The 57,671-nt window shown below is 71.3% G+C and carries 44 protein-coding genes, 1 pseudogene and 1 riboswitch (2 of these 46 only partly in view); of the genes and pseudogenes, 23 read left to right on the top strand and 22 right to left on the bottom strand.

From position 1 onward, the window contains the following. The 3 genes in view from DFJ67_RS27340 to DFJ67_RS27330 are tightly spaced (at most 21 nt apart) and all read right to left on the bottom strand, a layout consistent with a single transcriptional unit that may run on beyond the window. Positions 1 to 2,542 carry the 5' portion of a winged helix-turn-helix domain-containing protein gene (locus DFJ67_RS27340; RefSeq protein ID WP_116070653.1) on the bottom strand. The gene continues 95 nt to the left of window position 1, outside the view, so only the first 2,542 of its 2,637 coding nucleotides appear in the window; its start codon is at positions 2,540 to 2,542; its stop codon lies beyond the left edge, outside the window. A gap of 21 nt (positions 2,543 to 2,563) precedes the next feature. Next, positions 2,564 to 3,373, bottom strand: coding sequence for an SDR family NAD(P)-dependent oxidoreductase (locus DFJ67_RS27335; RefSeq protein ID WP_116070652.1), 810 nt, complete (start codon positions 3,371 to 3,373; stop codon positions 2,564 to 2,566). Then, a complete protein-coding gene (locus tag DFJ67_RS27330) occupies positions 3,370 to 4,680 on the bottom strand; it encodes a flavin-containing monooxygenase (RefSeq protein ID WP_116070651.1) in 1,311 nt (436 codons plus the stop codon). Before DFJ67_RS27330 ends, DFJ67_RS27335 begins: the two co-directional genes overlap by 4 nt. A gap of 93 nt (positions 4,681 to 4,773) precedes the next feature. Here DFJ67_RS27330 and DFJ67_RS27325 point away from each other — a divergent pair, with 93 nt between their 5' ends. Further along, positions 4,774 to 6,114 carry an MFS transporter gene (locus DFJ67_RS27325; RefSeq protein ID WP_116070650.1) on the top strand — a complete coding sequence of 447 codons (1,341 nt, stop codon included), beginning with the start codon at positions 4,774 to 4,776 and terminating at the stop codon, positions 6,112 to 6,114. Here DFJ67_RS27325 and DFJ67_RS27320 read toward each other — a convergent pair. Next, positions 6,104 to 6,484: a PPOX class F420-dependent oxidoreductase gene (locus DFJ67_RS27320; protein ID WP_116070649.1), complete on the bottom strand. Its 381-nt coding sequence runs from the start codon at positions 6,482 to 6,484 to the stop codon at positions 6,104 to 6,106. The genes DFJ67_RS27325 and DFJ67_RS27320 overlap by 11 nt on opposite strands. Before the next feature lie 127 nt (positions 6,485 to 6,611). Between DFJ67_RS27320 and DFJ67_RS27315 the strand changes: the two genes are divergently transcribed. Then, positions 6,612 to 8,846 (top strand): ATP-binding protein, encoded by a 2,235-nt coding sequence (locus tag DFJ67_RS27315; RefSeq protein WP_170216001.1) that lies wholly within the window; start codon positions 6,612 to 6,614, stop codon positions 8,844 to 8,846. Here the strand turns inward: DFJ67_RS27315 and DFJ67_RS27310 are convergent. Beyond that, on the bottom strand, positions 8,843 to 9,250 hold the full coding sequence (locus DFJ67_RS27310) for a hypothetical protein (protein ID WP_147315617.1): 408 nt from the start codon (positions 9,248 to 9,250) through the stop codon (positions 8,843 to 8,845). The two genes, DFJ67_RS27315 and DFJ67_RS27310, sit on opposite strands and share 4 nt — an antisense overlap. Positions 9,251 to 9,355: 105 nt before the next feature. Here DFJ67_RS27310 and DFJ67_RS27305 point away from each other — a divergent pair, with 105 nt between their 5' ends. After that, on the top strand, positions 9,356 to 11,179 hold the full coding sequence (locus tag DFJ67_RS27305; protein ID WP_116070646.1) for a helix-turn-helix domain-containing protein: 1,824 nt from the start codon (positions 9,356 to 9,358) through the stop codon (positions 11,177 to 11,179). Positions 11,180 to 11,190: 11 nt separating this feature from the next. Next, positions 11,191 to 12,996, top strand: coding sequence for an alpha-amylase family glycosyl hydrolase (locus DFJ67_RS27300; RefSeq protein WP_116070645.1), 1,806 nt, complete (start codon positions 11,191 to 11,193; stop codon positions 12,994 to 12,996). Here DFJ67_RS27300 and DFJ67_RS27295 read toward each other — a convergent pair. Beyond that, complete coding sequence (locus DFJ67_RS27295) at positions 12,983 to 13,360, bottom strand: VOC family protein (protein ID WP_116070644.1); 378 nt, start codon at positions 13,358 to 13,360, stop codon at positions 12,983 to 12,985. The genes DFJ67_RS27300 and DFJ67_RS27295 overlap by 14 nt on opposite strands. A gap of 56 nt (positions 13,361 to 13,416) precedes the next feature. Here DFJ67_RS27295 and DFJ67_RS27290 point away from each other — a divergent pair, with 56 nt between their 5' ends. Continuing rightward, positions 13,417 to 14,301, top strand: a complete 885-nt coding sequence (locus DFJ67_RS27290; RefSeq protein WP_116070643.1) for an SDR family NAD(P)-dependent oxidoreductase — start codon at positions 13,417 to 13,419, stop codon at positions 14,299 to 14,301. 17 nt (positions 14,302 to 14,318) lie between these two features. Next, complete coding sequence (locus DFJ67_RS27285; protein WP_116070642.1) at positions 14,319 to 14,969, top strand: hypothetical protein; 651 nt, start codon at positions 14,319 to 14,321, stop codon at positions 14,967 to 14,969. On the opposite strand, the gene DFJ67_RS27280 is transcribed toward DFJ67_RS27285, so the two are convergent. From DFJ67_RS27280 to DFJ67_RS27265, 4 genes are all read right to left on the bottom strand, one after another. Further along, complete coding sequence (locus tag DFJ67_RS27280; protein ID WP_116070641.1) at positions 14,962 to 19,884, bottom strand: carbohydrate-binding protein; 4,923 nt, start codon at positions 19,882 to 19,884, stop codon at positions 14,962 to 14,964. The two genes, DFJ67_RS27285 and DFJ67_RS27280, sit on opposite strands and share 8 nt — an antisense overlap. Continuing rightward, complete coding sequence (locus DFJ67_RS42895; protein ID WP_170216000.1) at positions 19,881 to 20,567, bottom strand: hypothetical protein; 687 nt, start codon at positions 20,565 to 20,567, stop codon at positions 19,881 to 19,883. The genes DFJ67_RS27280 and DFJ67_RS42895 overlap by 4 nt, the downstream gene beginning before the upstream one ends. Positions 20,568 to 20,713: 146 nt before the next feature. Continuing rightward, entirely contained in the window at positions 20,714 to 22,381 is a 1,668-nt protein-coding gene (locus DFJ67_RS27270) for a hypothetical protein (RefSeq protein WP_116070640.1), read from the bottom strand. 53 nt (positions 22,382 to 22,434) lie between these two features. Continuing rightward, positions 22,435 to 23,637 carry an NAD(P)/FAD-dependent oxidoreductase gene (locus DFJ67_RS27265; RefSeq protein ID WP_116070639.1) on the bottom strand — a complete coding sequence of 401 codons (1,203 nt, stop codon included), beginning with the start codon at positions 23,635 to 23,637 and terminating at the stop codon, positions 22,435 to 22,437. Between the two features lie 53 nt (positions 23,638 to 23,690). Between DFJ67_RS27265 and DFJ67_RS27260 the strand changes: the two genes are divergently transcribed. Continuing rightward, positions 23,691 to 24,050, top strand: a complete 360-nt coding sequence (locus DFJ67_RS27260; RefSeq protein WP_116070638.1) for a hypothetical protein — start codon at positions 23,691 to 23,693, stop codon at positions 24,048 to 24,050. On the opposite strand, the gene DFJ67_RS27255 is transcribed toward DFJ67_RS27260, so the two are convergent. After that, positions 24,047 to 24,856 (bottom strand): phytanoyl-CoA dioxygenase family protein, encoded by an 810-nt coding sequence (locus DFJ67_RS27255; protein ID WP_116070637.1) that lies wholly within the window; start codon positions 24,854 to 24,856, stop codon positions 24,047 to 24,049. The two genes, DFJ67_RS27260 and DFJ67_RS27255, sit on opposite strands and share 4 nt — an antisense overlap. A 132-nt stretch (positions 24,857 to 24,988) precedes the next feature. Between DFJ67_RS27255 and DFJ67_RS27250 the strand changes: the two genes are divergently transcribed. Both DFJ67_RS27250 and DFJ67_RS27245 read left to right on the top strand, forming a co-directional pair. Then, positions 24,989 to 25,843, top strand: coding sequence for an AraC family transcriptional regulator (locus DFJ67_RS27250; RefSeq protein ID WP_116070636.1), 855 nt, complete (start codon positions 24,989 to 24,991; stop codon positions 25,841 to 25,843). A gap of 79 nt (positions 25,844 to 25,922) precedes the next feature. Next, the gene (locus DFJ67_RS27245; protein ID WP_116070635.1) at positions 25,923 to 27,164 is read left to right on the top strand and encodes an EAL domain-containing protein; all 1,242 of its coding nucleotides are present in this window, start codon (positions 25,923 to 25,925) and stop codon (positions 27,162 to 27,164) included. Here the strand turns inward: DFJ67_RS27245 and DFJ67_RS27240 are convergent. Further along, entirely contained in the window at positions 27,161 to 28,138 is a 978-nt protein-coding gene (locus DFJ67_RS27240; protein ID WP_116070634.1) for a ribonucleotide-diphosphate reductase subunit beta, read from the bottom strand. The two genes, DFJ67_RS27245 and DFJ67_RS27240, sit on opposite strands and share 4 nt — an antisense overlap. A 17-nt stretch (positions 28,139 to 28,155) precedes the next feature. After that, a complete protein-coding gene (locus tag DFJ67_RS27235; RefSeq protein ID WP_116070633.1) occupies positions 28,156 to 30,525 on the bottom strand; it encodes a ribonucleoside-diphosphate reductase subunit alpha in 2,370 nt (789 codons plus the stop codon). Between the two features lie 116 nt (positions 30,526 to 30,641). Then, positions 30,642 to 30,853, bottom strand: a riboswitch (cobalamin riboswitch). A 155-nt stretch (positions 30,854 to 31,008) separates the two neighbouring features. Here DFJ67_RS27235 and DFJ67_RS27230 point away from each other — a divergent pair. Next, positions 31,009 to 32,394: a short-chain fatty acyl-CoA regulator family protein gene (locus DFJ67_RS27230; protein WP_239097274.1), complete on the top strand. Its 1,386-nt coding sequence runs from the start codon at positions 31,009 to 31,011 to the stop codon at positions 32,392 to 32,394. Between the two features lie 12 nt (positions 32,395 to 32,406). Here the strand turns inward: DFJ67_RS27230 and meaB are convergent, their stop codons facing one another. The 3 genes from meaB to DFJ67_RS27215 all read right to left on the bottom strand — a co-directional run bounded on the left by meaB (position 32,407) and on the right by DFJ67_RS27215 (position 37,688). Further along, a complete protein-coding gene (meaB, locus tag DFJ67_RS27225; protein WP_116070631.1) occupies positions 32,407 to 33,411 on the bottom strand; it encodes a methylmalonyl Co-A mutase-associated GTPase MeaB in 1,005 nt (334 codons plus the stop codon). 141 nt (positions 33,412 to 33,552) lie between these two features. Continuing rightward, entirely contained in the window at positions 33,553 to 35,817 is a 2,265-nt protein-coding gene (scpA, locus tag DFJ67_RS27220) for a methylmalonyl-CoA mutase (RefSeq protein ID WP_116070630.1), read from the bottom strand. Then, the gene (locus tag DFJ67_RS27215; RefSeq protein WP_116076692.1) at positions 35,760 to 37,688 is read right to left on the bottom strand and encodes a methylmalonyl-CoA mutase family protein; all 1,929 of its coding nucleotides are present in this window, start codon (positions 37,686 to 37,688) and stop codon (positions 35,760 to 35,762) included. Before DFJ67_RS27215 ends, scpA begins: the two co-directional genes overlap by 58 nt. Before the next feature lie 204 nt (positions 37,689 to 37,892). Here DFJ67_RS27215 and DFJ67_RS27210 point away from each other — a divergent pair, with 204 nt between their 5' ends. From DFJ67_RS27210 to DFJ67_RS27200, 3 genes are all read left to right on the top strand, one after another. Then, the gene (locus tag DFJ67_RS27210) at positions 37,893 to 38,564 is read left to right on the top strand and encodes a FadR/GntR family transcriptional regulator (protein ID WP_239097272.1); all 672 of its coding nucleotides are present in this window, start codon (positions 37,893 to 37,895) and stop codon (positions 38,562 to 38,564) included. Positions 38,565 to 38,569: 5 nt separating this feature from the next. Beyond that, a complete protein-coding gene (locus DFJ67_RS27205; protein ID WP_239097271.1) occupies positions 38,570 to 39,379 on the top strand; it encodes an ABC transporter ATP-binding protein in 810 nt (269 codons plus the stop codon). A gap of 166 nt (positions 39,380 to 39,545) precedes the next feature. Then, complete coding sequence (locus DFJ67_RS27200) at positions 39,546 to 40,055, top strand: hypothetical protein (protein WP_116070628.1); 510 nt, start codon at positions 39,546 to 39,548, stop codon at positions 40,053 to 40,055. Between the two features lie 28 nt (positions 40,056 to 40,083). Here the strand turns inward: DFJ67_RS27200 and DFJ67_RS27195 are convergent, their stop codons facing one another. Next, positions 40,084 to 40,350 carry a helix-turn-helix domain-containing protein gene (locus tag DFJ67_RS27195; RefSeq protein ID WP_116070627.1) on the bottom strand — a complete coding sequence of 89 codons (267 nt, stop codon included), beginning with the start codon at positions 40,348 to 40,350 and terminating at the stop codon, positions 40,084 to 40,086. 75 nt (positions 40,351 to 40,425) lie between these two features. Between DFJ67_RS27195 and map the strand changes: the two are divergent. Then, positions 40,426 to 41,305 (top strand): annotated as a pseudogene (map, locus tag DFJ67_RS27190) (type I methionyl aminopeptidase). Here map and DFJ67_RS27185 read toward each other — a convergent pair. Continuing rightward, on the bottom strand, positions 41,250 to 42,980 hold the full coding sequence (locus tag DFJ67_RS27185) for a tetratricopeptide repeat protein (RefSeq protein WP_116070625.1): 1,731 nt from the start codon (positions 42,978 to 42,980) through the stop codon (positions 41,250 to 41,252). The pseudogene map and the gene DFJ67_RS27185 sit on opposite strands and share 56 nt — an antisense overlap. After that, positions 42,950 to 44,329 (bottom strand): AfsR/SARP family transcriptional regulator, encoded by a 1,380-nt coding sequence (locus tag DFJ67_RS27180; protein ID WP_170215999.1) that lies wholly within the window; start codon positions 44,327 to 44,329, stop codon positions 42,950 to 42,952. The genes DFJ67_RS27185 and DFJ67_RS27180 overlap by 31 nt, the downstream gene beginning before the upstream one ends. A gap of 125 nt (positions 44,330 to 44,454) precedes the next feature. Here DFJ67_RS27180 and DFJ67_RS27175 point away from each other — a divergent pair, with 125 nt between their 5' ends. The 3 genes from DFJ67_RS27175 (at position 44,455) to DFJ67_RS27165 (ending at position 49,477) form a co-directional block, all read left to right on the top strand. Beyond that, a complete protein-coding gene (locus DFJ67_RS27175) occupies positions 44,455 to 44,922 on the top strand; it encodes a DUF2690 domain-containing protein (RefSeq protein WP_170215998.1) in 468 nt (155 codons plus the stop codon). A 30-nt stretch (positions 44,923 to 44,952) separates the two neighbouring features. Then, a complete protein-coding gene (locus DFJ67_RS27170; protein ID WP_116070622.1) occupies positions 44,953 to 45,411 on the top strand; it encodes a DUF2690 domain-containing protein in 459 nt (152 codons plus the stop codon). Between the two features lie 88 nt (positions 45,412 to 45,499). After that, entirely contained in the window at positions 45,500 to 49,477 is a 3,978-nt protein-coding gene (locus tag DFJ67_RS27165) for an SGNH/GDSL hydrolase family protein (RefSeq protein WP_116070621.1), read from the top strand. Positions 49,478 to 49,519: 42 nt separating this feature from the next. Here DFJ67_RS27165 and DFJ67_RS27160 read toward each other — a convergent pair whose 3' ends face one another. Then, entirely contained in the window at positions 49,520 to 50,266 is a 747-nt protein-coding gene (locus DFJ67_RS27160; protein ID WP_116076689.1) for an MBL fold metallo-hydrolase, read from the bottom strand. A gap of 64 nt (positions 50,267 to 50,330) precedes the next feature. Here DFJ67_RS27160 and DFJ67_RS27155 point away from each other — a divergent pair, with 64 nt between their 5' ends. Beyond that, positions 50,331 to 50,627, top strand: coding sequence for a hypothetical protein (locus tag DFJ67_RS27155; RefSeq protein ID WP_116070620.1), 297 nt, complete (start codon positions 50,331 to 50,333; stop codon positions 50,625 to 50,627). A gap of 3 nt (positions 50,628 to 50,630) precedes the next feature. Here DFJ67_RS27155 and DFJ67_RS27150 read toward each other — a convergent pair whose 3' ends face one another. Next, positions 50,631 to 51,584: an AraC-like ligand-binding domain-containing protein gene (locus DFJ67_RS27150; protein ID WP_170215997.1), complete on the bottom strand. Its 954-nt coding sequence runs from the start codon at positions 51,582 to 51,584 to the stop codon at positions 50,631 to 50,633. Positions 51,585 to 51,694: 110 nt separating this feature from the next. Between DFJ67_RS27150 and DFJ67_RS27145 the strand changes: the two genes are divergently transcribed. The 5 genes from DFJ67_RS27145 (at position 51,695) to DFJ67_RS27125 (ending at position 57,097) form a co-directional block, all read left to right on the top strand. Further along, positions 51,695 to 54,322 (top strand): ATP-binding protein, encoded by a 2,628-nt coding sequence (locus tag DFJ67_RS27145; RefSeq protein ID WP_170215996.1) that lies wholly within the window; start codon positions 51,695 to 51,697, stop codon positions 54,320 to 54,322. An 88-nt stretch (positions 54,323 to 54,410) separates the two neighbouring features. Next, positions 54,411 to 55,208: a class I SAM-dependent methyltransferase gene (locus DFJ67_RS27140; RefSeq protein ID WP_203783695.1), complete on the top strand. Its 798-nt coding sequence runs from the start codon at positions 54,411 to 54,413 to the stop codon at positions 55,206 to 55,208. A gap of 40 nt (positions 55,209 to 55,248) precedes the next feature. Continuing rightward, positions 55,249 to 55,758, top strand: a complete 510-nt coding sequence (locus DFJ67_RS27135; protein WP_147315616.1) for a GNAT family N-acetyltransferase — start codon at positions 55,249 to 55,251, stop codon at positions 55,756 to 55,758. Between the two features lie 4 nt (positions 55,759 to 55,762). Further along, on the top strand, positions 55,763 to 56,293 hold the full coding sequence (locus DFJ67_RS43375; RefSeq protein WP_203783693.1) for a hypothetical protein: 531 nt from the start codon (positions 55,763 to 55,765) through the stop codon (positions 56,291 to 56,293). Positions 56,294 to 56,317: 24 nt separating this feature from the next. Next, positions 56,318 to 57,097 (top strand): SDR family NAD(P)-dependent oxidoreductase, encoded by a 780-nt coding sequence (locus DFJ67_RS27125; protein WP_116070615.1) that lies wholly within the window; start codon positions 56,318 to 56,320, stop codon positions 57,095 to 57,097. A 7-nt stretch (positions 57,098 to 57,104) separates the two neighbouring features. Here the strand turns inward: DFJ67_RS27125 and pstB are convergent, their stop codons facing one another. Further along, on the bottom strand, positions 57,105 to 57,671 hold the 3' portion of the coding sequence (pstB, locus tag DFJ67_RS27120; RefSeq protein WP_116070614.1) for a phosphate ABC transporter ATP-binding protein PstB. Its footprint extends 210 nt past the window's final position; only the last 567 of its 777 coding nucleotides appear in the window; its start codon lies beyond the right edge, outside the window; its stop codon occupies positions 57,105 to 57,107.

Raw genomic sequence — 57,671 nt, 5'->3', positions numbered from 1 at the left:
TGTTGACCGTGACGAACAGCTCCCGGGCGATCTCCGGTCCGGTGCGGTCGCTCTCGAGCAGCCGGAGCACCTGGAGTTCGCGGTCGCTCAGCCGGCCACCCGGTGGTTGCCGCGGATCGCCGACGCGCTCCAGAAGGCGCCTGGCCGGCGCGCGGTCGGCGGCGGCGTGCAGCAGGGCCAGCATCGGGGCGCCCTCGTCGAGGTAGAGCCGGACGTGGCTGTCCGGCTCCGGCGTGTCGGCGAAGCTCTGGTCAAACGCGGCGAGCGCGGCCGGTAAGTCGCCGCGGGCCTGGTGGGCCAGGGCCCGCAGCACCCGGATCTCGCGCACGCTGCCGTCCCGCCGGGCCGTCACCGCCGCCGCGAGCAACCGGTCGAGCAGTGCCAGGGCCTCGTCGGCCCGGTGCTGGGCGAGCAGGAGCCGCACGTGCGCCAGGTGCTCGTACTCGTGGAGGTAGTCGAGTTCCTGGGCCCAGCCGCCGGCAGGTTCGGTCAGGTCGCCGCGCCTGATCTGGACTCGGGCCTTCAGCGCGGCGATCGGACGCAGGTCGGGGTAGAAGCCGTGCCGGTAGCGCGCCTCGGCCTGGTCGAGCAGCAGGAGGGCGCCGGGGTGGTCGCCGCGGGCCGCGCGGACCTGGGCCATGACGACGTACCAACGATGCTGGTTCTCGGTGATGGAGGCGCGTTCGCCGAGGATCCGGGCCGACTCGAGGTGGGCCTCGGCGGCGGGCAGGTCGTCGAGTTCGCGGTCGAGTTCGGCCAGGCCGACGTGGAGGTCGGCCGTCGCGCGGGGGTAGGGCGGTCCACCGGCCGTCGCGGTTTCCAACGCCTGCTCGAACAGCCGCCGGGCCCGGCCCGGGCGGCCCGCGGCAACCCACATGTCGGCGAGCGACACCGTGCCGTCGAGCTCGTCGACGAGGTTGCCCGCGGCGTGCAGGCTGCGCATGGCGTCGCCGAAAGTGGACAGTCCCTCATGGACATTCCCGGAGGTCCAGGCGGCCAGGCCGAGGAAGCCGCCGCCGGCACCGCGGATGAGATGGTCGTCGGGGCCGGCCAGGCCCAGGGCGTGCCGGGCATGGCGGACGGTGCCGGCGACGTCGCCGCGGGCCTGCGCCACCGACGCCCGGTAGATCGCGATGGTCGCCGGTGCCGTCCGCAGGTCCTCGGTGTCGGCCCAGGTCGCCGCCAGGTCGGCGTCCTGTGCCCCGGCGGCGAGCGCCGCCTCCGCGTCGTCGAGCCGCGCTTCGACCGCGTCGAGGTCGCCGGTCATCAGCCGCACCCAACCGGAAACGACGCTCAGGACCGGGCTGCGGCGGACCACCGGCTCAGGCAACGACCGTATCCAGGCCAGCAGCAGGCCGTCCTGGCGGCTGCGGCGCACCTCCGGCAGCGCCTCCTCCATCAGAAAAGCGGCCCGGCCGAAGTCGTCGGCGGCGAGCGCGTGCCGGACCGCGTCCGCGACCTGGCCGTGCGCCTCGAACCAGACGCTGGCGCGCGCGTGCAGGCGCGGTACGTCTAGCGGATGCTCCGCGAGCAGCCGCGCCTGGAGCACGTCGGCGAACAGGTGGTGATAGCGATACCAGGAGCGGTCGGTGTCGAGCGGCACGACGAAGAGGTTCCCGCGCTCCAGGTCGGCCAGCATTCCCGCACCACCGCTGCCCGCGGTGACCGCGTCGCAGAGCGGGCCGCTGAGCCGGTCCAGAACGGCGGTGCGGAGCAGGAAGTCGCGGACCGGCGCGGGTTGCCGGGCCAGCACCTCGTCGGCGAGATAGTCGATGACGAACCGGTTGCTGCCGGCGAAGGCCGCGATGAAGCCGGCGACCTCGGCGCGGTCGGCGATCCCGTGCAGGGACAGGGCGGCGAGTTGCAGCCCGGCGATCCAGCCCTCGGTGCGATCCTCCAGCGCGGCCACGTCGGCCGCGGTCAACTCCAGCCCCATGACGCCGTTGAGGAAGTCGCGCGCCTCGGAGGCGGTGAAGCGCAGGTCAGCGGCGCGGACCTCGGTGAGTTGCCCGCGGGTGCGCAACCGGGCGAGCGGCAGCGGTGGATCGGCGCGGGTCGCGATGATCAGGTGCAGCCGGTCCGGAAGGTGGTCGAGCAGGAAGGTGACCGCCTCGTGGACCTCGGCCGCACCGATCGCGTGGTAGTCGTCGAGCACGAGCACCCAGTGCTTGTCGGAGTCGCGGGCACCGGCGTGGACGATGTCATTGACGAGGGGTGTCAGGTCGGCGGTCGGCGGCTCGACATCGAGGCCGGCGCGTTGCATCGCCGCGACCAGGTGGGCCAGGAAGCGGGGCAGGTCGTTGTCGCCGTCGTCGAGGGAAAGCCAGCCGGCCCGCGTGTGCGGGTGCCGTTGCGCCAGGTCGGCGAGCCAGTCGCCGAGCAGGGTGGTCTTGCCGAAACCGGCCGGTGCGGACACGAGGGTCAGCCGGTGGCCCGGGTCGAGCGTGCTGCCCAGCCCCTCGGTCACCCGCGGGCGGGCGACCAGCCGCGCGCGCCGGGCCGGCGCGAACAACTTGGTCGCGAGGACCGGGGTCGACGCCATGACCGGATGATAGAAGGGCCGTCAGCGGCCCGCCCGGCGCCGGAGGCCGGCGGCCAGGGTCACCCCGTCGAACGAGCCGGCGGCGAGGCGGCCCGCGACGGTGCGGTTGACCATGCGGCGGGCCAGGGCTGGGAAGTGGCGGGCGATCGTCAGTTCCAGCCGGCCGCGGCGGGTGGTGGCGAGGTTGGCCGGGGGTCGGCGGGCAGTCGCGGCCCGGACCACCGCGCCGACCACCCCCTCGATCGGCTCGTAGCGGGAGACCCCGTCCAGGGAGAGGCCGGCCGCGGCGGTCGAGTCGTGAATCGGTGAGGCGATCATGCTGGGGTAGACGACGCTGACGCCGATGTGGGTGCCGACCTCCAGGCGGAGGGCGTCGGCGTAGGCGACCAGGGCGCGTTTGCTCACGCCGTAGGCGGCGGCCAGCGGCAGGGCGAGCACCGCCATCCGGCTGGCGATGAAGACAACCCGGCCGCGGGAGGCTTCCAGCGCCGGGAGTGCCGCCGCCGTCGTCGACCAGGCCGCGAGGAGATTGACCTCCAGTTGCCGTCGCACGGTCGCGTCAGGTGGCAGTTCGGCCGGCGCCGGTCCGCCGATGCCGGCGTTGTTGACCAGCAGGTCCAGGCCGCCGAGGCGGTCGATGGCGGCGGCGACGGCGGCCTCGACCTGAGCCTGCTCGGTGAGGTCGCACGCCAGGATCGGCACGGACGGGTCCGCCCGCAGGTCCAGGCCGACCACCTGGGCACCGGCAGCGCGGAAGGTGCTCGACAACGCCCGCCCGATGGTGCCGGCGGCGCCGGTGATGACGATCCGCCGCCCGATCAGACCACTCATTCCGCAACCTTCCCGCGGGCCATCCGGCGCCGGCCCTGGCGCAGTTCGTCGGCGGCGAGCGCGATATAGCCGTCGAAGTCGATCCGCATCGTGGGCCGGCGATCGCTCCACCGCCGCTGCGCCTGCCGAAGCCGCGTCGCCCGGTCGGCGCGCTGCTCGGCCGGCGTCGGAAGGGCGTAGTCACCGGCCAGGTAGGCCGCGACGAGCCGCGCCTGTGCCTCCACAATGGGCAGTGCGGCGCCGGTCGACTGCATCAGGCCCACGAAGAACAGCCCGGGCTCGTCGAGGTGGAAGACGTGGCGGTAGAGCGGCACCTCGTCGCCGAGCGCCGGCGGGTCGAGGAAGGGAATCTCGGCCCGGTAGCCCGTGCACCAGACCACCAGGTCGACCTCGTCGCGGGTGCCGTCGGCGAACTCGACGGTGGCACCGTCGGCGCCGGAGATGGCGCCGCGCACGGCGATCTCGCCGTGGCCGATCCGGGACAACAGCACATCGGACAGTGTCGGGTGGTCCTGGAGGAAGCCGTGCCGCGGCGTGGGAAGGCCGTGGGCGGTGGGATCGCCGGTCGCCAGGCGCAGCATCGTCTGGCTCACCACCTGCCGCAGCCGCCAAGGCAACCGCTTGGCCAGCGCGCCGTTGAGCGTGTCCGACGGGCGGCCGAACAGATATTTGGGCACGATCCAGACGCCGCGGCGCAGCGACAGGATCGTTCGCTCGGCGACCTGTGAGGCGTCCGCGGCGATGTCCATGGCCGAGTTGCCGCCGCCGACAACGAGCACGCGCCGCCCGGCGAGCTGCGCCGGGTCGCGATAGTCGTGGCTGTGCGACTGGGCAGCGGTCAGCGACGGCAGCGGGTCGGGCCAGCGCGGCACGCTGTTGTGCCCGGACGCCACGACGACCGCACGCGCTGGCACCGACACCGGGCCGTCCGGTCCGTCGGCCTCGACCGACCATCCTCCCCCGGGCGCCCGGTGCACCCGCGCGACAACGTGGCGCTGCCTGATCGCGGATCGCAGTCCGAAGTGGTCCGCATAATCGGTCAGATAGCCCAGGATCCGGTCGTGGCTCGGATAGTCGGGCCAGTCGGCGGGCATCGGGAAGTCGGCGAACTGGGTCCGGGTGCGGCTCGTGTTGAGGTGCAGCGTCCGGTAGGCACCAGAGCCCGGACCCTCGAAGACCCACAGCCCGCCCGGCCGGTCGCCGGCGTCGAAGCACACCGCGTCGATCCCCTGGTCGGCGAGCGCCTTCAGGGTGGCCAGGCCGGCCGGCCCGGCACCGATCACCACGACCCCCGGCCGTGCAGCCATTGCTTACCCGATCCGTAGACAATTAACGTCGTCAGTGGATCGTGCTGGCATCAGGCGGGTCCGGTCAATCCTGCGACCCTGCGGAGAGTGCGCATGACCCAGACGCCGGTCGACACCGTGCGGCTGCCGCGCGGCGGGCTGCTCGCCTTCGCCGGCGGCTCGATCGGCATGGGCGTGTGGATCACCGTCCCCGGCCTGCTCCTGCTCTACTTCCTCACCGACGTGCTGGCCGTGGCACCGCTGGTCGCGGGGTTCGCGCTGCTCATACCCAAAGTCGCCGACGTCGTGCTGCACCCCTTCGTCGGGCACTTCTCCGACGCGCAGCGGGCCCGGCGCGGGCACCGGCTCAGCCTGATGCTGGCGGCCTGCTTCCTCCCGGTCGCGTTCGCCGCGCTGTTCGCCGTGCCCGGCGGGCTGCACGGCAGCAGCGCCGCGGTCTGGGTCGCCGCCGTGTTCGTGCTCGGCAACCTGCTCTTCGCGGCCTACCAGGTGCCCTATCTCGCGACGCCGGCCGACCTCGCGATCGGCTATCACGAGCGCACCCGGCTGATGTCGTTCCGGATGGTCGTGCTCACGGTCGGCATCCTGCTCAGCGGCGTGCTCGCGCCGGCCCTGGCGGGCGGCGACGATCCGACCCGCACGGGGTACGTCGTGATGGGCGCAGTGCTCGCGGCGGCCATGCTGGCGGCGATGCTGGTCGGCATCAACGGCGTACGCCGGCTCGGTGCCGTCGCTGGCCTGCCGGCGAACCCGGCGCCACCCCCGTTGCGCGGCGTAAGGGTCCTGCTGGGCTCGCTGCGCGACCCCCAATACCGGCCGCTGGTCACCGCCTACCTGCTCACCGGGACGGCGACACACCTGGTGCTGGCGGCGGCGCCCTACTACGCCACCTACGAGTTGGGCCGCTCCGGGCTGACCACCGTGCTGATCGCCGCGTTCCTGGCGCCCGCGCTGCTGGCCACGCCGGTCTGGCTCGCGGTCGCCCGCCGCATCGGCAAGCAGCGCGGCCTGCTGCTCGCCCAGGCCGTCTTCGCGGCCGGCTGCCTCGTCGTGGCCCTCGGCCACCGGGTGCCGCTCGGCCTGCTGATCGCCGTCGTGGCGGTGCTGGGCGTCGCCTTCGCCGCATTGCAACTCCTGTATTTCGCGATGCTGCCCGACGTGGTGGCCGCCTCGGCCGGCCGCGACATCGCCGACGCCGGCAGCTACACCGGTGTCTGGACGGCCGCCGACTCGGCCGGCGGCGCGATCGGGCCCTACCTCTACGCGGCCTGCCTGGCCATCGGCGGTTTCGTCGGCAGCAGCGGCGACGACGTGCGGCAGTCGGCCTCGGCGCTCGACGCGGTCCGCTACGGCTTCGGCCTGGTCCCGGCGGTGCTGTTGGTGGCGGCGCTGCTCATCCAGCGCCGCTACACCTTGGACAGAACTAGAGCGTGACGGCGATCCCGATCAGTGGCGGCCGCTTGAGGCGCAGCAGGCGCGCGAACCAGTTGCCGGCCCGCGACATCACATACTTTCGCGCAAGCATTGTGCGTGCCGCGGCCGTCTCGGTCTCGTCGAGCAGCCGCGCCGGGCCTTCGGCGGTGGCCGCACCGGGCTTGATCCGCCCGCGGATGTCGCAGACCGTGACCTTCGCCCGGCCGGTGTTGCGGACCCGCTTGACCTTCCAGGCCTTCGCCTCGGAGACCACGTAGAGCTGGTTGCCGTCGACGACATGCCAGACCGGCGTGGACACACCGGTGCCGTCCCGGCGATAGGTTTCAAGGCTGACGTGCTTGCTGCGGCCGATCTCGTCGATCACGCTCATCCCGGCAGCCTAGCGACGCCGGCAAGCCCCGCATTCGTTCCTGTCGACACCTCTGAGAACGCCGTCCTATGATCGAAGTCTGGCCGCCCGGGTGTGGCCGACGGGGGCGGCAATGCTCGGTGCGAACGTGCGCGAACTTCGGCAACGGCTGGGGCTGTCGCAGGAGGATCTGGCGACGAAGGCCGGCGTCGACGCCAAGACGATCCACCGGATCGAAGCAGGTGAGAGCCTTCCCCGCCCGTCGACGTTGCGCCGGCTGGCCGACGCGATGGCGCTCGAGGGCGCCGATCGGGAGCGGTTCTACGCCGCCGGGAGATCGACATCACCGACGGCGCTGGTGCCGGCGCAGCTTCCGCACGACATCTCCGGCTTCAGCAGCCGAGCGGCCGAGTTGGCCCGCCTCGACGACATTCTCGGGAGCGTGCACGACGGCTCGGCACCGACGCCGATCGTGCTGATCTCCGGCACGGCCGGCATCGGGAAGACGGCGCTCGCCGTGCACTGGGCCCACCGTGTCCGCGGCTCCTTCCCAGACGGTCAGCTCTTCGTCAACCTCCAGGCGTTTCATCCCACGGGTGCCGCCCTGACCGCGATCGACGCGCTGCGCGGCTTCCTCGAGGCGCTCGCCGTCCCCGCCGCCCGGATCCCGGTCGATCTGGCCGGACGCGAAGCCCTCTACCGGAGTCGGCTGGCCGGGCGCCGGCTGTTGATCGTGCTCGACAACGCCGGGCACGCCGACCAGGTCCGGCCGCTGCTGCCGGGCGCACCCGGCTGCCTGGTCGTGGTGACCAGCCGCGACCGGCTGCCCGGTCTGGTCGCCGCCGAGGGCGCCCACCCGGTCGACCTCGACCTGCTGCCGCCCGAGGATGCCCGCGAACTGTTGGCCGGGCGGGTTGGCGCGGCTCGGGTGGTCGCGGAGTCCGGCGCCGCCGAGGAGATCGTCTCGGCCTGCGCGGGCCTGCCGCTGGCGCTGGTCGTGGCGGCCGCGCGTGCCGTCACCGAGCCCGACCTGCCGTTGGCCAGCCTGGCCGCGGAGCTGCGCGACGCCCGGTTGGGCCTGGACGCGTTCGCGACCGGCGATCCGGGCACCGACCTGCGCGCCGTGCTGTCCTGGTCCGACCAGACGCTGAGCCGGTCGACGGCCGAGTTGTTCTGGCTGCTCGGCCTGCACGGCGGCCCTGACATCGATCTCGCGAGCACCGCCAGCCTGGCGGCCAGCGGCATCGCCGCGGTCCGGCCCGCGATGCACGAGCTGACCCGGGCTCACCTGCTGGAGGAGCGCTCGCCCGGGCGTTTCACGTTCCATGACCTGCTGCGGGCGTACGCGGCCGACCAGGTGCGCGTCCACAAGCCCGAAGCGGAGCGGGTCGAGGCGCTCGGCCGGGTGCTGCACCACTATCTGCACGCCGCGTACGCCGCCGAACGGCTGCTCTACCCGCAGCGGGACCCCATCGCGCTGGCTCCCGCTGAAGACGGTGTGACGGTGCTACCGGTGGCCGATGCCGACGCGGCGATGGCCTGGTTCGTCGCCGAACATCGGGTGCTGCTGTGGGCCGTCTCGGCCGCACACGACGCGGGGCTCGATCTGCTGGCCTGGCAGCTCGCCTGGTGCCTGACCACCTTCTTCGACCGGCAGGGCCACTGGCATGACTGGGCGGCCACGCAACGCCTGGCACTGAGCGCCGCGGTGCGGCTGGGCGACCGCCCGGCCCAGGCGTTCGCGCACCGCAATCTAGGGCTCGCCCTGGCCTCGCTCGGACGCCACGACGAGGCCGCCGGGTCCCTGAGCACCGCCCTGGTCGGCTACCGCGAGCTCGCCGACGATGTCGGTCAGGCGCACACCCACAACGTGCTGGCCGGGATGCACGGGAGGCAGGGCCGTCATCGGGAGGCGCTGCGCGAGGCACTGCTCGCCAGCGACCTGTTCGGGGCGCGGGGACAGCGCGCCGGGCAGGCCAGAACGCTCAACAACGTCGGCTGGTACCACACCCTGCTCGGCGAATACGAGCAGGCGCTGGCTGCCTGCCGGCGCGCGTTGGCGCTGCACGACCAGATCGGCGACCGCTACGGAGCCGCCAACACCTGGGACAGTCTCGGCCTGATCCACCACCAGGTCGGCGACTACCCGCGAGCGGAAGCCAGCTACGAGACGGCGCTGGGGCTGTGGACCGAGGTCGGTGACCGCTACGGGGAGGCGGACACCCGGAGGCGGCTGGCCGACACCCACCTTGCGAGCGGCGATGTCGCCGGCGCCCGCGCCGCCCTGCGCGAGGCGCTGGCCGTCCTGGAAGACCTGGGCCACCCTGATGCCGGCGAGGTCGACGCGAAGCTCCGCGACCTCGCCGGCACGGTGGATGGTTAGTTGCACGACTCCTGCGTCACGCCGCCGTCGACACTGTAGGCGTAGGCCTCGGTGCAGAACGTCACGTCACTGGTCTGCATGGGGCGGGTGAAGGTCGCCGTCGTGTAGGAGCTGGAACCCGGAACCCACGAGCCCGAGTTGTACGCGATGACGGCGTCCTCGAAGAACCCCGTGTATTCGTTCATCCACCGCTTGTGCAGGTTGCACTGCCAGCTCACGTTGGCGTCCGACCGCCACCCGGCGAAGGAACAGTGGTAGTCCCAGTTCCCGGTGTAGCCGTTGTAGGTGGGCCGGTAGGCCGTTGCCGTTCCGGGCGAGTACGCCGCAGCTGGTCCCGCGAACGACAACGCCGCCGTCAGAGCGGCAGCTGTCGCGAAGATGGGCATTGTCCACCGTCGTCGCATGAGGGGTCCTTTCCGGATCGTGAAGGTATGAATCAGGTCTACGCGGGTACGTCTGCCCATCACCAGGACATTGATCGGTACTTTGATCAGTAGACGGGAGCGCGGGTGTTCGGCGACGTATTGCGCCGGTATCGACGCCAGCTCGGCTTGACGCAGGACGAGCTCGCCACGCTCGCGGGTGTCAATGTGCGCAGCATCGGCAAGCTGGAGGCCGGCCGGATCGCCGCACCGCGGTCGGCGACCGTGCGCCTGCTCGCCGACGCGTTCGGACTATCCGGAGTGGACCGTGAGCGGTTCCACGCCGCCGCGGCACCCACCCCGCTCGCCCGGCCCGCCGCTGCCGGTTTCGTCGGACGCGCCGACGCGCTGCGGCAGCTGACCGCGCTGCTGGAGGCCGGCGGGCCGCGGAGCATGCCGATCGTCGCGATCGCCGGCGCTGCCGGCGTCGGCAAGACCGCGCTCATGCTGCATTGGGCGCACCGCGTGCGGCGCCGCTTCGCCGACGATCAGCTCTACGTGAACCTGCACGGCTCCGGCCCGACCGAGGCGATGAGCGCGGTCGAGGCACTGAGCGGGCTGCTCGGCGCCCTCGGCGTCCCGCCGCACCGGGTTCCCTCCGAGCCGGCGGCACAGACCGCCCTCTACCGCAGCCTGCTGGCCGACCGGCGAATGCTCGTGCTCCTCGACAACGCGCGCGACGCCGAGCAGGTCCGTCCACTGCTGCCCGGCGCATCGGGCTGCATGGCGCTGGTGACCAGCCGAGACCCGCTTCCCGGTCTGGTGGCCGCGGACAGCGCCGAACCGATGACGCTCGAGGGGCTGAGCCGCGCGGAGTCGATCAAGCTGCTCGGCGCAGACCTGGTCGGCGACCCGATCGCGATGGAGCTGATCGTCGAGCGGTGTGCCGGCCTGCCATTGTCTCTGGAGATCGTGGCCGCCGGTCCCCCGGCCGCGCTCGCTGACCTGGCCGGCAGCGGCGGCGCGGTGATCGACTGGGCCTATCGCAGGTTGGGCCCCGACGCGGCCAGGCTGTTCCGGCTGATCGGGACGCACCCGGGCGGCGACCTCACGGCGCCCGTCGCGGCGAGCATGGCCGGGCTTCCGGTCACCCGAACGCGGGCCCTGCTGACGGAACTGACCGACGCACACCTGATGACCGAGTCGGTGGCCGGCCGCTTCACCTGCCACGACCTGCTCCGGGCGTACGCCGCCGGTGTGGACGGCGACGACGACCGGCGGGAGGCGACGCTCCGCCTGATCGACCACTACCTGCACACCGCGTACGCCGCCGCCCGGTTGCTGCAACCGCGCCGCGGCATGATCGCGCTCGACCCGCCCCAACCGGCAACCACGCCGGAGTCGCTCGTCGACGCCGACCAGGCGCTGGCCTGGTTCATCGCCGAACGCGCCGCGCTGCTGGCGGGCGTCAGCCACGCCGCGCGGCAAGGGCTGGACAGCCGCACGTGGCAGCTCGCCTGGACGCTGGAACCGTTCCTCAGCGGTCACGGTTTCTGGCACGACTGGGCGGGCTCGCAGAGCACCGCGCTGGCCGCCGCGCGACGGTCCGGTGACCTGGCCGCACAGGCCCACGCACATCGCTCGATCGGCCGCGCCCTCATGCGGCTGGGCCTCGACCAGGAGGCGCTGCGCCATCTGAACCAGGCGATCGAGCTGTCCCGGCGGTATGGTGACCGCAACGGTCAGGCCCGCACCCATCACACCATCGCCCAACTGCACGATCGGCACGGCGCCCACGACGAGGCGCTCCGGCACAGCGAGCGCGCGCTGCGACTCTACGAGGCCGCCGGCCAACCGCTGGGCCAGGCCCGGTCGCTCAACGCCATCGGCTGGCGCCATGCGCTGCGCGGTCACTACCGGCGGGCCATCGAACACTGCACACAGGCGCTCGGCGTCCTATTGAGCGGCTGAAGGGGGCGAGGATGGACGTCGCGGACCGGATCGGCTGTTGGCTCACCCCGGCCGGCGCGTTCTTCCGGGTGTGGGCGCCGCACGCCGCCGAGGTGTCGGTCGTGCTGCAGGCCGGAGACGGCTGGGACAGCGCCCAGCCGGTGACCACGCAGGCGCTGGCGCCCGACGACGGCTACTGGAGCGCGACGGTCGCCGGCGTCAGTCCCGGCCACCTCTACCGGTTCCGCCTCACGACGGCCGACGGCACGGTGCTGCACCGGCTGGATCCCGCGGCCCGTGACGTGCTCAGCTCGGAGCTCACCAGAGACGATCCGAGCAGTCGCAACGCGTCCGTCGTACAACCGTCTATAAAGGACTTTGAATGGGCGCCCTTCGAGACGCCGCGATTCGAGAACCTGATCATCTACCAGCTACACGTCGGCACCTTCGCCGGCCGCGGTGACGAGCACGGCACCGGGTGGGCGACCTTCGCGCAGGTCGAGAGCAAGTTCGGCTACCTGCGGGAGATGGGCTTCAACTGCGTTCAACCCCTTCCGGTCCAGGAGTACGCGATGGACCGCTCGTGGGGCTACAACCCGGCCAGCTTCTTCGCTCCCGAGTCGTCCTACGGCTCCCCCGCCGACCTGCGCCACTTCGTCGACGCCGCGCACCGGGCCGGGCTCGCGGTCGTCTTCGACGTGGTCTACAACCACTTCGGCGCGAGCGACAACGTCCTCTGGGACTTCGACGGCTACCGCGAGCAGGGCGGCATCTACGTCGAAGGCGGGCAGCAGACACCGTGGGGTCAGGGGCCGGCCTGGTGGAAGCAGGAGGTCCAGGACTACTTCCAGCAGAACGCCCGGATGTATTTCGAGGAATACCGGGCCGACGGGCTCCGGTTCGACGCGACCACCCAGATCAACGGCCAGCACCTGAGCGGCGTCGTCGGCCGCCTGCGCGACGAGTTCCCCGACAAGCACCTCATCGCCGAGCACCTGCCCGACGATCCGTGGATCATCAAGGCGGGCCGGTTCGGCGCGACCTGGTGTGCCGACGCGCATCACGAGGCCCAGCGGGCGCTGGCCGGCCAGGATCCGGTCCGGCGGATCCGCGACATCCTGGGCTGGGACGGCTACGACCACGCGTGGAACCTGGTGAAATACCTGCTCGGCTCGCACGACGACGTGGGCGACCAGCAGGAGGGCCATGCGGAGGGCGGCCCGGAAGACTGGGACCGGCGGCACCGCTACCTGATCGACCAACTCGGCGGCCGCGACGACTGGACGGCGCGGGCCAAGTGCCGGCTGGCCTGGGCGTTGAACGTCACGATGCCGGGCACGCCGATGCTCTTCATGGGCACGGAGTGCCTCCAGGCCGCGCCGCACGTGGCCGACGGCTATTGGCACGACGGCGTCGACGGCCGCGGTGACCACCGCTTCGACTGGACCATTGCCGGCGATCCGCTCGGCACGCAGATGCGCCGGCTCGTGGGCGCCGCCAACGCCGCCCGCTGGGCGAATCCCGCCCTGCGGGCCGATGATCTGGCCGTCACCCACGAAGACCACGACAACCAGGTGCTCGGCTTCGTGCGCGCGAGCGGCGACAACGCCGTCCTGGTCGTCGTCAACCTCGGCGACCGCAGCTTCGGCGACCACGGCTATGGCGTGTCGACCGGCGGCCGCGACGGTCGGTGGACCCAGGTGCTGTGCACCCAGGACGCGGCCTTCGGCGGCTGGGACGGCGCGGGCAACGCCTTCCACGAGCCGTCGACCCAGCCCGACGGCCGGGTCTACGTCAACGTTCCCAAGTGGAGCGTGACCGTTTTCAGATCGGCTTGATCCGGTCCTTGAGGAGGCAGAACACATTGCCCTCGGGATCGGCCAGCACGTGCCACGACTCCGCACCGCTCTGGCCGATGTCGGCCGGGCGCGCACCGAGCGCCAGCAGGCGTTCGAGCTCGGCGGCCTGGTCGCGGTCGGTGGCGTTGACGTCGATGTGCAGCCGGGTTTTTCCTGGCTCCGGCTCGTCGCGGCGGCTGAAGAAGAGGGTCGGCTGCGAACCGCCCCACCCTTCGCGCGGCCCGACCTCCACGTAGCCGTCTCCGCGATCGAGCACGACGAAGTCGAGGACCTCGCACCAGAACCGCGCCAGCAGCTCAGGGTCGCGGCAACCGAGCACGAGCTCACCAATACGACATGCCATGAACGAAATTTACCGTGTTGACCTAGACCTCGCTCTAGCACCTACCGTCGATCGGCATGACGCACCCCACTGCCGCGCAGGTGCTCGCCGGCATCGACCTGTCGGGCCGGACGGCCGTCGTCACCGGTGGCTACTCCGGTGTCGGTCTCGCGACGACCCGCGCGCTGCGCGACGCCGGAGCCCGGGTCGTGGTCCCGGCGCGCCGTCCGGACCTCGCGCGGCAGGCCCTGGCCGATATGCCCGGCGTTGAGGTCGACGAACTGGACCTCGCCGACCTCGCCTCGGTTCGGGCCTTCGCCGAGCGGTTCCGGGACCGCCACCCCGCCCTCGACATCCTGATCGCGAACGCCGGGATCATGGCCTGCGCGCAGACCCGGGTCGGACCGGGTTGGGAGGCCCAGTTCGCGGTCAACCATCTCGGTCACTACGCGCTGGCCAACCTGCTCTGGCCGGTGCTCACCGCCGCCGGAACGGCCCGGGTCGTCGCGGTCGCCTCCGGCCGCAACCCGGACACCGGCATCCGGTGGGACGACGTGCACTTCGCGGACGGATACGACAAATGGGCGGCGTACGCCCAGTCGAAGCTCGCGAACATCCTCTTCGCCCGGCACCTCGACCTGCTCGGCCGGCCGCACGGCGTGAACGCGTTCTCGGTCAACCCCGGCTGGATCCGGACACCCCTGCAACGGCACCTCGCGATCGAGGAGATGGTCGCGGCCGGCTGGATCGACGCGGCCGGGGTGTCGGCTCCGGGCCTGTTCCGGACGGCCGAGCAGGGCGCCGCGACCCAGGTCTGGGCCGCCACCTCCAGCGACCTCGACGGGCACGGCGGCGCCTACTGCGTGGACTGCGCGGTCACCGAGGGCATTCCCACCGACGGCCCGGATGCGGCCCGCCTCTGGGAGCTCTCGGCGAAATTGACCGGCCTCGACCGCATCTAGGCCGCCACACTGGTCGGGTGCTGTTGACGATCTCCGGATCCAGTTGCTCGGGCAAGACCACCGCGGCGCGCGCGTGTGCCGGGCTGCCCGGCCTGGTGGTGCACGACTTCGACGAGATCGGTGTGCCGAGCGATGCGGACCGCGAGTGGCGGCAGCGGAGCATGGAGCACTGGGTGCGGCGGGCGCTGGGCTATCAGGAGTCCGGCCTGGACGTCTTGTTGACCGGGCAGTCGCCGCTCGGTGAGGTGCTGGCCTGCCCGTCGGCGGTCGACCTCGACGGCATCGCGGCCTGCCTGCTCGACGTCGCCGACGACGAACGGCTGCGCCGGCTCGACCGCCGCGACCCGGGCAAGTGGCCGCCCGACCGGACGCGGTCGTTCATCGGCTGGGCGGCGTGGCATCGCGGGCACGCGGCCGACCCCCGGCATGTTCCGGAGGCGATCACCACGGGCGGCTGGCCGGCGATGCGGTGGCAGCGGTGGAGCGGCTGGGCGGGCGATGACCCGCGCTGGATCGTGACGGTGGTCGACACCACCGGGCGGACGGTGCGACAGACGACGGCCGACCTGCGCGGGTGGGTCGCCGGGGCCCGCGCCGGCCGGTTGAGCCTGCCCGGTGGTTGGGCGGTCGAGGTGGACACCTCGACCGCCCAACATCCACCTAGTTGATCTTCTTCCAGGGGCCGTTGGGGTCACCCGGTGCCTGGTTGCGGGTGTACCACTTGGCCTCGTAGCGCTTGCCCTGATAGGTCACCCGATCGCCGGCGTTGTAGATGGTGCTGGCGGCCCAGGCCGCCGGGCTGCCGTCGGCCGGCGGCGGCACGAGCTCCTCCCACGGGCCGTTCGGGTCGCCCGGCTGCTGGTTGCGGGTATACCAGCGGGCCCGCCACTGCCGGCCGTCGTGCGTCACCAGGTCGCCGCCGTTGAAGATCCGTGACGGCGTCCAGATCGTGGCGCCCGCCTCGGTCATGGCCAGTTCCTGCCACGGGCCGGTCGGATCGCCGGGCTTGTTGTTCTGCGCATACCAGGAGGCGACGAAGACCTTGCCCTGGTAGGCCACCCGGTCACCGCTGTTGTAGACCTTCGACGCGACCCACGCCGCCGGCAGGTTGACGGTCACCGTGACCGTCGCGGTGGCCGGATCGAGAACATCGCTTCCGGCGTACGAGGCCGTCAGCGTGTGCGTTCCACCGGCCAGGCCGACCGGCAGGGTGAAGGTCGCCGTCCCGGCGGCCAGGGTCGCCGTGCCGCGGACCAGGTCGCCCTCGCGCAGGGTGACCGTGCCGGCGACGGGGGCCGGTGCGGCGTCGACCTTGACGGTCACCTTCGCCGCCTTGCCCCAGTCGACCGGGGTCGAGGTGGCGGTCATCGTCGCGACGCCCTTGCCGGTGCGGAAGACCGCGGGCTGGGCCACGGCCATGCCGCCGTCGGCGGTCTGCGCCGCCACGATCCAGCCGTACGACGTGCCCGGCCGCAGGCCCGTCCAGTTGACCGTGGCGGTGCCGTTGGCGGTGAGCTCGTCGGTGCCGATCACCCCGGCCGGCACGTACGCGGCGAGCGAGTCGGTGCTGAACGAGGTCTTCCGGGTGGTCAGGTCGACCGGCAGGGTGAGGTTGTCCTCCGAGCCGTTGTAACGCGGCTTCGGCTGGCTGCCGTCCTGGCGGATGTCATATTCGGTGGCGCCGAAGTTGTCGAGCAGCGGCGAGTAGGTGTCGATGTGCATCTCGGCCCGGTCGACGTTGAACTGGAGCAGCCGCAGGAAGCTGGCGCCGAACTGGAGGCGGTCGCTGGCCTTGTGGTCGATCGTGCCGTCGCCGTTGAGGTCGATGTTGCCGGCGGCGTCGACCAGGTTGGGCCAGAGCTCGCCGGCCGCCACGGTGTAGAACTGGTAGTCGGCCAGCAGCTCGACCACGTCGTGCGAGACCGTGACGCCGACCTTCGACTTCAGGTTGGTGCCGACGCCGTGCTCGTGGCCGGCGAGCACCAGGAACACGTTGGAGTTGTTCTCCACCACCAGCTTGTAGAGCGGCGAGCCGTCCGGTGCGGAGAAGCCCGCGTCGCGGCCGTCGGGGTTGCTCGACGGGCGCAGGTAGTCGTGCGAGAGCAGAATGCCGTTGCGGTCCTTGTAGCGCTTGAACACCGAGTCGGCCCACTTGGCCTCGTCGGGCGTGACGCCGTAGGACAGGCCGACCGCGACGAAGTCGAGCCCACCGGCCGAGAACAGCACGTAGTTGTTCTGGTTGTCCTTGCCCGGGGTGACGCTGCCGTCGGCGTTGGTCACCTCGTCCCAGGCGTGGTATTCGGTGCCCGCCGGCCACGCGTCCGCGACCTGGTAGTAGCGGTCGGCGCCGAAGGTCCGGCTGAACCGCGAGTTCGGGCCGGTCTCGGCGCCGAGCTGGTTGTCGTGGTTGCCGGCGATGACCTGGTTGACCACGCCGCGGTCGTCGAGCACCTTCTGGTAGCCCGAGGCGAGCGCGAACTCCTTGTCGACCTGCTCGTTGAGGCCGGGCCGCAGCAGCGAGCCGTCCGCATTCCTGGCCAGCGGGTCGTAGTAGTCGTTCTCGATCACGTCGCCGGTGTGCGCGGTGTAGGCGATCTTCCGGCCGGCCGCGTTGTCCGCGATCCACTGTGTCTGGTCGCGGTAGGCGGCCGCGAAGATGGCCTGCTCCTCGGCGGCCTGCACGTCGGAGGGCTCCTGCTTGCCGTCGAAGTCGTTGTTCGTGCCGCCGGCCGCACCCTCACTCAGATACTGGGTGTCGGTGAAATGGGCGAGCGCGAAGTCGTACGACGAAGGGTCCTCGAAGCGGTCCTTGTCGTTCTGCGCCGAGGAGTCGTGCGGCGACAGGTCGTCGGCGAACGGGTCCTCGCCGGTGACCAGCACGTGCACGGCGCCGCCGTCGCGGTAAGCGTCGGTCAGCAGCGCGGTGAGCACGGTGTTCTGGCCCGAGGTGCCGCGGGCGCTGGTCAGCACGTCCCACTTCTTGCGCGCCGGGTCCCAGACCCGCAGCGCGACGACGCGGGCCGGGTCGATGGTGCCTTCCCAGCGCAGCGTCGGGGTCTTCTGCGCCGCGGTGAGCGGCACGTCGTAGCGCTGGAAAACCACGTCGCGGCTCGACGAGGTGTCGATCGTGCGGCCGTCCAGCGGGCGCAGCGAGTCGAGCTCGACGCCCGGCCCGTGCTGCACGTCCAAGGTGGTCGGCACCGCGGCCGCGATGCCCTGGTAGCCCGCGGACGGTGCGACGACGTCGGCCTTGGTGAAGGTCGCGGTGAGCGGCACGCCGTCTTCGCCGGGCACCTTCGCCGAGAGCGTGGCCGACGGTGCGTTGGTGCCGGTGACGGCCGCGTCGAGACCGGTCGGCACGTCCGGGATGCTGGCGCTGCTGAAGTGCACCTCACGGGCGGCGGTGTTGCCGAGCGTGTCGGTGGCGGTGACGGTCAGCGTGTGCGCGCCGGCCGGCAGGCCGTGACCGATCTGGTCGCCCTGCTTGACCGCCTTGCCGTCGAGCGTGATGGCCGGCGTACCCGCGACGCCGGTCGCGTCCTTGACCCTGATGTCCAGCGCGACCGTCGCGGTCAGCCGCTGGCCCTCGGCGGGCACGCTGCTCTCCACGACCGGCGCCGCGTTGTCGACGGTGAACGTCCGGGTCGCGTTGCGGTCGCCGCTTTTCGCGGTGACCGTGTGCGGCCCGTCGGCGAGCGTGGTGGTGTCGACGTCGGCGCGCAGGCCCTTGGCGGTGCTGTCGACCTCGAAGAGGATCTCCTTGCGCAGCACGCTGTTGTAGGTGCTGCCGCAGGTGCCGTCGCCGATGAACGTGGTGACCTGCGAGCCCGCCGGGTAGGACGAGGATCCGATCGTCACGGTCGTCTGTGCGAGCGACCGGCTCAGCGGCTTCGCGGTGCCACCGGCCGGCAGCAACTCGAAGTCGCGCATCGTGAAGTCGTCGAAGTTGCCGGTCGGGCAGTCCGCCGCGATCGTCGTCGGGTTGATGCCGGCCACGAAGTCGAGCACGTTGACGCCCGGCACGAGCCACTCGTTGGGGAACGACAGCTCGGCGGTCTCCTTCTCCCAGATGCCCATGTTGAGCGGGATGCCGTTGATCAGCACCTGGTTCTGGTAGCCGCCGTCGGTGCCGTTGCCGCCGATGAACAGGCGCAGCTTGGCGTCCTTGCCACTGCCGAGCGTCGCGATCGTGCGGGCGGCCTGCGCGCCCGCGATGGTGAACGCGAACTCGGCGTCCTTGTTGGCGCCGCAGGTGCCGTCGCCGAGCGCGAGCGTGGCGTCGGCGGTCACCGTGCGGGTGCCACCGGTCACATAGGACACGCTGTCGAGCGTCGCCGTCCCGGTGCTGACCGCGAGGCCGACCGTGCTCCGGGTGATCTTGAAGTCGTCGTGGTTGGCGCACAGGGTGGCGCCGCTGCCCGAGTTGTAGTCGCCGGTGACGACCTGGATGAGGTTGTCGCCGGGGCGCAGGTAGCTGTTCGGCAGCTTGATGGAGACCGCTTCGGCCGCCGTGGCGCCATAGTCGCCGCCGAGGTCGACGCGGTTGCCGTTGACCATCAGGTAGTTCTGGTAGCGGGCCTCGATCGAGTTGCCGGCCGCGACGGTGAAGCTGAACGTCGAGATGCCGGAGGCGAGGGTCGCCGCGTTCTGGGCCGGGTCACCGTCGACGGCGATCGCGTCGACGCCGGTGTCACCGTCGAGCGGTGCGGCCGCGATGATCGGCTGGGTCCGCCGGACCAGTGCGCCCTCGACCGGCGTGACCTTGGCGGAGCCGGCGGGCGGGTTGTTCACGGTGACCGGCACGCTGGTCGTGGCGCCGGAGGCGGTGACGGCCTTGACGGTGTGGCTGCCGTTCGACAGCGACCGGGTGTCGAGCTCGAAGCTGAGCCCGGACGTGTTGCCCGGCTCGCCCGACAGCACGAAGGTCAGCGTCTGGGTCAGTCGCGGCGTCGAACTGCCGCAGGTGCCGTCGCCGAAGCTGTAGCTGAACAGGTTGGCCTCGCCGTCGATCACGACGCCGAGCAGGCTCAGGCCGATGTTGCTCAGCGGGAAGTCGTCGAAGTTGGGGCAGCGGCCGCCCTCGCCGTTGGGCAGTTGCTCGTAGCCGACCGCGGCGGTGTTGGTGGTGTCGACCCAGTTGGCGCCGGCCTGCACGGTGATCGTGTTGGCGCCGGACTTCAGCCACTCGCCGGGGAAGTCGAGCACGCCCGAGTTGCCGCCGGGGATGTCGGGGAAGTAGACCTTCTCGGCCTCGGCCGTGTGACCGTTGACGGTGAGGTAGTTGTGGTAGCGGGCCTCGGTGCCGTTGCCACCCATGTCGAACGCGAAGTGCGCGGTGCCGGCGGTGGTGTCCGCGTCGACCTTCTCGTCGTCGACCGTGATCTTCGCGACCGAGTCGTTCTCGGCGCTGGGCTCGGCCTTGACGGTCACGGTGCCGTCGAGCGCCTGGCCGTCACGGAGGTTGAGGGTCGGTGCACCGCCGACGACCGGCGGTGCCTCCGCGGCACCGGCTGGGTTCGGCACGACCGTGCTGGCGGCGACGACCACCAGGGCCAGTGCCAGCGCACGTACTCGGCGCGTCATGAAGGCCTCTCTTTATGCGGTGAGTTGGATCGACGTACCAGCAGGAACACGGCAGCAGCGAGCACCAGCAGCGCGGCGACGACGGCGCCGATCTGGAGGGTGGCGCTGCGGCCGGTGCCCGCGCTCCCGGCGCTGAGCGTCCAGTCGTGCGACGACGCGTCGGAGGTGTAGACCGCGCGGGCCCCGCCGGGACCGGCGGCCAGCGTGCGGTAGGCGGGGTTCAGATCGGTGAGCGTCCGGACGGCCACGGTGGCCACCCCGACCGCCGCCGGGCAGGTGTAGTCGATCGAGGCGCCGGCCCGGGCCAGGTCGTCGGGCGGCGCGACGGTGCCGGTGCACTCCTGCCCGTCGCTGGTGACGGTGACCTGCTTGAGCAGATAGGCCGCGAAGGCCGGCGACGGACCGATCGCGGCCGCGTCGGAGTCCTCGTAGAACACGGCGCCGTCGAGCAGCACCCGGTCCTGCGGCAGCACACCGAGCGCGACGCCGAGCACGGTCAGGTCGTCGAGCCCGCCGACCTTCCAGCGCACCCGCACGACGTCGGGTCGGGCCGGGTCGGCGGCGATCGCCACGGTCTGCGGGTCACCGAACGGATGCGCGCTGGCCGGTGTGGACCCGCCGAACACGGCGGCAGCGCAGGCGAGGGCACACGTCAGGCCGATCAGACGGCCGCGGAGGGGCACGAGGACAGCGCTCCAGCTCGATGGAGTTCGGACAGCGCCTGAGTCTGTGCCAGCGGGGTGAAACTGCGGGGCTCGGAGCAGTGATCAGCAGGAAAGGCCAACGTGAACACTTAGGTGATCATCGTTGGCCTTTCCTCTTTAGACGATCAGTAGATCTCCAGGCAGGGGTCGCCGGTGCGCGTGGGGCGCGGGACCGGTGGGACCTGGTGCAGCTCGACGAGGGCCCACGAGTGGGGGCCGATGCGGTCGTTCGGGCTTTCGTGCCGCTCCTTGACCGTGCCCATCGCGCCGAGGGCCCGCATGCTGATCTCGAACTGGTCCTTCGGGCTGACGTTGCTGAGCTGGCCCTGCAGGTAGAACACCCGCTTGGCATCGCCGATCAGGTCGTAGAGCTGCCGCTCCTTGGCGTCGGGCTTGTCCACCTGGCACACCCGCACGTGGTAGACGCCGGTATCGATGCCGAGCAACGGCTTATACCAGGTCGTCACGGCGTTGCCGAAGTAGTAGACGAGCACCTTGTCGCCCGGCTGGATCAGCGGGGCGATGTCGGCCAGCCCGGCCGCCAGGCCGTCCTTGCCGAGCGGGTGGGCGAACTCCTGCGGCACGAGTTCGGCGCCCGGGCGGGCGATCGCCGCGACACCGGTGAGGAGCACGAGCGAGGTCACGGTGGCCACGAGCGCGCGGCGCCGGCGGAACAGCGCGACGCTCGCCCGGACGAGCCCGTCGAGCCCGGCCACGACCAGCAGCACCGCCGGGGCGATCAGATACATCGCGGGGCGCGCCACCACCGGAAAGCCGCGGACGGCGCCGCCGCCGACGCCCGCCAGGAAGACCATGACGAGCAACGCCGACCACAGCCGGTCGCGTCGCCACAGGGCGACCACGCCGACCAGCATGAAGACCAGGACCAGGGCCGGCAGTTGCCAGCTCATCGGGGCCGTGACGAACTTGCCCCACATGAATGGGAACCACCGGAGGAACTCCCCCGGGCCCGCGCCCGCCGGAGCGGTGCCGCCGATGAAGTAATCGGTCTGGTGGGGGTAGAACGAGTACTGGTGGCGGCGGTAGACCAGATACGCCGCGGCGACACCGGCCGGGGCGGAGAGCAGGGCCAGCCAGCCGGCGTCGGCCCGGGCCCGGCGCAGCAGGTGTAGGCCCGCCAGGGCCACGGTGATCGCGGCCACCACGAGGATCGCGCTGAACGAGACGCACACCGCCACGGCGGTGACCGCCACCCAGAGCACGGGCCGCCACCAGCCGCGGATGGCGGCCTGGATTCCGGTCCACCGCAGGGCTTCGTGTGCCCAGGCGGCCAGGACGAGCAGGCACAGCGCGATGCCGGCTTCCCAGGCGTATTGCTTGACCTCGGCGGCGTAGACCCACAGCATCGGCGACAGCACGAGCAGGGCCGCGACCACGACCGCACCGGCCCGGCCGATCGCCCGCCGCGCGATCCAGGTGCCCAGGCAGAACACCGTGAGCGTGCCGAGGTAGGCCGGCACGCGGAGCACCCGGTCGTCGGACCCGATCTGCTCGAGCAGCGTCTTCTCCAGCCAGAGCCAACCGACCGGCGCCACCTGGTCGTAGGTGAGGTGCGCGGTCAGCTGGGTGTAAGAACGAAGCAGGTTGTTGGCAATGCCGGCCTCGTCCTTCCACATCCCCATGCCCGCCCACCACACGCGGGTGACACCGGCGATCCCGGTGCCCAGCAGCAGGGCCAGGAGGATCCGGTAGGACCAGTCGCCGAGGCGAGGGGTGGGGTGGTCGCCCGGCGTCAGATCAGCCGGCTTCTCCCCGGTCACCGTGCTCGTCACCTGGGCAGTATTCAGCCCGGCGCCGCATCTGTCAGTCCGGCCCCCCTTTTCACCTACCGATTGCTGAGGATTCCGCCGATGTTGTCTGGCGCGAAGAACTCGGTCGGCGACGTCACCCCGGAGTTGAGCCGGGCGAATGCGTCCATCGCGTCCTGATTTCCGGCCATGGCGGAGACGAGTTGGATCATCTGCGGGTCCGGTGGTCGCAGCGAAGCGATCTGCAACGTCATCTGGTAGACCGGCATCGCCCGGGCGTCCCGGCCTGTCTGATATCCGGCCAGCGCCTCGGCGTAGGGCGCCGCGCCGGCAAGGGCCGTGTCGAGCGCCCTCGCGCAGGCCTCGGCGTCGAGGAACGCGTCCGTGATGCCCTGGGCGGTGATGAAGTCCCTGCTGTAACCCGCGTCACCGACCAGCGCCCAGCCGGGGCCGTAGGGAGTCCGGAAGTAGTTGGGCACCGACGTGCCGACCAGCCGCTCCTCGCGCTTGGCGGATCGGATCCGCTCGGCGAACGCCGGCGAGGTGTCGAACATGGCCAGCAGGGTGGCCTCGACATCGTTGCGGTGCTCGGCGAGTTCGGCGTGCGGCCAGCCGCCGATCACCAGCGTCAGGCCGTCGTTGGTCGGGCACACCGCCCAGCCGCGGCCGGGCCGGCTGTAGGCCTCGAACGTGTCGGTCGGCAGGCCGCTCCAGTAGGAGTAGTAGCCGACCGTCAGCGGCGCCTGCTCCTCGTAGACGGCCGGCTGCACCGTCTTGGCGACCACCGAGTTGCGACCGTCGGCGCCGACCACCACGCGGGCCCGCTCTTCGACGGCGGCTCCGCTGTCGTCGCGCCCGCGGATCCCGGTCACCCGGCCGTCGGCGACCAGCACCTCTTCGACGGTGAAGCCTTCGCGGACCTCGGCGCCGGCGGCCGCGGCCGCGTCGACCAGGATCTTGTCGAGCAGGGTGCGGCGCGGTGCGTAGGCGTAGGGCGACTCGGCGCTGCCCGGCGCACCGGCCAGCGCGATCGGGCCGAAGTCGAACGAGTAGCGGCCGACCGGCGGGCAGCCGGTGGCCACCACCTGGTCGAGCAACCCCCAGCGGGCCAGGGCGGCCGCGCCCGGCGGGTGGATGACGTGGGTGGACACCGTGTCGCTGGGGAACGTCGCCCGGTCGACCAACAGCACCCGGTGGCCCTGGCGGGCCAGCAACAGCGCGAGCGGCGAGCCCGCACAGCGCGCGCCAACCACGATGACGTCGTACGCATGATCCGCCACCCGATCATGATGGTGTGTTCGTCCGCCGGTGTCGAGGGCGTACGTTCGCATTTGTGACAGAGCAACGGGTACTGGTGATCGGCCTCGATCCGGCCACTATCGACGGCTGGGACCCGGCCCCGGTGCAGGCGGCCATCGCCCGGGGCCGGACGCGGTTCGACGAGCAGGGCATCGAGGCCGACTACTGCCTGGTGACACCCGACGACACGGCCGAGGGTGCGATCGCGGCCGCCTTGACCGGCCGGACGTACGCCTGCGTGGTGATCGGGGGTGGCATCCGCGACCACGAGCCGTTGCTGCCGCTGTTCGAGCGGGTCGTCAACCTGGTGCGGCAACACCAGCCGGACGCGGCGATCGCGTTCAACAGCAGCCCGGACGACTGCGCCGACGCGGCCCGCCGCTGGCTCCGCTAGAAGAGCACCGGGTTGAGCGGACCGTCGGCGACACCGCCGACCGGGCGACTGCCGAGCCACGACGCCAGGTCGGCCTCCTGGTAGCGGTTGATCGGCTGGGCGATCTCGATCGCGGCGTCCATGTAGATGACGGTCATCACCCGGCGCGGCGTTTCGCTGCCGTTGGCCGGCGCGCGGTGGATGGTCCAGCCGGAGTGGAAGCTGACGTCACCGACGGCGAACGGCGCGTCGTCGACCAGGAAGCCCGACGACGTCACGAACTCGTCGAGCCGGGCCTCCGACTCGTCGCTGATCTCCAACTCGCGGCCGTAGCCAGACCGGTGGCTGCCCGCGGCGAACGTCAGCGGGCCGAGTTCGGCCGGGGTGTCCTGCAACGGCACCCAGACGGTGATCGTGCGGTCGGTGGACAGCGGCCAGTAGTGCTGGTCGACGTGCCAGGGCGTGAACCCGCCGCCGGCCTCCTTGTAGAGCGCCTGGTCGTGGTAGAGCCGCACCGACGGCACACCGAGCAACTGGGCGGCGATCCCGGCGAGCCGGCGGGAGAAGACGAACTCGCGCACCTTCTCGCTCTGCTGCCACAGGTTGGTCACCTGGAGGAAGGCCCGGCTGTAGGTGTCGCGTTCGGACTGTGGCAGATGCTGGGTGTTGAGCCGGATGACCTGCTCGGTAATCTCCGGCTCGTAGCGCGCGACCACACCGGCGTCGAGGACGCCGCGCAGCTTGACGTAGCCGTCGGCGGCGTAGCGCTCGACGTCGGACGGGGCCACGGCGTAGGGCCGGTCGAGTTCGGTGGCGGCGGTGGTCATCGAAGCCTCCCATCAGCGGTTGCCGACCAGTGTCGGCGTCGCGGGCTGCGCCGCGCCACGACTGGGGCGGCCGGTGCCGGTACTCTGCCGACCGACCCAGGTCGCATCGCAGAGAAAGGCGGCCGGCAGCGTATGCGTCCGTCCCTGGAACGGATCCCGTCGTCGCCGACACAGTCGTGGCACCTCGGCGTCCGCGCGGAGCCCCGCTTCGGCTTCGACTGGCACTACCACCCGGAGTACGAGCTCACCCTGATCGTGGCCGGCGAAGGCCGCCGGTATGTGGGTGACCGGGTCGCCGACTACGGCCCGGGCGACCTCGTGCTGGTCGGCGGCGACACGCCGCACACCTGGGAGTCGGCGGCGGCCGGCTGGCACGAGGCGGTGACCCTCCAGTTCCAGCACGACGCGTTCTTCGAGCGCCCCGAGTTCCACGGCACGGCCCGGATGCTCGCCGCCGCACGGCACGGGCTGGCTTTCAGCGGCGCGGGCGCCGAGGCCGCGGCCGGCGCGATGGTGGCGATCGCCGGCCTGCGACCCGCCCGGCGCACCCTCGCGCTGCTCGACATCCTGGTGTCGCTGGCCGAGCAGCCCGCCGAGACCCTCGCGACCCGGTCGCTGGTGACCGGGGTCGACGCCACCGCCCGGGGCCGGCTCGACCGGGTGATCGGGATGATCCGCCGCGACTACGCCGACGAGGTCTCGGTCGGCCGGGCCGCCGAGTTGGTCGCGATGACGCCCGACGCGTTCAGCCGGTTCTTCCGGCGGCAGGTCGGCCGCACGTTCACCGACTACGTCAACGACGTGCGGTTGGCCGAGGCGGCGCGGCGGCTGCTCGAGTCGGACGCGGCGGTCAGCGCGATCGCGGTCGCCAGCGGCTATCCCAACCTGTCCCACTTCAACCGCCGGTTCCGCGCCCAGACCGGCATGAGCCCGCGCGAGTATCGCCGGCATTTCCGGCGAGCCCCGACCGAAATGTCGCCTCCTTAGCGTTTGATCGCGATATCAGAGGATTCGGTTCGGTCGATTCGGTGGCTATCCGGCGACCGTGCCGAGCAGGCTCGAAGGTATGGGCTTCGAGGTTGAGCTGCCACCCGACGAAGAGTTCGACGACATCATGCGGGAGCACCTGATCGAGCCGGAGTTTCAGCCGGTGGTCTCCCTCGTCGACCAGCGACCGGTCGGTTACGAGGCGTTCGCCCGCGGGCCCGAGGGTCGGCTGCGCACCCCGGCCGCGCTGTTCGAGGCCGCCGCCGAAGCGGGCCGGTCGGCCGAGTTCGACGAGCTGTGCGCGACGGCGGCGACCGAGGCGTTCCGCGAAGCGGCGATGCCCGGGCTGGCGCTGTTCGTCAACCTCAACCCGGACACCCTCACCAACGAAACCGACGGAGTCGCTCCGGCGTACGCCGAGCTGATGGCCGACAACAACGTCGTCATAGAGATCACCGAGAAGGCCGTCACCCGCCGGCCCGCCGGGTTGCTCGACGCCGTGGGCGACGCCCGCCGCAAGACCGCCCGGATCGCGCTCGACGACATCGGCGTCGACCCGGCCAGCCTGGCCGCGATGCCGCTGATCAACCCCGACGTGATCAAGCTGGACCGGTCGATCATCCAGAGCACCTCACCCGACTCGCACGTGGTCAACGCCGTCCTCGACGACGCGCGCCGGCGCGGTGCGCAGATCGTGGCCGAGGGCGTCGAGCGACCCGAGCACGTCGACGTGGCGCGCTCGCTCGGCGCGACGTACGCGCAGGGTTGGCTGTTCGGCCGGCCGGGACCGCTGCCGCGCGACATCCGCCCGTCGGACCAGCCGCTCGCCCGGGTGGGCCCGCGGCCGGTCGCCCGGGCGACGCCCTACGACGTGCTCGCGCTGATCGAACCGGTGGACCGGACCAGCGCGAGCCAACTCCAAGCGATGTTGGCCGGCATCGAGGAACAGGCGGCGCGCGCCACTGGGCCGGCGATTCTGGTCGTCAACATCGGCGACCTGCGCTTCCTGGCCCCCGACAGCCCGATCACCTACGCGTTCCTGACCAGCCGCGGCATCGAGGTCTTCCTGATCGGCCACGGCGTGCCGTTCAGCCCCGGCGGCCGGGTGCGCGGCATCCCGCTCGCCGCCGACGACCCGCTGCGCGAGGAGCGGACCACCCTGCTGGTCGGCACCCACTACGGCAGCGGCGTCTTCGCCCGGCAGCGCCGGCACCCGACCGGCGACGCCACCTTCGACGCCGGCACCTGCCACGAGTGGGACCGCGTCGTCGAAGCCACGCTCCCACTCGTCAGCAGGGTCAAGAACGAACCGATCGACTAGAAATCGTCGTCGAAGGTGACCGAGCCGGTCACCCCGACCTGATAGGCCGAAACCTTGCGCTCGAAGAAGTTCGACAGCTCCTGCACGTCCTGCAACGCCATGAAGTCGAACGGATTCTTCGCGCCGTAGAGCTCGGGCAGGCCGAGCTGGGCCAGCCGCCGGTCGGCCACGTGCTCGAGATAGGTGCGCATGTCGGTGGCGGACAGGCCGGGCACTCCCCCGCCCAGCAGATCCTCGGCGAACTGCGCCTCGCAGTCGACCGCCTCGGCCAGCATCCGCCGCACCGACGCGGCCATCTCGTCGTCGAAGAGGTCCGGCTCCTCGGCGCGCACGACGTCGACCACGTCGAACGCGAACGCCATGTGCATCGACTCGTCGCGGAACACCCAGTTGGTGCCCGACGCCAGCCCGTGCAGCAACCCGCGTGAGCGCAGGAAATACACGTACGCGAAAGCGCCGTAGAAGAACAGCCCCTCGATGCAGGCGGCGAAGCAGATCAGGTTGAGCAGGAACGCCCGGCGGTCGTCGCGGGTCTTCAGCTCGCGCAACGCGAAGACCGAGTCGATCCACTGGAAACAGAACTCCGCCTTGCGCCGGATCGACGGAATGTTCTCCACCGCGGCGAACGCTTCGAACCGCTCCTGCTCGTCGGGCACATAGGTGTCCAGCAGATTGAGATAAAACTGCACGTGTACGGCTTCTTCGAAGAGCTGCCGCGACAGGTAGAGCCGCCCTTCGGGCGAGTTGACGTGCTGGTAGAGGTTGAGCACCAGGTTGTTGGCCACGATCGTGTCACCGGTCGCGAAGAAGGCGACCAGCCGCGAGACCAGGTGCCGCTCGGCCGGTGACAGCTTGGCCAGGTCGGCGAGGTCGGTGTGCAGGTCGACCTCTTCAACCGTCCAGGTGTTCTTGATGGCGTCCCTGAAGCGGTCGAAGAACGCCGGGTAGCGCATGGGTCGCAGGGTCAGATCCATACCGGGGTCGAGCAGAGTCACTGGCAGGCCTCGCAGCTTTCGGGGTTTTCCAGGGAGCAGGCCAACGCCTCGGCATCGGTGACGACGGTCGGCAGCGTCGTGATCGCCACGGTGGCCTGCTGAATCCGGGTCGCGGGGCGCGACCGGAGGTAATAGGTGGTCTTCAGCCCGGCTTTCCAGGCGTAGAGATACATCGAGGAGAGCTTGCCGATGGTCGGCGCGCTCAGGAACAGGTTGAGCGACTGCGACTGGTCGATGAAGGGCGCCCGGGCGGCGGCCAGGTCGATCAGCGCCCGCTGCGGCAACTCCCACGCGGTGCGGAACAGGTCGCGGACGTCGGCCGGCAGTTCGGCGATGTCCTGCACCGAGCCTTCGGCGCGCTTGATCCGCTCGCGGATCGGTGCGGTCCACAGGCCGAGCGCCTTCAGTTCACGTACCAGATAGGTGTTGATCTGCATGAACTCGCCGGAAATGGTCTCGCGCTTGAAGAGGTTGGACACCTGCGGCTCGATGCACTCGTAGCAGCCGGCGATCGACGCGATGGTGGCCGTCGGCGCGATCGCGACCAGCAGCGAGTTGCGCAAGCCGTTCGCCGCGATCCGCGTTTTCAAGGCCGCCCACCGCTCGGTCTGGGTGGGCGTCGCGCCCCACAGGTCCGGGTGCAGGTCGCCCTGCGCCGCGCGGGTCTCCGCGAAGGCCGGGTGCGCGCCGAACTCCTCGGCCAGGCCGGCGGAGGTCTCCAGCGCGGTCAGCAGGATCTCCTCCTGGATCCGGGTCGACAGCTCCTTGGCCGCGTCGGAGTCGAACGGCAGCCGCCGCGCGAAGAACACGTCCTGCAGGCCCATCAGCCCGAGGCCGACCGGACGCCAGCGCGGGTTCGACGCCGCCGCCTGCGCCGACGGGTAGTAGTTGATGTCGATGACCCGGTCGAGGAACACCACCGCGGTGCGGACCGTGGCGCGCAGCCGCTCCCAGTCGATCCCATCGGCGTCGAGGTGGGCGCCCACGTTGATCGAGCCGAGGTTGCAGACCGCGGTCTCCTCGTCGGAGTTGACCTCGAGGATCTCGGTGCACAGGTTGGACAGGTGGATGCTGTTGCCCGGCGCGCCGGTCTGATTGGACAGCTCGTTCGACCGGTCCTTGAAGGTGATCCAGCCGTTGCCGGTCTGCGCGAGCGTGCGCATCATCCGGCCGTAGAGGTCGCGGGCCTTGACCGTCTTGACGGCCTTCTTCTCGGCGGCCCGGTAGGCGTCGTCGAACGCCTCGCCGAACAGGTCGGGCAGCTCCGGCGCGTCGGATGGGTCGATCAGCGACCAGTCCTCGTCGGCCTCGACGCGGCGCATGAACTCGTCGGGGATCCAGTTGGCGAGGTTGAGGTTGTGCGTACGCCGGGAGTCCTCACCGGTGTTGTCGCGCAGCTCCAGGAACTCCTCGACGTCGGGGTGCCACGGCTCGAGGTAGACGCACGCGGCGCCCTTGCGCCGGCCGCCCTGGTTGACCGCGGCGACGCCGGCGTCGAGGGTCTTCAGGAACGGCACGATCCCGTTGGACTTGCCGTTGGTGCCCCGGATCAGCGCGCCCCGGCCGCGCACCCTGCTCCACGAAATGCCGATCCCGCCGGAAAACTTCGAGAGCTTCGCCACCTGGTGGTAGCGCTCGTAGATGGAGTCGAGCTCGTCGCGCGGCGAGTCGACCAGGAAGCACGACGACATCTGGGTGTGCCGGGTGCCCGAGTTGAACAGTGTCGGCGAGCTGGGCAGGTAGGCCAGGCTCGACATCAGGCGGTAGAACCCGATCGCCTCGGCCGGCGTGGTGGACAGGCCACACGCGACGCGCAGCAGCCAATACTGCGGGGTCTCGACATTGAGGCGGGTCTGCGGGTGGCGGAGCAGATAGCGGTCGGCGACCGTACGCAGGCCGAAGTATTCGAAGCGCTGGTCACCGGCCGGGTCGACGGCGTCGTCCAGCTTGCGCGCGTTGGCGGCGACGAACGCGGCGGTCTCGTCGCCGATCAGCCCCTGGTCAAAGGCGTAGCGGATCGACTGGCTGAAGCTCGCGACACCCTGGCCGCGCACCTCTTTGTCCACATAGGCGGCCAGCAACCGCGCGGCCAGCCGCGAATACTGCGGCTCCTCGCCGATCAGCTCGGCGGCGGTCTGGATCGACAGCTTGTCGAGCTCGGCGGTGGTGGCACCGTCGTAGAGCCCGCTGATCGTCTTGGTCGCCACCCGCATCGGGTCAACCTCGTCGAGGTCGCCCACCCAGCGCTCGACGGCTCTGACGATCTTGTTGACGTCGACCGCTTCCAGATCGCCGTTGCGCTTGCGCACCTGCATCACGTGCCGGCGCTGCTCCGGCACGGCCGTCTTTTCCTGCGTGACCGTCATCGGTCCCCCTCCTCACGCCCAGATGGTCGTCGGACGCGCAGGGAGACGCCGCCGGCCCTGTCCGGGCCAGCCTTCGGCGTCGACCGTCCCACGCGGCCTTCGACCGCCACACGCGGTTGGCGTGCGGCGCGCTGGCAGGTCTTCGGACTCGCGGGCGTCACCGGCGGCGTTGCCGGCGCTTCCTACTGACCGTCGCTTCCCAGGCCCGGGCCCAGTGCTTCGTTGACGGCGGTCGTTCCCACTCACCGCTGCGGGGCAGTCCCGGTTTCACACCGGGTTCCCTGTTGCCTCGACCCTTGCGGGGCGAACCAGCTGCGAGAGACACCATATATGGGTGCCACTGCGAAACACCAACACCAGATGATGTGTCGGCGTGTCGCGGTGGGTCACGTCACCTTCCGTGTCTCCGCCGCCGACGGCTAGCCTTCACAACGCGCACAGGCCCATGTCAGGTCGTGTGTTGGTTGCGAAGGAGGGCGATCGGTGGCACCGCGGATGGGCGTTCGGCTGCGGCGCTTCCGCGAGCAGCGGGCGCTCACCCAGGCCGCGCTCGCGCGGGCGCTCGGTATCTCGGCCAGCTATGTCAACCAGATCGAGTCCGATCAGCGGCCGCTGACCTCCCCGGTGCTGTTGCGGCTGGTTTCGGCGTATGGCGTCGATCCTCGGGAGTTCTCCGCCGAAGCCGCCGACCGGCTCGTGGCGCAACTGCGCGACGTCTTCGGTGACCCTGGCGCCGGCGAGCCGGTCACTCTCGCCGAGGCGCGCGAGCTGACCACCACGATGCCGGCCGTCGCCCGCTTCGTCGTCGAGTTGCACAGCCGCTACCGTCGCGAACTGGCGCGCAGCGAGTCGATCGCCGGGCAGATCTTTTCTGGCGCACCACCGACGGCGTACGAAGAGGTCCGCGATCTGTTCTATGCCAACCGCAACTACTTCGACCTGCTCGACACCGCGGCCGAGGCGCTGTTCGCCCGGGCCGGCCTGACCACGCGCGAGCTGGTCGCCTATCTGGCCGACCGGCACCGGATCGGTGTCGAGGAGTTGCCGGAGGGGGACGGCGCCGAGCTCAAGCGCCGCTTCGACCCGGGGACCCGGACGCTGTCGTTGTCGCCCCTGCTGTCGCCCGGTCAGCGGGCGTTCCAGCTCGCGGCCCACCTGGCCACCATCGAGGCGGCAGACGAGATCGACCGGATCGTCGCGGACGCGGACTTGGTCGACGACGACACCAGGAAGTTGGCCCGGATCGGGCTGTCCAGCTATTTCGCCGGCGCGACGATCCTGCCCTACCAACAGTTCCGGGACGCGGCCGAGGAGCTGCGCTACGACATCGACCTGCTGCGGCGGCGGTTCCGGGTCGGTTTCGAGACCATCGCGCACCGGCTCAGCACGCTGCAACGGCCGCAGGCCCGGGGCGTGCCGTTCTTCTTCGTGCGGGTCGACCGTGCGGGCAACATCTCCAAGCGGCAGTCGGCGACCGACTTCCACTTCTCCAAGGTGGGCGGTTCGTGTCCACTGTGGAATATCTACGCCGCGTTCGCGGAGCCGGGCACGATTCGCGCGCAGCTCGCGGAGATGCCGGACGGGCGGGGATATCTGTGGGTGGCCCGCACGGTGTCCCGGCACACCGGCGGCTACGGTTCGCCCACCCAGGCCTTCGCGATCGGGCTCGGCTGCGACCTGCGGCACGCGTCGCGGCTGGTTTATGCCGACGGTCTCGACCTCAACAACCCCGCCGCCCGAACACCGATCGGGCCCGGTTGCAAGGTCTGCGAACGCCCGGCGTGCCCGCAACGGGCGTTCCCGGCGATCGGAGCGTCGCTGCGTGCAGATCCGGGCCGGTCCCGGTTCGCGCCCTACGCGATGGAGTAACTGGGTAGGTGGCTATGGGACAGGGTGGCCCGGCTTCGTGAAGACCGCGAGGATCTCGTCGGCGGCTGCGGCCGGGGTGAGGCCGCCGTCGCGGACCTTGGCTTCCAGGGCGGGTGCGAGGGTGGCGACGTCGGCGTGGTGGCGCAGTTGGTCGAGCAGTCGCGCCCTTATCGTCGACCACATCCAGGCCACCTGCTGCGCACCTCGGCGCCGGTCGAGGTCGCCGGAAGCGGCCAGCCATTCGTGGTGCCGGCCGACCTGTTCCCACAGCTCGGCGATGCCGTCACCATCGAGGCCGCTGCAGGTGAGCACGGGCGGTTGCCAGGCGTCGTCGGGTTGTCTCAGCAGCCGCAGCGCCGAGGACAGCTCGCGGGCCGCCTTGGCCGCTTCGGTCGCATGTGGACCGTCGGCCTTGTTGACCGCGATGACGTCGGCGAGTTCGAGCACGCCCTTCTTGATGCCCTGGAGCTGGTCGCCGGTGCGGGCGAGCGTGAGCAACAGGAACGTGTCGACCATCTCGGCGACGGTGACCTCGGACTGGCCGACGCCGACCGTCTCGACGATGACCACGTCATAGCCGGCCGCCTCGACGACGACGATCGCCTCGCGGGTGGCGTTGGCGACGCCGCCGAGCGTGCCGGCGGTCGGCGACGGGCGGACGAACGCGGCCTCGTCGACGGCCAGCCGCGCCATCCGGGTCTTGTCGCCGAGGATGCTGCCGCCGCTGCGGGTCGACGAGGGGTCGACGGCGAGCACGGCGACCCGGTGGCCGGCGCCGGTGAGCTGGCTACCGAGCGCGTCGATGAAGGTGGACTTCCCGACGCCGGGCACGCCGCTGACACCGAGCCGCCGCGCGCCACCGGCGTCGGGCATCAGCAGCGTCAGCAGCTCCTGGGCGCGAGCCCGATGGTCCTGCCGCGTCGACTCGACCAGGGTGATCGCCCGAGCGACCGATGCGGTGGCCCCGGCCCGCACGCCGGCGGCCAGCTTCTCCACGTCGACCGCGGGAGCGGTCATGCCCGGGCCCCGCTTCGCGAGGCCCGGCAAGACGGCAAGCGACCGAGCTGACCGCGCTCGCTCCGCTCGCTCACGCCCGGACCCCGCTTCGCGAGCCCCGGCAAGACCGCAAGCGACCGAGCTGACCGCGCTCGCGGCCGCTCATGCGGCCTGCGGGTGGCCGAGGCGGGCGGACATGTCGGCGAGAAGCTCGATCGCGGCGTCGGCGAGGACCGTGCCCGGTGCGTAGATCGCCGCGGCGCCGGCCTCGCGCAGTGCCGGGTAGTCCTGTGGCGGCACGACGCCACCGACAATGATCATGATGTCGGGGCGGTCGAGGGCGGCGAGTTCGTCGCGCAGCGCCGGCACCAGGGTCAGGTGCCCGGCCGCCAGCGAGTTGACGCCGACCACGTGCACGTCGGCCTCCACGGCCTGGCGGGCCACCTCGGCCGGCGTCGAGAACAGCGGGCCCACGTCGACGTCGAAGCCGAGGTCGGCGAACGCGGTCGCGACCACCTTCTGGCCGCGGTCGTGGCCGTCCTGGCCCATCTTGGCGACCAGGATGCGCGGCTGGCGGCCCTCGGCCTCGGCGAAGGCCGCCGCGGCCGCCCGAGCTTTCTCGATGTTGGACACCTCGCCGGCCTCCTGCCGGTAGACGCCGGAGATGGTGCGGATCCGCGCGGTGTGCCGCCCGTACACCGTTTCCAGCGCATCGGAGATCTCGCCGACGGTCGCCTTGGCGCGGGCGGCGTCGATGGCCAGCGCGAGCAGGTTCTGTTCCAGGCCGGGCCCGCGCGTGCCCTCGACGGCCGCCGCCGCGCCGCGGGTCAAAGCCTCCAGCGCGGCCCGGCAGGCGTCGTCGTCGCGTTCGGCGCGCAGCCGGCGCAGCTTCTCGATCTGGCTGGCCCGGACCGCCCGGTTGTCGACCTTGAGCACCTCGATCGGCTCGTCGCTGTCGACGCGGTATTTGTTGACGCCGATCACCGGCTGCCGGCCGGAGTCGATCCGCGCCTGGGTGCGGGCGGCGGCCTCCTCGACGCGCAGCTTCGGGATGCCCTCGTCGATCGCGCGGGCCATCCCGCCGGCGGCTTCGACCTCGGAGATGTGCTCCCAGGCGCGGGCCGCCAGGTCGTGGGTCAACCGTTCGACGTAGTAGCTGCCGCCCCACGGGTCGATCGCCCGGGTCGTGCCGGACTCCTGCTGCAACAGCAACTGGGTGTTGCGGGCGATCCGCGCGGAGAAGTCGGTCGGCAGGGCCAGCGCCTCGTCGAGCGCGTTGGTGTGCAGCGACTGGGTGTGGCCCTGGGTGGCGGCCATCGCCTCGACGCAGGTGCGCATCACGTTGTTGAACACGTCCTGCGCGGTCAACGACCAACCGGACGTCTGGCAGTGCGTACGCAGGCTGAGCGATTTGGGGTTGCTGGGGTTGAACTCCTTGACCAGTTTGGCCCACAGCAGCCGCCCGGCGCGGAGCTTGGCGACCTCCATGAAGAAGTTCATGCCGATCGCCCAGAAGAACGAGAGCCGCGGTGCGAACGCGTCGACGTCGAGGCCCGCGTCACGCCCGGCGCGCAGGTATTCGACGCCGTCGGCCAGCGTGTAGGCCAGTTCCAGGTCGGCGGTCGCACCGGCCTCCTGGATGTGGTAGCCGGAGATCGAGATGGAGTTGAACCGCGGCATCCGCTGCGAGGTGTAAGCGAAGATGTCGGAGATGATCCGCATCGACGGCGCCGGTGGATAGATGTAGGTGTTGCGGACCATGAACTCTTTGAGGATGTCGTTCTGGATGGTCCCGGAAAGCTGCTCCGGCGCGACGCCCTGCTCCTCGGCGGCGACGACGTAGAGCGCCAGCACCGGCAGCACGGCCCCGTTCATCGTCATCGACACGCTCATCCTGTCGAGCGGGATGCCGTCGAAGAGCTGCCGCATGTCATAGATGGAGTCGATCGCGACCCCGGCCATGCCGACGTCACCGGCGACCCGCGGATGGTCGGAGTCGTAGCCGCGGTGCGTGGGCAGATCGAAGGCGACCGAGAGCCCCTTCTGCCCGGCGGCGAGGTTGCGCCGGTAGAACGCGTTGGACTCCTCCGCGGTCGAGAATCCCGCGTACTGCCGGATCGTCCAGGGCTGGGTCACATACATGGTCGGATAAGGGCCGCGGAGGTACGGCGCTACGCCCGGCATCGTGTCGAGGAAATCCAGGCCCGCCAGATCTTCCGGCGTGTAGAGCGTCTTGACCGGGATGGTCTCGGGTGTCGCCCAGACCAGCTCGCTCGGGTCGTGGCCGGTCTCCTGCTTGAACGCGGCCGCCCAATCGGCGGGGTCGACCGCGGGGTCGCCTTCGAGGCGGAGGGCGGAGAAGTCGGGGATCACTGTGACACCTCGAGGTCGTGCAGAACGGATCGGATCACAGCGGCCGCGTCGCATCCGGCGTAGAGGTAACCGTCGACGCCGGGGATGTCGGCGGGCTTGCCGGCCAGCCAGATCGTTCGCACACCGGCCGCGCGCAGGGCTTGCACAACATCGACAACCGATTCGGCGTACGCCTTGTCAGAGCCGCAAATGCAAGCGACCCGGCCGCTGAAGTTGTCGCTCGCGCGGACGGTTTCGATCCCGCCGGCGGCGAAGAGGTTGGCGGCGAAGCCCGCCCGGGCGCTGTGCTGCGCGACCGGCCCGATCGTGGCCAGCAGGACGCGTGCCCCGTCAGCCCGGGCCCGCAGCTCCTCAAACGGCTCGGCGTAATGGTGCCGGGGTAACCCGCCGCTCGGCTCCGGCGGCCGGGGCGCTCGGGTCGGTAGCTGCTCGCCCAGGTTGGGGAACTCGCTGACGCCGGTGATCGGATCGCGCCGGTGCGCGAGGTTGGCGGCGCGGCGCTGCCAGGTGGCGTCGAGCTGGGCGGCGACCAACCCGGCGTCGAGGGCGGCGGTGATGCCACCGGCGCGTTCCAGCTCGGTGAACCAGTCCCAGGCCCGCTCGGCCAGGGCGTCGGTGAGCGACTCGACATACCAGGAGCCGCCGGCCGGATCGACGACCCGGCCCAGGCTGGCCTCTTCGAGCAGCAGCGACTGGGTGTTGCGGGCCATCCGCCGGGCGAGCCGGTCGGGCCGGCCCAGCCGGTGGTCGAACGGCAGGATCGTCACGGCCTGGGCGCCGCCGACACTCGCGGCGAACCCGGCCAGCGTCGTGCGGAGCAGATTGACCCAGGGGTCCCGCCCGGTCATCATCGCCGCGGACGTGACCGCGTGCTGGCGCTGTGCGCCGGCTTCGGGCAGTCCACAGGCCTCGGCGACCCGGGCCCACAGCCGGCGGGCGGCCCGCAGCTTGGCGATCCCGAGGAACTGGTCGGCGTTGACGGCATAGCGGAACTCGAGCTGGTTGAACGCGTCGGCGAGATCGAGGCCCGCGTCGGTGAAGGCCCGCAGGTAGGCGACGCCGGTCGCCACGGCGCAGCCAAGCTCCTGCGCGTCGCTGCCACCGGCGTCGTGATAGACGGTCGCGTCGACGGTGACCGCCCGCACCCGCGGTGTGGCCGCGGCACATCGGGCAGCCCAACGCGCGGCGAGCGCCAGGTCGGCCGTCAGGTTGGCGCCTGCGCCATTGCCGTTGCCAGCGCCGCTGTCGCCAGCGTTGCCGTCGCTGTCTTCGTGAGCGGCAGGGCCGCTATCGCCGCCGTCGCGGGCAGTAGGCCCCATGCCGCCGCCGCAGCGGCCGCCGGTGCGGGCTCGCCAGCCGATCGGGTCCGCGCCGAGGTTGCCCGAGACCTGGTCGAGGGCGACGCCGCTCGACTCGACGAGGTGCCACCAGGCGTCGGCGGCCGGGCCGAACTCGGCGCCCGCGTCGAGCACGACGCCGGCGAGGTCGAGATAGACGCCCCGCAGCGCGGCGGCGAGGCCGGCCGCGGGCATGCCCGAGCCGCCGACCCGCAGCCAGACGGAGGTGGCGCCGTTTTCCAGGTCGTCGAGCACCGCCGCGTTGGTGGCCTCGGGGTCGGGGTCGTCGTGCCGTTGCCGGATGTCCCAGCCGCCCACGACCGGGCCGGCGGCGCTGGCGCCCCGGGTGAACGGGGCCAGACCCGGCGCACCCACCGCGGCCGGGCGGGCCGGCCTGGTGTGCAGCGGGGGCACCTCGATGCCGTCGTAGGTCGTGGTGGCCAGCAGGTGGTCGACCTCGCCCGCGGCGGTGTCGTCGCCGGCCAGGCCGAGCTTGCGTGCGACGCCGAGGGCGAGCGCCTGCCACTGGGCGTGCGTCGCGGCCGGGAAGTCGGCCGCCAGCGGCAGCTCGTCGGTGGGGGACGTCATGATCGGTTGAACGCTGCCGGCATGGCTGAAGACACGCCCTCCTGGTCGGTGCGGCTCACCTTTACAAACTGCACTCGGCGCGGGCGGGTTTCAAGTCGAGCGGATGTGGATTTTGCCGCTCCGCCCGGCCCACGGTTGCGAAGGTTGTTACAGCCGCCACAACTCCTCAGACAAGCTGAGGATTTCGCGCTATCGTGGCCAACCGTGACAGCGACGGTCCAACGCCGGCCCCTGGCGGCACAGACCGCGGAGCTTCTGCTGGGGCGCATCCGCGACGGCGAGTGGTCGCTCGGGCACAAGCTGCCGAGCGAGACCACCCTCGCGGCCCAGCTCGGCGTCGGCCGGTCGACCGTGCGGGAGGCCATCCGGGAGCTCGCCGGCAAGGGCGTGCTGGATCCTCGCCAGGGCGCCGGCGTGTTCGTCACCTCGCTCGACGTCGCCGAAGACTGGGACGTCGTGCTCCGCCGGGCCTCCATCGTCTCGGTCATCGAAGCCCGGATCGGGATCGAGGCGGAGGCGGCCGGGCTCGCGGCCGACCGGCGTACGCCGGCGGACCTGCGCGCCATCCGCCGCGCGCTCGCGAACAGGATCACCGACGGGCAGACCCGCGAGGAACATGTCGACGCCGACATGGCGCTGCACCGGCTGGTGGTGGTCGCCGCGCACAACCCCGTACTCACGGAATTGTTCGATGGTTTTGTTCCTCGGGTGCGCACGGCGATGGTCGACCTGTTGCGGATCCGCCCGCTCGCCGCGCCGGAGGCCGACCACGCCGCCCACGCGGCGCTGGTGCAGGCGATCGCCGATCGCGACCCCCGCGCAGCCGCCGAGCGCAGCCGGGCCCACCTGACGGCGTTGAAGGGGGCGTTCGCCTGATGGCCGTGACCCAGACCCGCCCACAACCGGTCATCGAGCTGTCGGATGCGACATTTCGCCGTGCGGGCAAGGAGATCCTTCAGCAGGTCACCTTCACCGTGCGCGCCGGTGAGCATTGGGCCCTGCTCGGGCCCAACGGAGCGGGCAAGAGCACGATCCTCGGCCTCTGCGGTGCCCTCACCCACCCGACGACCGGTGCCGTCCACGTCCTCGGCAGCCGACTCGGGCGGGTCGAGCTCCAGGCATTGCGCCGGACGATCGGCCACGTCAACCCGCGGCACCCGCTGCGGTCGCCGCTGCGCGCCCGCGACGTCGTGTTGACCGGGCTGACCGGATCGGTCGAGCTGCCGCCGCGCTGGCAACCCAGCGGCGACGACCTCGACCAGGCCGACGCGCTGCTCGACACGCTCGGGCTGGCCGGCATGGCCGACGAGCTCTGGCCGACCCTGTCGCAGGGCGAGCGCGGGCGCCTGCTGATCGCCCGTGCCCTCATCAGCCGACCGCGCCTGTTGCTGCTCGACGAACCGTCGACGGGGCTCGACGTCGCGGCCCGGGAGCAGCTCCTCGAGACCATCGACCTGCTCGACGAGACCCATCCGGATACCGCGTCGATCGTGGTCACCCACCACCTCGAGGAGCTGCCCGCGACGACCACGCACGCGCTGCTGCTGCGGGCCGGGCGGGTCGTCGCCGCCGGTCCGGCCCGCGCGGTGCTCACCACCGCCAACGTGTCCGCGGCGTTCGACCACCCCATCGAGGTCGGGCACCGCGACGGCCGCTGGACCGCACAAGCGGCGAGGAAGCGAACGGCCTAGCAAGATCGACATCGCCTCTTCTGGCAATCGCGCCCCGCTGTTCATCGGCCCGTGCATCGCGGGCCCTTAGCGTCAGGGCGTCTTGGAGGGGTTCATGGTTATCGAGCAACGTCCGCGGCGATCACGGCGCAAGGGACTGCGTCTCGTTCTCGTCGGCTGTCTTCTCGTGGGCGGGATCGGCGTCATCTACCCGCTGCATTGGTTGTTGAATCCGTGGTCCGCGCCGGGGAGACCCGACCTGGTCGGTTACTGGCAGGGCGAGGTCACCTACGGTTCGGCGGACACGCGGACGATGGTTCTGCACCTGACCGACCAGGTCGGCGGCGGCGATGAAGGCCCCGAAATCGACGGCGGCGCCAAGGTGTGCGCCGGCGGGCAGAGCCAGGCCTACGAGATCTACGGCGACGCCACGAACTACCGGGGCACCCGCTTCTCGTTGCACGCCCGGCGTTCCGGTGACGCGGCCGGCCTCTACCTGGGCCAGCTCGTGGGCACCTGGGACGGGCGGGACGGCCTCACCGTGTCCACCGAGCTGATCCGGATCGATTCGGGGGGCGTTTCCCACTCGACCACCTCGACCGATACGCGGACGGGCATCACCACCTCGGACACCCCGACCATCCGCTTCGAGCTGCGCCGGGCCGCCAAGGCCGACTACGCCACGGCGTGCCGTTAGGGCCTGTCTCGTGGATCGAGGCAGCGCGCTAGGAGGCCTGGCGGATGGGCAGGTCGGCCAGCCAGATGTCGGCCAGGTCGCTGAGCGGGAGGTCAAGGGCCTGGCTGAGGCAGACCACCGTGCCGAACGCGGGTGCCGGCAGGCGGCCCGCCTCGATCTTGCGTAGCGTCTCGGGGGAAATTCCGGCCGCCAGGGCCACCTCGACGAGGCTGCGACCTGCCCGCGCCGCCCGGAGGGCGGCTCCGACGCGCTGGCCCGCTGCGATCTGTTCGGGGGTGAGTGGTTGGCGAACCATGCCAGCAGGATATCCCTCCTGATGGGCCTCGAACTGCCGTGGTATAAAAATACCAGGTAGGAGAGGGAGGCTGTCGTGATCGAGCTCAAGTCCGCCGAGGAGATCGCCCGGATGGCGGTGACCGGCCAGTTCGTCGGCGAGCTGCTCGCCGAGCTGCGCGGTGTCGCCGCGGTCGGCGTCAACCTGATGGACATCGAGCACCACGCCCGCCGGCGGATCAAGGAGCGCGGCGCCGAGTCCTGCTACTGGGACTACGCACCGTCGTTCGGCCGCGGCCCGTTCCGCAACGTGCTGTGCCTGTCGGTCAACGACGCGGTGCTGCACGGCCTGCCGCACGACTATGTGCTGCGCGACGGTGACCTGCTCAGCATCGACATGGCGGCGAGCATCGACGGCTGGGCCGCCGACTCCGCGCTCTCCGTCATCGTCGGCTCTCCCGACCCGGCCGACCTGAAGCTGATCGAGGCCACCGAGGTCGCGCTGGCGGCCGGCATCGCCGCCGTGCAGCCCGGCGGCCGGCTCGGCGACGTCTCCGCCGCGATCGGCAAGGTCGCACACTCCTACGGCTACAGCGTCAACGCCGAGTTCGGCGGCCACGGCATCGGTCGCACCATGCACGAGGCACCGCACGTCTCCAACGACGGCCGCCCCGGCCGCGGCATCAAGCTCGAGCCCGGCCTCACCATCGCCATCGAGCCCTGGCTCTGCGCCTCCACCGACAAGATCAGGTATGACAAGGACGGCTGGACGATCCGCTCCGCGGACGGCTCCCGCACCGCACACTCCGAGCACACCGTCGCCGTCATGGCCGACGGCCACCAGGTCTTGACCCGCCGCCCCACGCACAGCACCACCTCGGCCGACCCCAACCACGAGGCCCGCCACGGCGAGTGACGGGCTCAGCCGTCGGTGCCCGTTCGCCGCGCGCGGCGCAGGCCGGTCACGTGTCGGGTGACGGCGAGCGCGGTCGGATGGTCGCCGAGCTGGGTGTAGATCTCGCGTGCCTCGGTGAGCGCCGCCCGGGCGGCCTGCTGGTCACTCGACGCGAACGCCAGCCCGAGACTCACCAGCGCTGACGCGAGGAAGGACAACCAGCCCCGCTTGCGCCACATCGCCACGGACTCGACGAGATAGGGCACCGCGCTCGCGGGCCGGCCCTCCGCGACGCTGATCTCGCCAAGGATCGAGAGCGCGTCGGCGACGTGGTGGCGCATGTTGTAGTGCCGGCCCCACGCCAGCGCGGCCTCCGCGGCGGCGCGGGCCGACGGGTCACCGCGCCGCAGGTCGAGGCGGGCCAGCGCGAGCATGGTGAGCACCTCGGCATAGCGGTCGCCGCAGCCGCGGGAGATCGCCAGCGCGGCGTCGAGCAGGCGTTGGCTGACGTCGGTGTTGCCGATCTGGCAGTGTGCGATGCCGAGGAACTGGAGGACGGTGGCCTCGTGGCGCGGGTTGCCCAGCTCGCGGCTGGCGACCAGGGCCTGATCGAGTTTCCCGACGGCCTCGGCGATCTGCCCGGTCTCCGCGGCGGCGAGGGCGAGCGCGACGAGAGCGCGTGCCTGCCCGCCCAGATGGCCGGTCGAGGTCGCGAGCCGCAGCGATTCGGTGCCCGCGGCCCTGGCCTGGTCATAGCCGCCTTTCGCGGTGTGTGCCCAGGAGCAGAGCACCAGCGCGTCGGCCACGCCCCGCTCCTCGCCGACCGCCGCGAACGTGTCGCGCAGCCGGGTGGCGTCGGCCAGCAGCGCGGCCATCGCGTCGGCGTCTTGCTCCGGGTTGTTCCAGGTGCGCACCTCGATCAGGCCGCGCAGCATCGTGGCCTGCCCGCGCAGGTTGCCCGTGTCCTCGCACAGTCGCAGCACCCGCGAGTTGGTCTCCGACCATTCGGCATACATGCCGCGGAGGTCGAAATAGCGTTCCAGGCAGCCGGCCAGCTCGTAGGCCAGCTCGTCGAGGCCGAGCGCGCACGCCTGGCTGACCGCCCGCATCAACGCCGCGCATTCGGCGTCGAACCAGGCCACCGGGTCCACATCGGAGACATCGGCGGGGTCGACCCGCAGGCGTGCCGCCGCGCCGCGGATCGGCGCGTAGCACGGCCCCGGCGTCTGGTCGGACATCACCTCCGCCATGCCCAACCAGGCTCCCAGGGCACGGCTCACCGAGGTGATCCGCTCCTCGGGTAGCTCCTCCGCCTCGGCCCGCTCACGCGCGTAGAGCCGGACCAGGTCGTGGAAGCGGTAGCGGTATTGACCGGGAGCGGTGGCCGGCGTGACCGCGAGCAGGTGCGCGTCGACCAGGGCCTCCAGCGCGGCGACGCCGTCGTCCAGCGAGCTGTCGAGCACCGCCGCGGCCACCCACCCGGCGAAATCGGGGACGTCGAGGGTGCCCAGCAGCCGGAACAGCCGCGCCACCTCCCCGCCGAGCGCGCGGTAGCTCGACGCGATCGACGCGCGGACGCCGAGATCACCGGTGACCAGCCCGTTGAGCCGCTGACGTTCGTCGGTGAGCACCCGGACGAGATGGTCGAGACTCCACTGTGGGCGGGCCGCCAGCCGGGCACCCGCGATGCGCACGGCGAGGGGCAGCCGGCCACACAGCCGCACGATCACCGCCGCGTCGCCGGCCTCCTTCGCCACCCGCCGACGTCGACGATCTGGGCCAGCAGGTGGACCGCCTCCTCGGGTGCGAGGACGTCGAGGTCGACCCAGCGGGCACCCTCGACGCCGGTGAGGCGGACCCGGCTCGTCACCACCACCGCGCAGCCCGGCGTGCCGGGTAGCAGGAGCCGGATCTGCTCCTCGGACGCGGCGTTGTCGAGCACGATCAGCACCCGGCGGCCGTTGAGGCGACTGCGGAACAGCTCGGCGCGCTCGACGGTGTCGTCGGGCACCGCCTGGCTGTCGAGGCCGGTCGCGCGCAGGAACCGGCCGAGCACGTCGCCCGGGTCCAAAGCGGACGGTTCGGCGCCGCGCAGGTTGACGTAAAGCTGACCGTCGGGATAGGACGATGCCGCGGCGTGTGCCGCGCGCACGGCGAGCACCGTCTTGCCCACTCCCCCCATCCCCGAGATGGCGACGACCCGCAGGGCGCCACGGGCCCTCGTCAGCAGCGTCTCCAGCGTCTCGGCCTCGGCGTAGCGGCCGGTGAAGTCGGGAATGTCGGGCGGCAACTGGTTGGGCACCGTCCACCGGGTCAGCGCATCGAGCCCACCCGACGGTGCCGGCGCGCGCCGGGTCGGTGCGGGGGCGCCGAGCGCGGCGTCACCCCGCAGGATCCGTTGCTCGAGCTCGACGATCACCGGATCGGGATCGAGCCCCTGCTGGTCGGCGAGCCGGCGGCGCAGGTCGCGCGCCACGGCCAGGGCGTCGGCGCGCCGGCCGCAGCGGTGCAATGCCAGCATGAGCTGCCCGTGCAGCCGTTCCCGCAACGGCGCGTGCTCGGCGACCCTGGTCAGGTCGGCCACCACGTCGGCATGGTGACCGAGGGCCAGCTCGGCCTCGGCCAACCGCTCGTAGGTGGACAGGTGCTGCTCTTCGAGGCGGGCCTGGGCACCCTCGACGAACGCGGCGGTGGCGCCGGTCAGCGGCGTGCCCGACCACAGGGCCAGCGCTGACCGCAGGAGCCGCACGCGCTCCTCGTGGTCGTCGCCGTGCCGCGCGGCCTCGACCAGCGCGGTGAACTCGGCGTAGTCGGACTGGCCGACCTCGGTGTGCAGTGCGTAGCCGCCAGGCCGGCTGACCAACGCGTCGGGAGCGCCGGAGGCCCGGAACGCCCGCCGGATCGCCGAGACGTCGGCCTGCACCTGCGCCCGGGCACTGGCCGGAGCGGCGCCGCCCCAGAGCGCGTCGCTGAGCCGGTCGGAGGAGATCGTCTGGTCGGCGTGGAGCACGAGATAGCCCAGCAGCGCACGGCTGCGTGGCCGGTCGATGGGGACGGGACGATCGCGGATGGCCACCTCGATGGCGCCGAGGATGCGGTAGCGCATGCCGTCTCCCAAATGGGCAAACGACCGAGAGAGATCGATCGGGATGAGCATAGCGAACGCATAGCGGCCGTAGTGCCCCCGGCGTCGAGGCTGATTCACAGCAATCCATGGACACAGGAGGAGACATGTCCAGAACCCGCCGATTGGTCGCTGTCCTCGCCATGCTCGTGGCCGCGATGTCCTCCACCCTCGTCGTCGCCAGCCCGGCCCTGGCCGCCAGCTGCTGGGCCGACTCGTGCAACTACCTCGACCCGCAGACCAACGGGTGCAGCTCCGACGCGGGCAACATCCAGGCCATCGATCCCGAGGGCTGGTATGACGTCGAGCTGCGCTACTCCCCCAGCTGCTACGCGGCGTGGGCGCGGGCCAAGAGCCGGTTGGGTGGCGGCGGCGGTCCCCGCTACCACTACCTGAAGCTCCAGGTCTGGAGCGCGGCGTCGGGCGGCACCCTGCTGCGGGTGGAGACCCGGCACATCGACGAGCTGCCGCCCGCCGGCCAGAGCGTCTGGACGGCCATGCACAGCTACGGCAACTACGTGCAGGCGTGCATCAAGGACGCCAACGACTTCGGCTGGTGCACCGGCCGGTTCTAGAACCCCGCGTCAGTGATCCAAGGAGGAGACATGTCCAGAACCCGACGACTGGTCGCTGTCCTCGCGATGCTCGTGGCCGGCATATCCGGGACGCTCGTGGTCGCGACCCCGGCCATGGCCGCCAGCTGCTACGGCACCTCGTGCAACTACCTCGACCCGCAGACCAACGGATGCAACGCCGACGCCCGCACGCTCCAGGCGATCAATCCCGAAAGCCCGTACACCGTCGAATTGCGCTATTCGCCAACCTGCTTCGCGGCGTGGGCGCGGGTGACCGGCGGCCTGACCGGCTACCCGCAGTATCACTACCTCAAGCTCCAGGCGTGGAGCGCGGCCAGCGGCGGGACCCTGCTGCGGGTGGAGACCAAGTATGTCGAGCAGACGGTCGCCGGACAGAGCCAATGGACCGCCATGCACACCTACGGGCACTACGTGCAGGCGTGCATGAAGAACGCCAGCGACTTCGGCTGGTGCACCGGCCGCTTCTAGCACGTCGTCAACCTTCGAGCGGACCTGTCCGGGCGCCGGGCAGGTCCGCCGCCTTCCTGACCCGAAACCTGTGCGAGGTGCATAGTCCATGAGAACCTCCCTGGCGGCGGCCGCCGCGCTGCTCTGCGCCGCGGCGTTGCTGGTGGCTCCGGCCGCCTCGGCCGCCGAGCCACCCAACGCCGGCGCGACCGCCCCGGCCGAACCCAGCCCTGACCGCGTGCCCACCCCGGACAAGACGCTCGCCTCCGGCTGGCGGAGGTCGCCGGACCGGGCGGTGACGACCTCCAGCGACGAGACCGGCCTGCACGTGCTCGTTGCCAACGCCAACCAGGCCTACCGCTGGCGCACCGTCGCGACGCTGGCCGAGCCCGGCTTCGAGACCGACCAGTGGATCGGCCAGCTCTGCGTGACCGGTTCGGGCCGCCGCGCGGTGGTCGTCTACGCGCCGCGGCAGTTCGTCAACCACGAGGAGTCGATGCGTGCGGGCGGGTTCGCCGCCGTCGTCGACCTGGCCGACGGGACCGTGACCAAACTGGCCGAACGCGTCTCGCTGGCCTACTACAACCCCGGCTGCGGCACGTCCGAGACGGCGGTGCTGTCGCGGCTCGAGGCGACCGGCGCCGGGCCGGCCAGCACCTGGCTCGGCACTGTCGACGCGGCCAGGGCGACGGTGCGCGCCGTCCGCGCCGTGGGGCAGGTGACGTCGGCGCTGCCCTACCGGAGCGGCCTGGCGGGCGTGAAGGGCGACGCGTTGGTGTCCATCGGGGGCAACGGCGCCGTCTCGGAATTGGCCCGCACCAGCGGGAGCCCGCACCGACTGATGGCCGACGGGACGGGCGCGCTCGCGTTCCAGGTCAAACACGGCAACGACATCCAGCTCAGCCGGTACGCGGCCGGCAAGGTCAGCACCGTGGCGACAGTGCCGCCCGGAACGGTCCGGCTGCGGCCGGGCGCCGGCGGCCACGTCTACGCGATCGGCGGGAAGGCACGCGAGCGGACCGCCGGGCGGTTGCCGTCCGGGTGGCGCGCCGTCGACGCCGAGCCCGACAGCGAGCCCTCGACCACCGGAGCGCTCGTCGTCACCGGGTCGGCGACCGGACGGGAGGCGGCTGCCGGCACGCCCGGTGTCTCCCGGGGGCAGGACGCCGAGTCCGGTGAGGGCGCCGAGCGCGTGCAGATCTCCGCGGAGCTCGCGAGCGGCGCGAAGGTGGATTTCTCGGTGAAGCCCACGGTGACCGGCGCCGGCCGGGTGCTGTCACCGGCCGGGCGGCAACCGGCCGGCGAACGGTCCGGCGCACGGCTGTCGGCACCGGACTATTCGACCGTCCCCTACGATCCCGACCGGACCTGCGCCGTGCCGCGCAACGATCCCGAGATCCAGGTCTACCAGCCGACACCGGCGCAGGTGGAGTGGGCGGCCGACCTGGCGGTACGCGGCCAGCTCACCTTCCAGCGAGCGGGCAACTGGGCCAACAACGGCCTGCCCGCGTACTCACCGCAAGGGCTCTTCCCGTCTCTGCCCCTGGTCGGCGGCGGCTCGGTGCCGGCCCAGGTGCTGCTGGGCATCCTCGCCCAGGAGTCCAACCTGTGGCAGGCCAGCTTCCACGTCGTCGACGGTTCGGCCGGCAACCCGCTGACCTCCTCGGGCTACTACGGCATCGAGGCCTCCGGCCAGGCCGACCCGCGCGACATCGACTGGTCGCACGCCGACTGCGGCTACGGCGTCGGACAGGTGACGACCGGCATGCGCGCGGCCGACACCGGCACGACCGCCGCCGGCATCACCTGGGACGCCACGAAGCAGAAGGCCGTCGCGCTCGACTACGCGACCAACGTCTCGGCCGCGCTGCGGATCCTCCAGGACAAGTGGAACCAGACGCGGTCGGCCGGGCTGGTGGCCAACAACGGCGATCCCGGCTACATCGAGAACTGGTGGTTCGCGATCTGGGCCTACAACACCGGCTTCTATCCCCAGTCGGGCGGCGCGCCGTGGGGTGTGGGTTGGGCTAACAACGTCGCCAATCAGGACTACCCCGCGGATCGTCAGATGTTCCTGACCGCGCCGCTGGACGTGCCGGCGCACGACGGCCAGCCGGCCGTCGACGACGACATCGGCTACGACAACGCGAAACACCCCAACCACTGGTCCTACCCGGAGCGGGTCGTCGGGTTCGCCTACACGTCGGTGCGCCGGTTCGACTATGGCTCGCAGTCGTGGGAACCGACCTACACGCCCGCGCTCAACCGGGGCACGTTCTTCTCGCAGCCGGGCCGGTTCACGTTCTGCGCGCCGAGCGTCAACGAGTGCGACCCCGCGGCGCAGCACGTGCCCGGTGACTTCCCCGGCACCGCCGCCGGCGCCTGCCTGCGCGACGACCTGATGTGCAAGTGGCACGGGCCGGTGACGTGGGTCGACTGCTCGATCTCGTGCGGCGTCGAGCGCCGGGTCTACACCTCGGTCGAGCCGCGGCCGTTCGCCGACAACATGTATGCCACGCCGGTCAACGCCGACGGCACCTGCTCCCTGCACGGCCTGCCATCGGGCTCGAAGATCGTCGACGACATCAACACGGAGTTCGCGCTCGGGCCGGAGGGCTGCACACCGACATTCAACAGAACCGGCTCGTTCGACTGGACGTTCGGCTCCATGACGGGCGTGCAGGGCCAGCCTATCTATCCTTCCAAAGTGGACCTCCATCAGATCGGTGGCGGGTTCGGCGGGCATTTCTGGTTCGCACACACGATGTCGGGCGACGGCGGGAACGCCCCGCTGAAGATCACCGGAACCTGGACGGTGGGTCCGGTGAACGCCTGGACCCGGGTCTTCGTGCACGTGCCCGACCACGGCGCGCACACCCGGCAGGCCGACTACAAGGTCTACCTGCCAGGACAGGCGACCAGCAACCACCACCGCGCGATCCCGACCCGGTGGGAGGCCAACAAGTGGCTCGACATCGGCGTCTTCGACTTCCGGGGCAACGGCAACGCCCGCATCCAGCTCTCCAACGTCACGGCCGACGGTGCCTTCCTGGAGGACATCGCCTGGGACGCTGTGGCGGTGCAGCCGCTCACCGCCGAACCCCGGCATTTCGTGGTCGCGCTGGGCGACTCGATCTCGTCGGGCGAGGGCGTGGGCAACTACGCCAGGGTCTCCGACCAATACGCGGGTTCGTCGGCGAAGGACGGCTGCAAGCGGAGCCCGGGAGCGTGGTCACGCGGAGTCTCGATCCCCGGCACCCCGGGACTCGGATCGATCGGTGACCTCGACGACGCGTTCCAGCCGAACGTCGACTTCCACCACATCGCCTGCGCCGGAGCCAGGACCCACAACGTCATGGCCACGCGTACGATGTCCGGCGCACCGGCGCCGCGAGCGGCGTCGATGGAGTTGCCGGGGCCGATGGACGATCGCGAGCTGGCCCAGCTCGACCAGGGCTTCCTCGACGAGAACACCACGCTGGCGCTGCTCACCGTCGGCGCCAACGACACCCGGTGGGCCGACATCGTCAAGGCCTGCGCGTTCCACGACTGCCTCGACGGCTATCGGCTCGACGGTGACACCGCACCGGTGACCGAGGCCACGGAGACGCGGTTGCGCGGCAGCATCAAGACCGACGTCCGCCGGGTGCTCCAGGAGGTCAGAGAGCGGGCACCCAACGCGGTGATCGTGCTGGCCGGCTATCCGCAGCTGTTCCGCGACGGCACCACCTACGACCTCAACCCGTTCCCGGGCGTGGCCATCGGGATCACCGCGGACGAGGTGGACTGGCTCAACGAGATGAGCGGGGTGGCCACGGCCGAGCTGATCTACGACGACTACGGCCCGGGGATCTACGGCGTCGACGTGACCGACGACTTCGCCAGCCACGAGCTCGGCACGGTCGACAGCAACGAGAACTGGCTCAACGGCTGGATCGCCGGCGACCTGTTCCGCCCGGACGACGACGACAGCGAGCCCAACGACAGCAACACGGGCGCGGGATCGTTCCACCCGAACGCCGCCGGCTACCGCGCCTACGCCAACGCCGTCGGTGCCCTGCTGGCGACCGTCAACTACCGCTGGTGAAGGGACCGCGCGGGCCCGGCGACTCCTGCCGGGCCCGCGCGGTCAGTTCGTGCGCTCCAGATAGTTGGTGGCCAACTGGTGCAGTCGGGCCTGGTCGAAGGAGTGGTCGTGCCCCGGGTGCACGACGGAAACGGCCAGGCCCGCGAGGAGCTTCATGCTCTGCCGGTAGGACGGTATGGAGGAGTCCGGGAGAAAGTCGATCAGCTCGTCGTCGTCGTAGATGACGTCGCCGGAGAACAACACCCCGGTGTGCTCTTCCAGCAGGGCGATGCTTCCCGGCGAGTGGCCGGGCAGATGCAGCACGGTGAGCGTGCGGCCGCCCAGGTCGATCCGGTCCTGGTCATCGAGCAGGCGGGTCAGGGGTGCCGGCTCGACGCGATAGCCGCGCGGGTCGTAGTCGTTGTGTGGCAGCTCATCGATCAACAACTCCGGCGCGGGTTCGTCGTCCGGGATGCCCATTTTCTGGTAAAGCTCCGCGCCGTACAGGCTTGCCGGCGGCCCGGCCGCCAGCGTCGGTGCCTCGGTGGCGTGCGCGGCCCGCTCCCGGAACTCGTGGGCCCCGCCCGCGTGGTCGAGGTGCGAGTGGGTGAGCACCACCATCGGGTCGCGCTCGAACATCGCCGGGATCTCGTCGCGCAGGGCGACGACTCCCAGGCCGCTGTCGATGACGATGTCGCGGTCGGTGCCGCGCAGCCACCACAGGTTGGCCGCCAACAGCGCGTGGACGTGTGGTTCCGACACCCGGATCAGGTTGTCACCCACCGGCGTTTGCCGATACCAGCCGCTCATCTCCACGGGACCTCACTCATTGCGGTCGAAGCGTACCCTCGCGTCATCGATGGGAGGACCCCGGATGATTGACGCGGACACCTATCTGGCCGTCGAGCGCAAGGGCCAGTGGCGCGGCATGCAGTCGGGCGTGATCGTGCTGCCGGTCCTGGTGGCGGAGAGTGCCGACGCGGGCGCCGTCGCGATCAGCCAACGCCCTCACCGGCTCAACCTGGGTGGCTTCGCGGTCATGGCGCAGCCCGCCATCGTCGACCTCGCGGCCGGGAGGTCACACATCTTCCGCGGCACCCGCCTCTGGGGATATGCCTTCAACGCGCTGATCAAAAGGACCCTGTCAAGCTACCTCCCTGACCCCGCCTGAGCCTCAGCACTGCACGTGAAGCTGGCGGTATTCGCCGGGCGGCATCCCGAAGGTCTGCTTGAACGCCCGGCTGAACGCGGTCGCGTCGGTGAAGCCCCAGCGGGCGCCGACCGCGGCGACGGACTGGCGCGCCAGCCCGGGGTTGCGCAGGTCGCGACGGCACCGGTCGAGCCGGCGCTGGCGGATCCAGGCGGCGGCCGTCAGGGCCTGGCTCTGGAACAGCAGATGCAGGTAACGCAGGGAGATGTTGTGCGCCGCGGCGATGACCGATGGCGACAGCGCGGGGTCCGTCAGGTGTCGTTCGATGAAGTCGAGGATCCGGTGTTGGAGAAGCCGCTGCTGGGCGTCGCGGGCGGCGGCGACCTCGCGGACGGTCTCCGCCAGCAGCGCCGCGACCAGGTCGATGAGCACGGAGGCCAGCCGCGCGCCGTCTTCGGGTGCGTAGCGGTCACCCGTGCCGATGATGTGCCGCACCGCCGTGAGCAGCAGACCGCCCAGCCCCTCACCGACCGGGAAGGGCCGCGCCAGCAGGGCCGGGAGGTCGGCGGGCCGCATCGGCATCTCGGCGCGCGGGACGTGGATGATGAACTGCTCGACCGGCTCGCGATTGGCGACCACGCCCGGCAGCGAGGTGTCGATCATGGTGAACTCGCCCGAACCGACAGTGGGATCACGGTCGGCGTGGTCGACGGTCAGCACGCCGCGCACGGGCACGGTCAGGTAGAGAACATCGGGATTGGACTGGCGGATGTGCCGGCTCGACCGGGTGACCCGCAACGGCGGATAGCAGATCTTGGACAGTTGAACGCGGCCCAGGTCGACAACCTCGATCGACGCGTCGAAGTCGTCGACGTGATCCGCTGCGACGGCGGTGCTGATCAGAGCAGTTGACGTCAGCTCGTGCCAGGCGGCGAACCGCAGCTCCGCCGGCACATCAGTCGTGTCAAACCTGGCCACCAACACGGCTGGATCTCCTCGCCCCCGAGGGACCTCCCATCGATCCCCATGCCTCCATGACGCATCCGGGCCGTCGCGGGTTGCGGGCCGCGCCGCGTAGCGTCGCCGTGATGGAACTGCTCGAACGCTCTGCCCTGTTGGCCGAGCTCGACGAGGCGCTGGCCGCGACCGCGGTGCGGGGCCGCGTCGTGCTGGTCACCGGCGAGGCCGGGATCGGCAAGTCGACACTCGTCCGCGGCTTCACCGAGCGGCACGCCGCCGACGCGCGGTTCCTGCTCGGTGCCTGTGACCCGCTGCTCACGCCCCGGGCGTTGGGTCCGCTGCACGATCTCGGACGCCAGACGGGTGGCCGGCTGGCCGCGCTGCTGACGGCCGGCGGCTCCCGCGAACAGCTCTTCGCGGCGGTGCTCGACGAGCTCGGCGGAGGCGATCGCCCGCAGGTGGTGGTGGTCGAAGACGCCCATTGGGCCGACGAGGCGACGCTGGACCTGCTGGTGTTCCTCGGCCGGCGGATCGCGAGCACGAACGCGCTGCTGATCGTCACCTACCGCGACGACGAACTCGCCGTTGACCATCCCCTGCGTGCCGTCGTCGGCAGGATGCCCGCGGACGTGGTGCGGCGACTGCCGCTCGAAGCCCTGTCCGAGGCGGCGGTCGCGGTGCTGGCCCGGCGGGCCGGCCGCCCCGCCGCCGGGCTGCTGGCGCTGACCGGCGGAAACCCGCTGCTGGTGACCGAGGTGCTGGCCGCCGCCGACGCCGACGTGCCGATGACCATCGCCGACCTGGTCCTGGCGCGGGTCGGCGGTCTGCGCGACGACGCGCGTGCGGTCCTCCAACTCGTCGCCGTCATACCCAGCTCGACCGAGCTCTGGCTGTTGGAGCGGGCGCTCGACGTGCCGACCGAGGCGGTCGACGCGGCGGTGTCGGCCGGGCTGCTCGTCGTCGGCGACGACACGATCGGCTACCGCCACGAGCTGCTGCGGCGGGCGGTCGAGGGATCGCTGTCCGTGCTGCGCCGCCGGGAGCTCAACAGGCGGATCCTGACCGTGTTGACGGGCGGCCTCGACCGGCCGGTCGACGTGGCCAGGCTGATGCACCACGCCCGGGAGGCCGGTGACGACGGCGCCGTCCTGCGCTACGGCCCGGAAGCGGCCCGGCAGGCGGCCGCGGTCGCCGCCCACCGGGAAGCCGTCGGGCATTACCGCGCGGTGCTCACCCATTCCGAGCGGCTCGGTGCGCCGGTGCCCGCGGAGTTGCTGGAGGGCTATTCGGTCGAGTGCTACCTGTCGGGGCTGTCCGCCGAGGCGGTCTCGGCCCGCCGGTCGGCGCTGCGCCTCCGCGAGGCGGCCGGCGACCGGGAGAAGGTCGGCGACGGCCTGCGCTGGCTGTCGCGGCTGCATTGGTGGGACGGCAACCGGCGGGAGGCGGAAGACGCGGCGGCCAAGGCCATCGCCGTGCTGCGTGACGAGCCACCCGGCCGGCCCCTCGCGATGGCCTACAGCAACCAGGCCCAGTTGGACATGCTCGCCTACCGCACCGAATCGGCGGCGGGGTGGGCGACCCAGGCCATCGCGCTGGCCCGGCAGTTCGCCGACCAGGAGACGCTGAGCCACGCCCTGACCAACATCGGCACCGCCCTGCTCCAACGCGGCGACGAGCGGGGACGAGCCGACCTCGAGGAGGGTGTGCAGGTCGCGCTCGCGTCCGGGCTGGACGACCATGCCGCCCGGGCCCTGACCAACCTGGCCACCACGTCGGCGGAGCTGCGCGACTATCGGCACGCCCACGACGACCTGGAGCGGGCGCTCGCCTTCACCCAGGCTCGCGAGCTGGCCGGATACACCCAGCACCTGCTCGGCCACCGGGCCCGCTTCCGCCTGGACAAAGGTGATTGGGCCGGTGCGGAGCGCGACGCGCACGCGGCGCTGGCCGAGCAGGTCCACGGCGGCGCGCGGATGGTCGACGCGCTGGTGCCACTGGGCCTGCTGCGGGCCCGCCGCGGTGACCCGGACGCCGGCGCCACGCTGGAGGAGGCCACCGAGCGGGCCTTCGCGACCGGAGATCTACAGTGGATGGGGCCTGCGGTCGCGGCCCGCGCCGAATACCTCTGGCTGGCCGGCGCAGCCGACCTGGGCATCGAGCAGACCGCCGAGGTGTACGAGCTTTCCGTCGAAGCCGACCAGCCGTGGTTCGCCGGAGAGTTGGCGTTCTGGCTGCGACGAGCGGGAGCGCTCGCGTCGTTGCCGGCCGGCCTCACGGTAGCGGAGCCGTACCGTTTCCTGCTGAACGGCGACTGGGGCGCGGCCGCCGAGGCGTGGCAGGCGCTCGGCTGCCCGTACCACCGCGCTCTGGCCCTGGGTCTCGGTGACGACGACGAAGCCGCGCTGGAGGGCCTGGGGCTGCTCGATGCGCTCGGCGCACACCAGACGGGTCAGCGGCTGCGGCGCGAGCTGCGGACCCGCGGCAACCTGCGTGTTCCCCGCGGGCCGATCCGGGCCACCGCCGCCAACCCGGCCGGCCTCACCGGCCGCCAGGTCGAGGTGCTCGTCCTGCTGACCGACGGCCTAAGCGACGCCGAGATCGCCGCGCGGCTGTCGTTGTCGGCCAAGACGGTCGGGCACCACGTCTCCGCCGTACTCGCGAAGCTCGGTGTCGGGTCTCGTCGTGAGGCCGCCGCGCTCGCCGGTGGACTGGGGATCGCCCGGGCGAAAGATGGGGAGCCGGCAGGCGGGAGTTGAGGACGCGACCCCGATCCGTCGACGCCGGATGCCTCCTAGCGTTTCCCTGACCGACCTGGACGGCAGGTCGCGACCGGGAGGAAGCACAGTGGACACCACCATCATCAAGCAGCGGCAGCAGGCGACCTGGGCCTCGGGCGACTATTCGGCGGTGGGCACCCGCCTGCTGCTCACGGCGGAGCTGTTGTGCGAGGCCGTCGACCTGCGCGCCGGCGAGCGGGTGCTCGACGTGGCGTGTGGCAACGGAAACGCCAGCCTCGCCGCCGCCCGCCGCTTCTGCCAGGTCGTCGGCGTCGACTACGTGCCCGCGCTGCTGGAACGCGCCCGGCAGCGGGCCCGGGCCGAAGGCCTGGAGGCGTCGTTCCAGGAGGCCGACGCCGAGGTCCTGCCCTTCGCCGACGACTCCTTCGACGTGGTCCTGTCGACGTGCGGCGCCATGTTCGCACCCGACCAGGAGAAAACGGCGGCCGAACTGCTGCGGGTGTGCCGCCCCGGCGGCCGGATCGGCATGGTCAACTGGACCCCCGACAGCTACGTCGGCCAGCTCTTCCAGACCCTCGGCCGCTACGTGCCGCCGCCGCCCGGGCTGCTGCCGCCGGCGCTCTGGGGCAGCGCCGACCGCCTGCGGGAGCTGTTCGGCCCCGAGGTGACCATCTCGGCGCCGGCGCGCGAGTTCCTGTGGCGGTTCCCGTCGCCGGAACACCAGGCCGAGTTCTTCGGCGCTTTCTACGGCCCGACCCACAAGGCGCTCAACGCGCTGGAGGCGGACCGCGCGGCCGACCTGAGGGCCGAGATGGTCGAGGTGGTCAAGCGCTTCAACGTCTCCGACGACGCCACGCTGGTGCTGCGGATGGACTACCTGGAGGCCGTCGTAGGCAAGCCGTAATCGGATTGTGGGCGGGGTCGGCGGCTGCTTCGCTGTTGCCGTGACCGACATCGAAACGCAGCGCCTGCACCTGCACGCCATCGACACCGCGGAGGGTGAACGCATCGTCGCGCGGCGGGCCGGTGCCGGCGACACCTGGGCCGACGACTACCCGTTCGACGGCGACGTCATGGGCATCACGGCGTTTCTCCGCGCTACGGCTGCCCACGGAGACCAGCGGCCGTTCGGGCATTACCAGATCACCCGGGCCGCCGATGGTCAGGCCATCGGCGGGATCGGCTTCAAGGGCCAGCCTGCCGACGGGTCGGTCGAGGTCGGCTACGGCCTGTCCCCATCGGCCCGCGGCAACGGCTACGCCGCGGAGGCCCTCGCCGCGCTGTTAACCGTCGCGGCCGGCCAAGGGTTGGACCGGGTCGTCGCCGACACCACCGCGGACAACGTCGCTTCACAACGAACCCTCGAACGTGCCGGATTCCGCCAAACCGGCACCGACGGAGACCACTACCTATACGAGCTTCTCCTGGACGCTCCGGCTGACACGAGACACTGAATCGATGAGGAAGCTCAACCGACAGCGCAGCGCCCGGCTGCGCCAGGCTGCCCTCGATGGTGTGGCCGCCTACCTTGCGGACGACGACGCGGAGCTCTACAACGTCACCGACGCCGCGACCAAGGAGGATGCGGCCGCGGCGGCGTTCAACCTCACGGCTCTGGCGGCAGACGCGGTAACCGCCCTGGCCGCCGCGACCGGACGGGACCCCGGCGAGGTCCTGCGGACGCTCCGGGAACACGGCACCGAAGCCGCCGCCGCCGTGCAGGTCGGCTATCCCCACGACCTGGACGAATACGACTGGACGATGACCGAGGCCAAGGGGTGGATCGAGGTAACGGTCCGTTGGGCCGGCGGCGACAAGGTGGTCACCTTCTACGACCCGACCCGGCTGGCGCAGGAGATCCAGAGCGCACTAGCAGGGCCCGGTTACTTCGCCGAGCGGACTCTGGTTGTCGTCCCGACCGTTTCGAAGGAGGCCATCGAGGCGGTCGTCGCCCGGATGGCGGGGCACGGCTTCGCGGAGATCCGTTGACGCGCGATGTGGAATGATTCATCCATGATCAACTGGACTCGGCCCCTTGATGGCAGGAATGCGCTGGTCATCGGGGGTGGGGGTGACGGGATCGGGCGGGCGATCTCGCGGGCGTTCGCCGCTGCCGGTGCGGCCGTCGCCGTCGCTGATATCGACCCGGGCCGGGCAGAAGCTGCCGTCGCCGAGTTGACCGGGTCGGGCGCCCGCGCGCTCGCGCTCGCCGGTGACGTGCGGTCGCGGTCGGCCGCGGACGAGTTCGTCGGCGCCACCGTCGCCGAGTTCGGTCGGCTCGACACGCTCGTCACCGTTGTGGGTGGGCAGGTCGCGTTCGTGCCGGCCGTCCGGCTGCACGAGATGAGCGACGACGACTGGGACCTCGCCTACGAGATGAACCTTGGTTATGTGGCCCGCGCGGTCCGGGCGGCGATCCGCGCGTTCCTGGCCCAGGGTCAGGGTGGGTCGATCGTCAGCGTCGGTTCGGTCACCGGGACGATGGCCGCGCCGATGCAGGCCAGCTACGGCGCCGCCAAGGCCGGGCTGGTGAGTCTGGCCAAGACCGTCGCCGCGGAATACGCCGCGGATGGGATCCGGATGAACGTCGTGGCCTGCGGCGCCATCTCGACCGCGGTGGCCAACACCGGTCAGGCCGCCGACGACGTGCCAGAGATCCCGCTGCGCCGGCTCGGCGTTCCCGACGACGCCGCCGCGGCCGCCGTCTACCTGGCCTCGCCGCTGTCGTCCTACGTGACCGGGCAGAGCCTCGGCGTCGACGGCGGGGTCACCGTGCGCGGCCCGTTTTCATAGGACGCCGTCAGCCGAACCGGCCCGTGATGTAGTCCTCGGTCTTCCGCTCGCCCGGGCTGTTGAAGATCTTCTGTGTCGTGTCGTATTCGATGAGCCGGCCGGGGTCGCCGGTTTTCTCGATCGAGAAGAACGCTGTGCGGTCGGAGACGCGGGCCGCCTGCTGCATGTTGTGCGTCACGATGATGATGGTGAAGCTGTCCTTCAGCTTGAACATCAGGTCTTCGATCGCCAGCGTGGAGATCGGGTCGAGCGCCGAGCAGGGCTCGTCCATCAACACGACCTGCGGCTCGACCGCGATCGTCCGGGCGATGCACAACCGCTGCTGCTGACCACCTGACAGGCCCGCGCCGGGCTTGTTCAGCCGGTCCTTGACCTCGTCCCACAGGTTGGCCGAGCGCAGCGCCTTCTCGGCCGCTTCGTGGAGCACGGATTTGCGGCGCATACCGTTGAGGCGCAAGCCGGCCACGACGTTGTCGAAGATCGACATCGTCGGGAACGGGTTGGGGCGTTGGAAGACCATGCCGATCATCCGGCGTACGGCGGTGACGTCGACGTCTTTCTCGTAGATGTTCTC

This window comes from Asanoa ferruginea, from assembly GCF_003387075.1.
Classification (GTDB): domain Bacteria; phylum Actinomycetota; class Actinomycetes; order Mycobacteriales; family Micromonosporaceae; genus Asanoa; species Asanoa ferruginea.
The sequence above is the reverse complement of the archived record's forward strand: the minus strand, read 5'-3'. Positions and strand labels throughout refer to the sequence as shown.

Coding starts and splice junctions, on each gene's coding strand:
- meaB (WP_116070631.1), bottom strand. CDS start 33,411: ATGACCGCTCCCGCGGTCGACGTGGAGAAGCTGGCCGCCGGCGTGCGG.
- DFJ67_RS27295 (WP_116070644.1), bottom strand. CDS start 13,360: ATGGCATGTCGTATTGGTGAGCTCGTGCTCGGTTGCCGCGACCCTGAG.
- DFJ67_RS27155 (WP_116070620.1), top strand. CDS start 50,331: ATGATTGACGCGGACACCTATCTGGCCGTCGAGCGCAAGGGCCAGTGG.
- DFJ67_RS27280 (WP_116070641.1), bottom strand. CDS start 19,884: ATGACGCGCCGAGTACGTGCGCTGGCACTGGCCCTGGTGGTCGTCGCC.
- DFJ67_RS27245 (WP_116070635.1), top strand. CDS start 25,923: ATGGGCTTCGAGGTTGAGCTGCCACCCGACGAAGAGTTCGACGACATC.
- DFJ67_RS27215 (WP_116076692.1), bottom strand. CDS start 37,688: ATGACGTCCCCCACCGACGAGCTGCCGCTGGCGGCCGACTTCCCGGCC.
- DFJ67_RS27320 (WP_116070649.1), bottom strand. CDS start 6,484: ATGAGCGTGATCGACGAGATCGGCCGCAGCAAGCACGTCAGCCTTGAA.
- DFJ67_RS27290 (WP_116070643.1), top strand. CDS start 13,417: ATGACGCACCCCACTGCCGCGCAGGTGCTCGCCGGCATCGACCTGTCG.
- DFJ67_RS27240 (WP_116070634.1), bottom strand. CDS start 28,138: ATGGATCTGACCCTGCGACCCATGCGCTACCCGGCGTTCTTCGACCGC.
- DFJ67_RS27165 (WP_116070621.1), top strand. CDS start 45,500: ATGAGAACCTCCCTGGCGGCGGCCGCCGCGCTGCTCTGCGCCGCGGCG.
- DFJ67_RS27250 (WP_116070636.1), top strand. CDS start 24,989: ATGCGTCCGTCCCTGGAACGGATCCCGTCGTCGCCGACACAGTCGTGG.
- DFJ67_RS27160 (WP_116076689.1), bottom strand. CDS start 50,266: ATGAGCGGCTGGTATCGGCAAACGCCGGTGGGTGACAACCTGATCCGG.
- DFJ67_RS27325 (WP_116070650.1), top strand. CDS start 4,774: ATGACCCAGACGCCGGTCGACACCGTGCGGCTGCCGCGCGGCGGGCTG.
- DFJ67_RS27125 (WP_116070615.1), top strand. CDS start 56,318: ATGATCAACTGGACTCGGCCCCTTGATGGCAGGAATGCGCTGGTCATC.
- DFJ67_RS27310 (WP_147315617.1), bottom strand. CDS start 9,250: ATGCGACGACGGTGGACAATGCCCATCTTCGCGACAGCTGCCGCTCTG.
- DFJ67_RS27180 (WP_170215999.1), bottom strand. CDS start 44,329: ATGCGCTACCGCATCCTCGGCGCCATCGAGGTGGCCATCCGCGATCGT.
- DFJ67_RS27255 (WP_116070637.1), bottom strand. CDS start 24,856: ATGACCACCGCCGCCACCGAACTCGACCGGCCCTACGCCGTGGCCCCG.
- DFJ67_RS27300 (WP_116070645.1), top strand. CDS start 11,191: ATGGACGTCGCGGACCGGATCGGCTGTTGGCTCACCCCGGCCGGCGCG.
- DFJ67_RS43375 (WP_203783693.1), top strand. CDS start 55,763: ATGAGGAAGCTCAACCGACAGCGCAGCGCCCGGCTGCGCCAGGCTGCC.
- DFJ67_RS27170 (WP_116070622.1), top strand. CDS start 44,953: ATGTCCAGAACCCGACGACTGGTCGCTGTCCTCGCGATGCTCGTGGCC.
- scpA (WP_116070630.1), bottom strand. CDS start 35,817: ATGCGACGCGGCCGCTGTGATCCGATCCGTTCTGCACGACCTCGAGGT.
- DFJ67_RS27175 (WP_170215998.1), top strand. CDS start 44,455: ATGTCCAGAACCCGCCGATTGGTCGCTGTCCTCGCCATGCTCGTGGCC.
- DFJ67_RS27145 (WP_170215996.1), top strand. CDS start 51,695: ATGGAACTGCTCGAACGCTCTGCCCTGTTGGCCGAGCTCGACGAGGCG.
- DFJ67_RS27195 (WP_116070627.1), bottom strand. CDS start 40,350: ATGGTTCGCCAACCACTCACCCCCGAACAGATCGCAGCGGGCCAGCGC.
- DFJ67_RS27335 (WP_116070652.1), bottom strand. CDS start 3,373: ATGAGTGGTCTGATCGGGCGGCGGATCGTCATCACCGGCGCCGCCGGC.
- DFJ67_RS27330 (WP_116070651.1), bottom strand. CDS start 4,680: ATGGCTGCACGGCCGGGGGTCGTGGTGATCGGTGCCGGGCCGGCCGGC.
- DFJ67_RS27235 (WP_116070633.1), bottom strand. CDS start 30,525: ATGACGGTCACGCAGGAAAAGACGGCCGTGCCGGAGCAGCGCCGGCAC.